The sequence below is a fragment of the Allobosea sp. RAF48 genome (assembly GCF_052114025.1).
GTDB lineage: Bacteria > Pseudomonadota > Alphaproteobacteria > Rhizobiales > Beijerinckiaceae > Allobosea.
Window position 1 is genome coordinate 113,992 of sequence record NZ_JBFRDZ010000006.1, and the last position, 57,167, is coordinate 171,158.

Annotated in this window: 54 protein-coding genes and 3 pseudogenes (2 of these 57 only partly in view); 30 read left to right on the forward strand and 27 right to left on the reverse strand. The window is 61.0% G+C overall.

The genetic code is table 11. From position 1 onward, the window contains the following. The 7 genes from AB4Z10_RS13205 to AB4Z10_RS13235 form a co-directional block, all read right to left on the reverse strand. Window positions 1-89, reverse strand: partial view of a hypothetical protein gene (locus AB4Z10_RS13205; protein ID WP_441470845.1) — the beginning only. Its footprint begins 250 nt before the window's first position; 89 of the gene's 339 nt are visible here — the first part of the coding sequence; it begins with the start codon at window positions 87-89; its stop codon lies beyond the left edge, outside the window. Between the two features lie 57 nt (window positions 90-146). Then, window positions 147-1,187, reverse strand: coding sequence for a DNA polymerase IV (gene dinB, locus AB4Z10_RS13210; RefSeq protein WP_441471082.1), 1,041 nt, complete (start codon window positions 1,185-1,187; stop codon window positions 147-149). Between the two features lie 129 nt (window positions 1,188-1,316). Next, window positions 1,317-1,988, reverse strand: a complete 672-nt coding sequence (locus AB4Z10_RS13215) for an SOS response-associated peptidase (protein WP_441471083.1) — start codon at window positions 1,986-1,988, stop codon at window positions 1,317-1,319. A gap of 141 nt (window positions 1,989-2,129) precedes the next feature. Further along, entirely contained in the window at window positions 2,130-3,119 is a 990-nt protein-coding gene (locus AB4Z10_RS13220; RefSeq protein WP_441470846.1) for a tyrosine-type recombinase/integrase, read from the reverse strand. Continuing rightward, window positions 3,116-4,039, reverse strand: coding sequence for a tyrosine-type recombinase/integrase (locus AB4Z10_RS13225; RefSeq protein WP_441470847.1), 924 nt, complete (start codon window positions 4,037-4,039; stop codon window positions 3,116-3,118). The genes AB4Z10_RS13220 and AB4Z10_RS13225 overlap by 4 nt, the downstream gene beginning before the upstream one ends. After that, complete coding sequence (locus AB4Z10_RS13230) at window positions 4,036-5,259, reverse strand: site-specific integrase (protein WP_441470848.1); 1,224 nt, start codon at window positions 5,257-5,259, stop codon at window positions 4,036-4,038. The genes AB4Z10_RS13225 and AB4Z10_RS13230 overlap by 4 nt, the downstream gene beginning before the upstream one ends. A gap of 342 nt (window positions 5,260-5,601) precedes the next feature. Further along, window positions 5,602-5,784 carry a hypothetical protein gene (locus AB4Z10_RS13235; RefSeq protein ID WP_441470849.1) on the reverse strand — a complete coding sequence of 61 codons (183 nt, stop codon included), beginning with the start codon at window positions 5,782-5,784 and terminating at the stop codon, window positions 5,602-5,604. Window positions 5,785-6,125: 341 nt separating this feature from the next. Between AB4Z10_RS13235 and AB4Z10_RS13240 the strand changes: the two genes are divergently transcribed. Continuing rightward, a complete protein-coding gene (locus AB4Z10_RS13240) occupies window positions 6,126-7,502 on the forward strand; it encodes a TAXI family TRAP transporter solute-binding subunit (protein ID WP_441470850.1) in 1,377 nt (458 codons plus the stop codon). 326 nt (window positions 7,503-7,828) lie between these two features. Here AB4Z10_RS13240 and AB4Z10_RS13245 read toward each other — a convergent pair whose 3' ends face one another. Both AB4Z10_RS13245 and AB4Z10_RS13250 read right to left on the reverse strand, forming a co-directional pair. Further along, the gene (locus AB4Z10_RS13245) at window positions 7,829-8,263 is read right to left on the reverse strand and encodes a DUF2721 domain-containing protein (protein ID WP_441470851.1); all 435 of its coding nucleotides are present in this window, start codon (window positions 8,261-8,263) and stop codon (window positions 7,829-7,831) included. Between the two features lie 432 nt (window positions 8,264-8,695). Then, window positions 8,696-10,024, reverse strand: a complete 1,329-nt coding sequence (locus AB4Z10_RS13250; RefSeq protein WP_441470852.1) for a helix-turn-helix domain-containing protein — start codon at window positions 10,022-10,024, stop codon at window positions 8,696-8,698. Between AB4Z10_RS13250 and AB4Z10_RS13255 the strand changes: the two genes are divergently transcribed. The 11 genes from AB4Z10_RS13255 to AB4Z10_RS13305 all read left to right on the forward strand — a co-directional run bounded on the left by AB4Z10_RS13255 (window position 9,993) and on the right by AB4Z10_RS13305 (window position 18,069). Further along, window positions 9,993-10,679 carry a hypothetical protein gene (locus AB4Z10_RS13255; protein WP_441470853.1) on the forward strand — a complete coding sequence of 229 codons (687 nt, stop codon included), beginning with the start codon at window positions 9,993-9,995 and terminating at the stop codon, window positions 10,677-10,679. The two genes, AB4Z10_RS13250 and AB4Z10_RS13255, sit on opposite strands and share 32 nt — an antisense overlap. A 43-nt stretch (window positions 10,680-10,722) precedes the next feature. Continuing rightward, a complete protein-coding gene (locus AB4Z10_RS13260; RefSeq protein WP_441470854.1) occupies window positions 10,723-11,427 on the forward strand; it encodes a hypothetical protein in 705 nt (234 codons plus the stop codon). 56 nt (window positions 11,428-11,483) lie between these two features. Next, entirely contained in the window at window positions 11,484-12,974 is a 1,491-nt protein-coding gene (locus tag AB4Z10_RS13265; RefSeq protein ID WP_441470855.1) for a DUF1254 domain-containing protein, read from the forward strand. A gap of 193 nt (window positions 12,975-13,167) precedes the next feature. After that, window positions 13,168-14,610 (forward strand): DUF1254 domain-containing protein, encoded by a 1,443-nt coding sequence (locus tag AB4Z10_RS13270; protein WP_441470856.1) that lies wholly within the window; start codon window positions 13,168-13,170, stop codon window positions 14,608-14,610. A gap of 109 nt (window positions 14,611-14,719) precedes the next feature. Next, complete coding sequence (locus tag AB4Z10_RS13275) at window positions 14,720-15,076, forward strand: HdeA/HdeB family chaperone (RefSeq protein WP_441470857.1); 357 nt, start codon at window positions 14,720-14,722, stop codon at window positions 15,074-15,076. 10 nt (window positions 15,077-15,086) lie between these two features. Beyond that, on the forward strand, window positions 15,087-15,452 hold the full coding sequence (locus AB4Z10_RS13280; RefSeq protein WP_441470858.1) for a hypothetical protein: 366 nt from the start codon (window positions 15,087-15,089) through the stop codon (window positions 15,450-15,452). Between the two features lie 148 nt (window positions 15,453-15,600). Beyond that, window positions 15,601-16,326, forward strand: coding sequence for an outer membrane protein (locus AB4Z10_RS13285; RefSeq protein WP_441470859.1), 726 nt, complete (start codon window positions 15,601-15,603; stop codon window positions 16,324-16,326). A gap of 106 nt (window positions 16,327-16,432) precedes the next feature. After that, window positions 16,433-16,618 (forward strand): hypothetical protein, encoded by a 186-nt coding sequence (locus tag AB4Z10_RS13290; RefSeq protein WP_441471084.1) that lies wholly within the window; start codon window positions 16,433-16,435, stop codon window positions 16,616-16,618. 148 nt (window positions 16,619-16,766) lie between these two features. Further along, complete coding sequence (locus tag AB4Z10_RS13295) at window positions 16,767-17,012, forward strand: hypothetical protein (RefSeq protein ID WP_441470860.1); 246 nt, start codon at window positions 16,767-16,769, stop codon at window positions 17,010-17,012. 9 nt (window positions 17,013-17,021) lie between these two features. After that, window positions 17,022-17,372: a hypothetical protein gene (locus tag AB4Z10_RS13300; protein WP_441470861.1), complete on the forward strand. Its 351-nt coding sequence runs from the start codon at window positions 17,022-17,024 to the stop codon at window positions 17,370-17,372. Window positions 17,373-17,655: 283 nt separating this feature from the next. Next, the gene (locus tag AB4Z10_RS13305; RefSeq protein ID WP_441470862.1) at window positions 17,656-18,069 is read left to right on the forward strand and encodes a hypothetical protein; all 414 of its coding nucleotides are present in this window, start codon (window positions 17,656-17,658) and stop codon (window positions 18,067-18,069) included. Between the two features lie 299 nt (window positions 18,070-18,368). On the opposite strand, the gene AB4Z10_RS13310 is transcribed toward AB4Z10_RS13305, so the two are convergent. After that, a complete protein-coding gene (locus AB4Z10_RS13310; protein WP_441470863.1) occupies window positions 18,369-18,791 on the reverse strand; it encodes a response regulator in 423 nt (140 codons plus the stop codon). Next, complete coding sequence (locus tag AB4Z10_RS13315) at window positions 18,788-20,926, reverse strand: PAS domain-containing sensor histidine kinase (protein ID WP_441470864.1); 2,139 nt, start codon at window positions 20,924-20,926, stop codon at window positions 18,788-18,790. The genes AB4Z10_RS13310 and AB4Z10_RS13315 overlap by 4 nt, the downstream gene beginning before the upstream one ends. 991 nt (window positions 20,927-21,917) lie before the next feature. On the opposite strand from AB4Z10_RS13315, the gene AB4Z10_RS13320 reads away from it, so the two are divergent. The 10 genes and pseudogenes from AB4Z10_RS13320 to AB4Z10_RS13365 all read left to right on the forward strand — a co-directional run bounded on the left by AB4Z10_RS13320 (window position 21,918) and on the right by AB4Z10_RS13365 (window position 30,892). Next, entirely contained in the window at window positions 21,918-22,469 is a 552-nt protein-coding gene (locus AB4Z10_RS13320) for a restriction endonuclease (protein ID WP_441470865.1), read from the forward strand. 156 nt (window positions 22,470-22,625) lie between these two features. Beyond that, window positions 22,626-23,387: an ImuA family protein gene (locus AB4Z10_RS13325; RefSeq protein WP_441470866.1), complete on the forward strand. Its 762-nt coding sequence runs from the start codon at window positions 22,626-22,628 to the stop codon at window positions 23,385-23,387. Continuing rightward, a pseudogene (locus AB4Z10_RS13330) lies at window positions 23,302-24,278 on the forward strand (Y-family DNA polymerase). Before AB4Z10_RS13325 ends, AB4Z10_RS13330 begins: the two are co-directional and overlap by 86 nt. Further along, entirely contained in the window at window positions 24,275-27,532 is a 3,258-nt protein-coding gene (locus AB4Z10_RS13335) for an error-prone DNA polymerase (protein ID WP_441470867.1), read from the forward strand. The pseudogene AB4Z10_RS13330 and the gene AB4Z10_RS13335 overlap by 4 nt, the downstream one beginning before the upstream one ends. Window positions 27,533-27,644: 112 nt before the next feature. Beyond that, window positions 27,645-28,274 carry a Rossmann-fold NAD(P)-binding domain-containing protein gene (locus AB4Z10_RS13340; RefSeq protein WP_441470868.1) on the forward strand — a complete coding sequence of 210 codons (630 nt, stop codon included), beginning with the start codon at window positions 27,645-27,647 and terminating at the stop codon, window positions 28,272-28,274. Between the two features lie 118 nt (window positions 28,275-28,392). Further along, on the forward strand, window positions 28,393-29,385 hold the full coding sequence (locus tag AB4Z10_RS13345; RefSeq protein ID WP_441470869.1) for a 3'-5' exonuclease: 993 nt from the start codon (window positions 28,393-28,395) through the stop codon (window positions 29,383-29,385). Window positions 29,386-29,704: 319 nt separating this feature from the next. Further along, entirely contained in the window at window positions 29,705-30,019 is a 315-nt protein-coding gene (locus AB4Z10_RS13350) for a UvrD-helicase domain-containing protein (RefSeq protein WP_441470870.1), read from the forward strand. Next, window positions 29,968-30,342, forward strand: a pseudogene (locus tag AB4Z10_RS13355) (3'-5' exonuclease); the annotation flags it as partial. The gene AB4Z10_RS13350 and the pseudogene AB4Z10_RS13355, both read left to right, overlap by 52 nt. Next, window positions 30,333-30,632 carry a hypothetical protein gene (locus AB4Z10_RS13360; RefSeq protein ID WP_441470871.1) on the forward strand — a complete coding sequence of 100 codons (300 nt, stop codon included), beginning with the start codon at window positions 30,333-30,335 and terminating at the stop codon, window positions 30,630-30,632. The pseudogene AB4Z10_RS13355 and the gene AB4Z10_RS13360, both read left to right, overlap by 10 nt. Window positions 30,633-30,646: 14 nt before the next feature. Then, complete coding sequence (locus tag AB4Z10_RS13365) at window positions 30,647-30,892, forward strand: hypothetical protein (protein ID WP_441470872.1); 246 nt, start codon at window positions 30,647-30,649, stop codon at window positions 30,890-30,892. Window positions 30,893-30,936: 44 nt separating this feature from the next. On the opposite strand, the gene AB4Z10_RS13370 is transcribed toward AB4Z10_RS13365, so the two are convergent. The 10 genes from AB4Z10_RS13370 to AB4Z10_RS13415 all read right to left on the reverse strand — a co-directional run bounded on the left by AB4Z10_RS13370 (window position 30,937) and on the right by AB4Z10_RS13415 (window position 39,366). Then, window positions 30,937-31,116, reverse strand: a complete 180-nt coding sequence (locus AB4Z10_RS13370) for a hypothetical protein (RefSeq protein ID WP_133565138.1) — start codon at window positions 31,114-31,116, stop codon at window positions 30,937-30,939. A gap of 781 nt (window positions 31,117-31,897) precedes the next feature. Further along, on the reverse strand, window positions 31,898-32,638 hold the full coding sequence (locus AB4Z10_RS13375; protein WP_441470873.1) for a methyltransferase domain-containing protein: 741 nt from the start codon (window positions 32,636-32,638) through the stop codon (window positions 31,898-31,900). After that, window positions 32,628-33,563 carry a HesA/MoeB/ThiF family protein gene (locus tag AB4Z10_RS13380; RefSeq protein ID WP_441470874.1) on the reverse strand — a complete coding sequence of 312 codons (936 nt, stop codon included), beginning with the start codon at window positions 33,561-33,563 and terminating at the stop codon, window positions 32,628-32,630. The genes AB4Z10_RS13375 and AB4Z10_RS13380 overlap by 11 nt, the downstream gene beginning before the upstream one ends. Window positions 33,564-33,657: 94 nt before the next feature. Beyond that, entirely contained in the window at window positions 33,658-33,936 is a 279-nt protein-coding gene (locus AB4Z10_RS13385; protein ID WP_441470875.1) for a hypothetical protein, read from the reverse strand. 319 nt (window positions 33,937-34,255) lie between these two features. Beyond that, window positions 34,256-35,020: a hypothetical protein gene (locus AB4Z10_RS13390; protein WP_441470876.1), complete on the reverse strand. Its 765-nt coding sequence runs from the start codon at window positions 35,018-35,020 to the stop codon at window positions 34,256-34,258. 12 nt (window positions 35,021-35,032) lie between these two features. Beyond that, window positions 35,033-36,484, reverse strand: coding sequence for a tyrosinase family protein (locus AB4Z10_RS13395; RefSeq protein ID WP_441470877.1), 1,452 nt, complete (start codon window positions 36,482-36,484; stop codon window positions 35,033-35,035). Window positions 36,485-36,555: 71 nt separating this feature from the next. Continuing rightward, complete coding sequence (locus AB4Z10_RS13400; RefSeq protein WP_441470878.1) at window positions 36,556-36,903, reverse strand: hypothetical protein; 348 nt, start codon at window positions 36,901-36,903, stop codon at window positions 36,556-36,558. Between the two features lie 8 nt (window positions 36,904-36,911). Continuing rightward, window positions 36,912-38,393, reverse strand: coding sequence for a hypothetical protein (locus AB4Z10_RS13405; protein WP_441470879.1), 1,482 nt, complete (start codon window positions 38,391-38,393; stop codon window positions 36,912-36,914). Between the two features lie 412 nt (window positions 38,394-38,805). Then, window positions 38,806-39,075: a hypothetical protein gene (locus AB4Z10_RS13410; RefSeq protein ID WP_441470880.1), complete on the reverse strand. Its 270-nt coding sequence runs from the start codon at window positions 39,073-39,075 to the stop codon at window positions 38,806-38,808. A 45-nt stretch (window positions 39,076-39,120) separates the two neighbouring features. Further along, entirely contained in the window at window positions 39,121-39,366 is a 246-nt protein-coding gene (locus AB4Z10_RS13415) for a hypothetical protein (protein WP_441470881.1), read from the reverse strand. Window positions 39,367-39,611: 245 nt separating this feature from the next. On the opposite strand from AB4Z10_RS13415, the gene AB4Z10_RS13420 reads away from it, so the two are divergent. The 3 genes from AB4Z10_RS13420 to AB4Z10_RS13430 all read left to right on the forward strand — a co-directional run bounded on the left by AB4Z10_RS13420 (window position 39,612) and on the right by AB4Z10_RS13430 (window position 43,157). After that, window positions 39,612-40,673, forward strand: coding sequence for a hypothetical protein (locus tag AB4Z10_RS13420; protein WP_441470882.1), 1,062 nt, complete (start codon window positions 39,612-39,614; stop codon window positions 40,671-40,673). Window positions 40,674-40,682: 9 nt separating this feature from the next. After that, the gene (locus AB4Z10_RS13425) at window positions 40,683-41,120 is read left to right on the forward strand and encodes a hypothetical protein (RefSeq protein ID WP_441470883.1); all 438 of its coding nucleotides are present in this window, start codon (window positions 40,683-40,685) and stop codon (window positions 41,118-41,120) included. A 975-nt stretch (window positions 41,121-42,095) separates the two neighbouring features. Beyond that, on the forward strand, window positions 42,096-43,157 hold the full coding sequence (locus tag AB4Z10_RS13430) for a protein kinase domain-containing protein (protein WP_441470884.1): 1,062 nt from the start codon (window positions 42,096-42,098) through the stop codon (window positions 43,155-43,157). A gap of 232 nt (window positions 43,158-43,389) precedes the next feature. Here the strand turns inward: AB4Z10_RS13430 and AB4Z10_RS13435 are convergent, their stop codons facing one another. Both AB4Z10_RS13435 and AB4Z10_RS13440 read right to left on the reverse strand, forming a co-directional pair. Beyond that, window positions 43,390-43,806 (reverse strand): hypothetical protein, encoded by a 417-nt coding sequence (locus AB4Z10_RS13435; protein WP_441470885.1) that lies wholly within the window; start codon window positions 43,804-43,806, stop codon window positions 43,390-43,392. A 378-nt stretch (window positions 43,807-44,184) separates the two neighbouring features. Further along, window positions 44,185-44,466, reverse strand: a pseudogene (locus AB4Z10_RS13440) (IS3 family transposase); the annotation flags it as partial. Between the two features lie 251 nt (window positions 44,467-44,717). On the opposite strand from AB4Z10_RS13440, the gene AB4Z10_RS13445 reads away from it, so the two are divergent. Then, window positions 44,718-45,227 carry a protein NO VEIN domain-containing protein gene (locus tag AB4Z10_RS13445; protein WP_441470886.1) on the forward strand — a complete coding sequence of 170 codons (510 nt, stop codon included), beginning with the start codon at window positions 44,718-44,720 and terminating at the stop codon, window positions 45,225-45,227. 663 nt (window positions 45,228-45,890) lie between these two features. On the opposite strand, the gene AB4Z10_RS13450 is transcribed toward AB4Z10_RS13445, so the two are convergent. Beyond that, window positions 45,891-49,613 carry a vitamin B12-dependent ribonucleotide reductase gene (locus AB4Z10_RS13450; RefSeq protein WP_441470887.1) on the reverse strand — a complete coding sequence of 1,241 codons (3,723 nt, stop codon included), beginning with the start codon at window positions 49,611-49,613 and terminating at the stop codon, window positions 45,891-45,893. 865 nt (window positions 49,614-50,478) lie between these two features. Between AB4Z10_RS13450 and AB4Z10_RS13455 the strand changes: the two genes are divergently transcribed. From AB4Z10_RS13455 to AB4Z10_RS13465, 3 genes are all read left to right on the forward strand, one after another. Beyond that, entirely contained in the window at window positions 50,479-50,889 is a 411-nt protein-coding gene (locus AB4Z10_RS13455) for an NADH:ubiquinone oxidoreductase subunit NDUFA12 (protein WP_441471085.1), read from the forward strand. Window positions 50,890-51,183: 294 nt separating this feature from the next. Beyond that, window positions 51,184-51,819, forward strand: a complete 636-nt coding sequence (locus AB4Z10_RS13460; RefSeq protein ID WP_441470888.1) for a DUF2155 domain-containing protein — start codon at window positions 51,184-51,186, stop codon at window positions 51,817-51,819. A 3-nt stretch (window positions 51,820-51,822) separates the two neighbouring features. After that, window positions 51,823-52,401 (forward strand): FUSC family protein, encoded by a 579-nt coding sequence (locus AB4Z10_RS13465; RefSeq protein WP_441470889.1) that lies wholly within the window; start codon window positions 51,823-51,825, stop codon window positions 52,399-52,401. Here AB4Z10_RS13465 and aat read toward each other — a convergent pair. Next, the gene (gene aat, locus AB4Z10_RS13470) at window positions 52,398-53,069 is read right to left on the reverse strand and encodes a leucyl/phenylalanyl-tRNA--protein transferase (protein ID WP_441470890.1); all 672 of its coding nucleotides are present in this window, start codon (window positions 53,067-53,069) and stop codon (window positions 52,398-52,400) included. The two genes, AB4Z10_RS13465 and aat, sit on opposite strands and share 4 nt — an antisense overlap. A 216-nt stretch (window positions 53,070-53,285) precedes the next feature. Beyond that, window positions 53,286-56,084 (reverse strand): DNA gyrase subunit A, encoded by a 2,799-nt coding sequence (gene gyrA, locus AB4Z10_RS13475; protein WP_441470891.1) that lies wholly within the window; start codon window positions 56,082-56,084, stop codon window positions 53,286-53,288. A gap of 213 nt (window positions 56,085-56,297) precedes the next feature. On the opposite strand from gyrA, the gene AB4Z10_RS13480 reads away from it, so the two are divergent. Beyond that, on the forward strand, window positions 56,298-56,927 hold the full coding sequence (locus AB4Z10_RS13480) for a MarC family protein (protein ID WP_441470892.1): 630 nt from the start codon (window positions 56,298-56,300) through the stop codon (window positions 56,925-56,927). 6 nt (window positions 56,928-56,933) lie between these two features. Here the strand turns inward: AB4Z10_RS13480 and AB4Z10_RS13485 are convergent, their stop codons facing one another. After that, window positions 56,934-57,167, reverse strand: partial view of a VOC family protein gene (locus AB4Z10_RS13485; RefSeq protein WP_441470893.1) — the 3' portion only. Its footprint extends 405 nt past the window's final position; 234 of the gene's 639 nt are visible here — the last part of the coding sequence; its start codon lies off the right edge, out of view; it ends in the stop codon at window positions 56,934-56,936.

Sequence of the window (57,167 nt, forward strand, 5' to 3'; positions counted from 1 at the left end):
AGGCCTGGCAGCCCGATCAGCATAAATCCGAGAAGCGCTCCAAATCCGGCGAAAAGGACTGGCAGCACCCAATTTCTGATGAAGCGCATGCATCCCCCAGAATCATGCGGACCGTCGTTGTATCCTATCGATGACGAGCCTCCTCGCTAGAATTCTAGCTGAAGCTGGTTGCCGCCGTCATGGTGCTCATCGTCAAAGGACGACACCGTCACGCCCAGCAGGCGGACGCTACGCCGGAAGGGAAAGGCTTGGCTCAACAGGAGATCAGAGGCGGCATTTAGGTCGCCCAAGTTTGCGATCGGGACATCGGCGGTCCGGCTACGCGTGATCTGCTCGAAATCTGAGAATTTGATTTTGACGGTGACAGTGCGGCCGCGAACGGATTTGCCCTCGCAATGCCGCCAGACCTTCTCGGCCAATTCGAAGAGCTTCGCGCGCGCAGGCTCGAGCTCGACGACATCGACCGCGAACGTGTCTTCGGCACCGATCGATTTTCGTGGCCGGTCCGGCTGAACGGCACGCTCATCGATGCCGCGGGCAATTAGATAGTACCAGGCTCCTGATTTCCCGAAATGCTCCTGCAGGAAGGGCAGGGGCCTCGCTCTGAGGTCGGCGCCTGTGAGAACTCCGAGCCTTTCCATTTTCGCCGCGGTCGCTGGCCCCACGCCGTGGAATTTCTTCACTGGCAGCGCCTCGACAAAGGCCGGGCCCATACGAGGCGTGATGACGGCCTGACCATTCGGCTTGTTGAGGTCGCTCGCCATCTTCGCCAGGAACTTGCAATAGGAAATGCCGGCCGACGCGTTGAGCCCGGTCACCTCCTTTATCCGCGCCCGGATGATGGTCGCAATTTCGGTCGCTACGGGGATGCCGTGCTTATTCTCGGTTACATCGAGGTAGGCTTCGTCCAGCGACAGCGGCTCGATTAGGTCGGTGTGCTCGGCGAAAATCTCTCGAATCTGGGCCGATATGGCGCGATAGACGTCGAACCGCGGCGGCACGAAAATCAGCTCAGGACATTTCCGTTTGGCCGTGACGGACGGCATCGCCGATCGAACGCCGAAGGCACGAGCTTCGTAACTCGCGGCTGCGACCACGCCGCGGGCGGCTGACCCGCCGACGGCGAGCGGCTTACCTCGGAGCTCCGGATTGTCCCGCTGCTCGACGGAGGCATAGAACGCATCCATGTCGACGTGGATGACCTTCCTGTGAGCTGTCGCGACCTCGCGCAACGTCTCATCGTCATCAACCGGCAGATTGGATTGCAGCGCCCTCGTCATCGTTCTCGGCCTGGCAGTCCGCGTCGCGGCGCCCGCTCACAGCAACTTATCTTCGTCGTCCTTGGGCTTTGCCGGTGGTTCGACGATCACCATCATATTGCCCGGGAGAGGCCGCTGCAGGTGGCTCACATCATCCCACTCGCCGGTTAGCCAGAGATCGACTTCCTCCGGCGTGGTGAGGATAACCGGCATCGCTTTCCAATGGATCGGCTTGACGATCTCGTTGGGCGACGTCGTTAGGAAACCGAACAGCTCGAACTCCCGTTCCCCATCGCGAACCTTCTTGACGCCTCTCCAGGGTGTCCAACATCCAGCGAAGAACATGAGCGGCCGATCGGGATTCTGCGCGAACCAGGAATTCGGAACGCGCTCGCCCGGAAGCTGGGCTTTGGGATTCGGCTCGGCGAAGGACGTGAAAGGAACCACGCATCGGCTCGTCGGGCCAAGCCATCGGCGCCACCAGGACGATTTCGTCTCGCGGATGTTGGTGACGCCAGGATCGTAATTTTTACTTTTGAGGTAGTCGGGCGGTGTCGGCATGCCCCATGTCGCACGCACGATCTCACGGTGGCCGTCTGCGCCGACGCGCACGATAGGCGCAGTCGTGCTCGGATACACGTCGAGCGACGCCTCGTTCCAGCCAGCTTTGTCGCTGAAGGCCTTTGTGAACTGCATCACCGCTTCACGAGTCGTGGTGACGTTGTACAGGTTATGCCGATGTCGGCATAGCCTATATTATGCCGATCTCCTGATTATGCCGAGGCCGCCTGCACGCAGGCGGCAGAGCGCGGCGTCAGGCGCAAAAGCATCGGCATAATTTCTGGCGCTGGGATCGTGACGCGCCTTTTACTACAGCGCCTCCAAGAAGCTCAGCAGCTTGTCATCTGGCTTGAAGCGGCGAGCAGCAGACGACGCTGGTGCGGTCCTTGCCAGCGCGCGCTCCTTTATCTCCATGTCAGCGTGAAGATAGATGTCGGTTGTGCTGACCTGCTCGTGACCGAGCCAGAGTGCGATGACAGACTGCTCGATGCCCGCCCTCATCAGCCGCATGGCAGCGCTGTGCCGCAGGACGTGCATCGTGACATTCTTTTGCCTCAACGGCGGAAGGGCCTGCCCGGCGATATCGACATACTGGGCCAATCGGTGTTCGATCGCATCCCGGCTCAATGGATTTCCGGCTCTTGAGATGAATAGCGGTTCGATTTCAGCACCACCTCGCTCCTTCAGCCAGTTCTTCAGCAGTGCCGCCATCTGCGCGGTTAGGGGTGTGATCCGCATCTTTCGGCCTTTGCCCCTGCAGCTCACATGCGCCCCGACGCCGAGATGAACGTCTCGAATCTGCAAACCGGCGATTTCGGACACCCGCATCCCGGACTGTGCGGCGAGTGTCAGCAGAACCCGATCACGGCGTCCCGTCCAGCTATGTTGGTCGGGGGCATCTAAGAGCGCCGACAACTCGCTTTCGTCGAGAAAGGTTATGAGCTTTCGTTCGAACCGCTTCGGAGGTATCGCAAGCAAGCGTTCGATCGTTGCCGAGTGCTCGGGATGCCGAAGCGCAGCGAAGCGAAACAGGGATCTTACCGCGACCAACCTCGCATTTCGGGTTCGGGGTCCGTTTTTCCTGTCCTTCTCCAAATGATCCAAGAACGAGCTAACCAGAGATGCGTCCAGATCGTCGATGTCGAGTCGCGATGGGGCAATTGCCTTGCGCTTCGAGGCATAGACCACGAGCATTTTCAAAGTGTCTCGATAGGCGGCGATGGTATGTTCGCTGGCTTGACGTTGCCGGATCAGCCGTTCGGTGAAAAATGCCTGGAGGGTTGGAGCGAGCATGGTCATGCTGCACCTCCAAGGTCACGCTCCAGTCGGACGTTGGCTAGCGCCAGAAGTTCCGGCGCCGCGGACAGATACCAGTACGTCGAAGCCGGATCGACATGGCCCAAATAGGTCGATAGCAGCGCAATTCGATTACCGGGCTCATTGCCATCTCGATAACCGTCGAGGATCGTTGCCACCGCAAAAGTGTGGCGCAGGTCGTGGATCCGGGGGCGACACGATGTCGTTCGAGACTTTAGGCCCGACGCTGCGGTCAGCCGCCGGAAAGTCTGCTGCACGCAGTTGTAGCTGAGTCTGGTCCCAATCGTCGACAGGAACAGAGCACGCGTACCTTTGCGCCGAATTGGCTGATGGGGGCGCTCAAGATAAGCGGAAACGGCGGTGGTGGTCGTCGGATGCAACGGCACTTCGCGTGTTTTGCCGAACTTCGTATTTGCGATCGTGAGGATGCCGTTGCCGGAATCAAAGTCCTCGAGGTTCAATCTGATCGCTTCGCCGATGCGCATTCCGGTGACGGAGAGAAGACCGATCAACATCCGAAGCGTCGTGCCGCGATCAGGACACCGGTACGACCTTGTCGCGTTGATCAGCGCGCTCAGATCAGCCGGGGAATAAAGGAATGGGGTCGCGCGCCCCTTCTTCTGAACAAGGATATGGGTCGGAGGCACTTCCGTCGCAGGATCAGTGCTTCGCATATAGCTTGCGAAGCGACGAACCACCGAGAGGCGGGCATAAGACCACGTCTGCCCCGACCGCGGGAGGGTCGCCCAGGCGACGGCTGCCTCTGTTGTGATGCGATTGTCGCCTTGTTGCTCGACAAAGCTGACGAACTGTTCAAGCAACTTTTCAGCCCTCATGAGCTTGAAGCCGAGTGCCCGGCGGATCGCGAAATAGTCGATTGCGGCTTGCCGGAGAATGCTCATGCGAGTTCCTCCGGCCATGGGCGAGCAATCGACCGTAGCGCTTCGCGATCGGCTTTCGCATAGATGGCTGTGGTGATCATCTGGCGGTGGCGGAGCACTTGCCCGACTTCCGCCAACGAAGCACCGCCGCGAAGCATGCTGGTCGCAGCGGTGTGGCGCAGCCGGTGGGCGTGGATACGTCCGAGTCCGCAGCTCTCGGCAGCATGAGCAACGAGTTGCGTGACCGCGCCTGAAGTCAATGGGCCATGCGGCGCTTGGACCCGAACGAATACATTCCGTCCTATCGCGTTTCGAGGACGCCAACGGGTAATATAGTCGGCAAGTGGGCTGCCGACGTCGGGCGGCAGTGGTAACGCCTCGGTTCGGTTTCCTTTCGCGTGAGCGACCACTATTTCTCCGGCGCGCCAGTTTATGTCGCCCAACTGAAGGTTCGCGACCTCACCGGCTCTGAGGCCGAGCCGAGAGAGCATGGTCAGAATAGCAAAGCGGCGTGATCCGATCAGGGTGTTTCGATCGCACGAGGCAAGAAGCCGTTGGAGGACATCCGGTTCGATTGCCTTCGGCATCGCGGTCAGGCGACGCCCAGAGACCGATGGCACGGCGCTGCACATCGGCCGGTCGATGTATCCCGCGAGGTGAAGGAACCTCAGAAACGACCGCAACGCAGTGACGAAGAGTGCAGCCCCGGCCTTCGTCAATTTCGGGCAAACGTCGACAACGTACCTGATCACGTCAGCTTCCGTCAGGGCCTTGACCCCCAAGGTTCGATCACTGGAGACTGACAAATGAGCTTTGACGAACGGGCGGATTCGGGCGGCGTATTGCCGGGTCACCGCAACCGTGACGTTCCGCTCCATCGCGAGATATTGCTGGAATAGATCGACAACTCGATCCCGCCCGGATGGATTTTCAATTTCTTCTTGCAGAGCAGCGTCGTTATTTCCCAGATAATCCACAATCGGCTTTATCGCTCTCCTACAGATTGCAACTTTCTCTCCGGCCTTTCTGCGGTCATCCAAGAATGAGTCGATGGCGCGGAGAGAGAGGTGTTCAACTTGCAGATTGTGGCTACCAAGCCATTGATCAAAAGCTCTGAACAACCGCCTGAGGACGAGTGTTCGAGTACGTCCATATCCAAATTGAGCAAGCTGTTCGGTGAAGCCGGATTCATATCGCGCCAGCACGCTTAACGGCTGAGGCGTCGATGAGAGTGTAAGCATTCTATCCTCCATGTGCCGAGACCCAAGGACAGTGAGCGACTGAAATTGATTGCGAGCCACCCTATCGCGCGTTTCGCGCGCGGTTCATCGCCGAACACGCCTAAGACGGGCTCGCCGCTGCCAAAGCGGACGGCTATTCTCCCGACCGCGCGAGGCCATCATCCAGAGGTGGCGCCATCATTTTGTGGGCATGTTGTGTGGCGACAGCCTGGTCAACCGTCTTGCACGCGCCGATTCATCTATTCGCCTCAACCCGGCTGCGGTCCGATTTTCGGACCGCACGACAGTTCAGAACCCAACTCTGCACCCTAGTTGGCAATCTCCGACACCATTTTTGCCCACTCAGAGCGCCGTCGTTCGGCCATCGTGCTTCACGATGTCCGCCCCCTGTGCGCCATCGACGGGCGCGCCGTCCCGCGTCAGATCGCGCCGGCTCGCCGCAACCTGCGTCTGCGCCCCATGAAGATCGTCAGGACGGGCGAACTCAACCAGGATGTCGTCGACATCCTTGCGGGGGCGGATCATATCGTCGTGAGGAATATCAAGTAGTTATTGCTAATCCCCGCGCGAGACATGCAATTCTTTCCAACTTCAGCGTGCCGATTCTCGGAACATGAAGCGTGCCGCTTACGAAGGCAATTCATTCCGACGCAGACTAGCGTCTGGAGTTTAGATTGGCCGCAACTGCACGCCGGTGATGGATTGAGGAGCGCGCGCAACCCATTGGTTGGCACCTGCGCGCGATTCAGGCAGGACCGGTCGAACGTCCGCGTTTGCGCCGAGACCAGGTCCTCGCGGCGGCCCGCTCCAGCGGCATTCGAAGTCATGTGAGGGGATCGCAGGCGGATCTGGAGAACGGCCTGCTGATGAACGCGGTGACGCGATTTGAACGCGGATCCCTTACCAAGCGTCGCAGGCTGAGCCGGCCGAGGAAGGAGGACAATATGATGCGATTTGCTCTATGGACAGCAGTTCTCCTCGGCATCGCAGCCCTTGCGGTGGCGATCCATTTCTGGTCGCCGCATGCGACTTTGCGGGTGACAACGGGCGCCCTTGGCACACAGGCCCAACGTTTTATCGGCGCGCTCGTCACCGAGGTGGCTAAGGATCATCCCCGCGTGAAGCTTCAGCCAGTCCAAGTCAACGATCTCGCTGCCAGTTCAAAAGCGATCGAAACCGGCGCTGCCGATCTCGCGCTGATCCGCAGCGACGTCTCGCCACCGACCAACGGCCAGACCATCGCGATCCTGCGCCGCGATGTCGTCGCCTTCGTGCTGCCGCCGCAATCGGCCATCGACAGCATTAGCAAGCTCTCCGGCAAGACGATCGCCATTCCGCAAGGACGCCTGCAGGACGTCAACGCCGCGCTACTCGACGTTATCCTGAGCTACTATGATGTCCCGCCTCATGAGGTGAAGCGGGTCTTCCTCGCGCCTGACGAGATGGTCGCGGCGGTTCACCAACGGCGCGCTGCCGCCATCCTCGCCGTTGGCCCGGTCGGGCCCGGGGACGTGGTCGCAGCGGTTATGGCAATGGCCAAGGGAACTGCGGGAACGCCCACCATCCTGGCGTTCTCTGATGCGGATGCCTTCAACCGGCGCTTTCCGGCTTTCGAGTCGTACGACATCCCTGAGGGAGCCTTCAGGTCTCGCCCCGCAACCCCCGACGACACGGTCACGACGCTCGCCGTGACATATCGGCTCGTCGCGCCTGACACCATGCTCGATCTCGTCGCCGGAGCGATAGGCCAGACCCTCTTTACCGCGAAGCCCAAGCTGATCGCGCTCACGCCCCTGGCGAGCCAGATCGAAGCGCCCGACCCCGACGCCAAGAACCCGATCCTGCCGGTCCATCCCGGTATCGCCAACTATCTCAACAACGGCGAACAGAGTTTTTTTGACGAGCTCCAGAGCTATTTCTATCTCGCAGCCGCTGCCCTCAGCATCCTCGGTTCGCTTGCAACGCTTATCATCGGGCGTGTGACGACGGGGCGGATGCGCGAAGATCAGCAACGGATCGGGCGGTTGATCCAAATCGCCGACCGGGCCCAAGTAGCCGATGCCGAGACGCTCGAGGCGCTCGATCGCTCGCTTCATCACCTGGTCGATGAGGCCGTCACGTCTGGCGGGCGCTCGGGCAGCGATTCAACGATGGCCCTGGCGGTAAATCACGTCCGCTATGCCGTCACCGCGCGCCGGGCACTCTTAGAGCGATTGGAGGTTGCACCGAATCGGCCGCTCTGATTCGAGGATACCCGCGCGTGCGGACGCCGGTGAAGGCGGCATCGAGATCGGGGGGGATCGTGATAGACTTGGTCGTCAAGCCGTTAACCCTTGGTGCCACCGCCCCTGTCGTGCCTCGGGCAGGCTTTCGAGGAAGTCCTTCGTGGGTCAGACCACGGCTTGCGCCTGGTCCATGAACGGAAGGGATGGTCGGCGTTGACACCCCGAACATAGTCTTTGCCGGCAAGCGCTGCGCAGTCCCGAAAGGAGGTGGTTGTCCGGCGATTTTTCCTCGTGGACAGTTCGACCTCGCGTTTGGACGACGATGCAAAGTCCCGATCGTTCGGTTACCTTAGGTGATCAGTAATTCGCAATGCGATCCGCACCTCGCGCAGAAACTGTGTGAGCGAAGCGCCAAAAAGTCCGACGGCACCGATGAAAAGGAGCGCAACACCCCGTTCATGCGGCAACTCCGCGAACGCTAATCCGAATGCCAGGGCCATCAGCAGGATGGTCGACACCCCGCTAGAGATTGCCAGAAATATTGCGCTATTGATCAAAGCAGCCCGCTCTTCGAGCCGGGGAAGGTCCGCTCTAAGTTCCGGCGCAACTGCCCCGTCTTTTTGCAGGCCATTGAGCATTCGCGATCGGTCGAGGATGCGCTCCAGGCGGTTTATCAGGACCGAGATGAGACCAACGACGGCGCCAAGCAAAAAAGCAGGCGCGGCTGCCTGCGTGATGACGACTGAGAGGTGGCTCACTGATGGCAGATTGGGAAGCATGTTGATTCTTTCAGACTTGATGCTCGCCAGATCTGCAGAAGGCCGCGGGACGCCTCCTTTGACCAAGCGGCATTCTTCCTATGGCAGAAGCCGGGCGAAGTTCCCAACGGTCTTCGCAATCAAGAATTCCGATTGGCATCCCACGGCATAAGGGAGCCCGACCCGGCCTCTCGGAAGATTGAGGCCGGCGCGCGCCGCCAGCTTCGCCATTCTTCCGCCGCGAGGCTGCGCCCGCAGTATACGAGACGTTCCGATGTCAGGGAGGGCGGTTTTTCTGAATCCGGGAATCGCCGGCGGAAGTGCTTGCTGAACTCCAACCGCCAAGTGTATCGGCGCCGCGGGTTTAGAATGGGTCAGCTAAATTGGAGACAATGATCCGGGATCGGCAGCAGCCTGTTGCAGCGGGCAGCCGTCCCGGCGGCGTTCTTCGTGTTACAACTTGGAGCGAAACGCTCCGGGTGTGCAGCCGGTCGCCTTCTGGAAGGCGCGCGCGAAATTGGCGGGAGAGGAATATCCCATCTCCGCCGAAACACGTGTGATCGAGCCGTCCGTATGCCGGAGCAGCTCTGTCGCTCTCTCAATCCTCGCCGCGTTCGTCAGGCTGCGAAAATCAGTACCGGCCCGATGGAGCTCGCGTTGCAGCGTTCGGACGCTGGTACCCATTGGTCCCGCAGCACGATCGATCGATACGCCCCCCGTGAGAACCTGGGCCCGTATCTGCGCCATGAGGACGGCGAGCAGATCTCGTGGCGCACCGCCGGGCCGGTCTCGCGCCACATCCTCGATGGTGACAATGGGCCGTGACCCGCGGTTCGGAGCAGCCGACAAGAGATGGCGTTCGATGACGATCGTCACGGCCGGCGCGTTGAACAGGACCGGGCAATGGAAGAGATCTTCGAACAGCCCAGTCTGGCGCGGCCTGTTGATATTGAGTTCGATGCGCAGCGGCCGCCAGTCGAACGGCAAATAGGCCCTCATGACGCTGAGCAGAACGCCGGCCGCTGCACCGGCGATCATCTCGTAGCCAGCGTGGTCGGACAAGGCGAAGACGTAGCTATAGCGCGCCTCGTCGCCGGTAATGGCGATCGACATCCGGTCGTGGGTGCTGTGATAGCAAAGAGCCGCAATGGCCCGCTCGATGGATTGGCCGAGCGTCTCGCCTCCCAGGATATAGCGCCCATAGCAGCCATAGTTGCCGACATTCATCGTCGGAGCGATCAGGAGGCCGAGATCGGGCTCGCCGACCTCCCTGGCGGCTGCACTCACGAAGCCGATGACGGCGGCATGGGGGATGAAACAATTGCAACCTTCGGTAAGCTCGATATCGAGACCTGCTGCCCGGTTCGCCCGCAGAAGCGCTTTCTCTCCGAGCTCATGACGCAGGAATGCCGGCAAGCCGTAAAGAATATGGCTGGAAATGACGGGAATTTCAGACACGAGCAGGCCCCTCCGGAATTCCGCAACGTTGGCGCAAAATGAGTGGCAGCGAGATCCGACTACTGCTTTGTCGCACAGTATAAGTTCTACGGGCAAACGGCGAAATTGGTTTTGGTCGTTGTAAATTTTATTATTTTTGGAGGAAATATCGGTTGTGAGTGCGAAGACGGCGATCGACTTAGCTAAATTGACACTCTTCGCGACCTTGTCGTGTTCGGGAATAGCGCTGGCGGAAGGTTCGACGAGTGACGCCGGCGATCTGGCCAAAGCGGCGCAGAACCCTGTTGCCGACATGATCAGCGTGCCGTTCCAGAACAACTTCAACTTCAATGTCGGGCCGCATAAGCAGCTTCAGAATGTCCTCAACATCCAGCCCGTGATCCCGATCACGCTGAACAAGGACTGGAACCTAATCACGCGTTGGATCACCCCGGTGATCTCGCAGCCGGCCTTGACGGTGAATGGCGACAGGGAGTTCGGCCTGGGCGACATCAACCCGAGCTTCTTCTTCTCGCCGAAGCAGCCGACGCACGGCATCATCTGGGGCATCGGACCGACCTTCGTGCTTCCCACTGGCACCGACAAGACCCTCACCTCCGGCAAGTATTCGGCGGGCCCGGCCTTCGTCGCCCTGACGATTCAAGGGCCTTGGGTCGTCGGCGTTCTCGTCAACAATGTCTGGTCGTTTGCGGGCAAGAGCAATCGCAGCGCCGTCAACGCGATGACGCTGCAGCCCTTCGTGAACTACAACTTTCACGGCGGCTGGTACCTGACGTCGTCCCCGGTCATCACTGCCAATTGGGAGGCCGACCACGGCGATCGCTGGACAGTGCCGATCGGCGGCGGTTTCGGGCGCGTATTCAAGATCGGTCATCAGCCCGTCAACGCGCAGATCGCAGCCTATTACAATGTGGCAAAGCCCAGCGGCGCTGCCGATTGGCAGCTGAGGGCCCAGCTTCAGTTCCTGTTCCCGAAGTAGAGCCAATAGACGCACCAACGAAGTCAAACGAGGGGAGTGCGCCATGACAACAGCGCGAAATGCAATTGCCTTATTCTTTCTCCATGCTGGCGCGGTCTCTGCCCTGACGCTGCTGTCCAACTCCGCGTCAGCTCAGGCGACTCCGACCGCTCCCCCGCATGTGCCGCTTCAAAAGGCGATCGGTACCCCGGTCAAACCCGAGCTCGCGCCGTCGCTCTTTGTCCTGAGCGCTCGCGGCGCGACCTTGCAGGGCGGGAAGCTGGTGCTGAGCGGTCTGTCGCCTAACTCCATCGTGTTCGCCGACCGCCCAGTGAGGTCCGCTGGCCACGAACTCACGGCGCATATCCTTGAGGAGTGGCTGCCCGGCAACCAAAGCCCCGACAGCTTCTACAAGGACCCGCCGAACGCGACCGTGTCAGCTTTCATGCGGGATGGCTCGGGTATTCGTGACGCGGTCGTGGTTCTGAAAAGCCCTAAACTCGAAGGCGACCAGGTCACATTCGACGTCGACGTGATGGAGGGTGACCTTGCGGGCGGCGACGGCGCCGCGTCGATCTTCATCGATCTGATCGGCCGGCCCTTCACGCCACTGTCCTTCGCGGGCGTGGCACGGCGTACGGCATTTCGTGGAGCCTACTACCGAGGTGCGGCGATCGCCGGCGCAGGCGCCCTCGGTGCCGCAGCGTACTATGCACCATATGCTTATCGACCGGTTTGCGGGTATTACCCATACCCGCCCTGTTACTGATGATCGTTAGCCCTGTAATCCCAACCGCTAATCGATCTACAAGGGGACCGAAAATAATGAACCAACTATTTCTTGGTGCAATTTTCGCGGCGGCTGCCACGGTTGCTTCCGCACAGACTTACCAGATGACGACGCCTTTCGCTCCGGGCGTCGCCGTGCCGGACAAGATCGAATCCTCGATCGGGGCGTTGAACCTCAACTACGGCTACCCGTCCGCCGATACTGTTGAAAAAATCTACGACAACCTCGACCGTTCGCGCGCGCTCCAAGCCTATCTGCTGGCGATCCCGATCGTTAATCAGGCCGGCATGCGCGAGTCGCTGCGCAAGTTCGGACCCGATAACCAGACCAACGTAATCTGGGAAAGTCTGATGGATTCGAAGACCGTCGCGCTGACGGGCAACGACAACACGATCTACAACTTCATGTGGGTCGACACGAGTAAGGGTCCGGTCGTCGCCGAGGTTCCGCCCAAGGTGCTCGGGACGGTCGACGACTTCTGGTACAAGTGGGTGGGCGACATCGGCATCACCGGGGCTGACAAGGGCGAGGGCGGCAAGTACCTCTTGTTGCCGCCCGGCTTCAAGGGCGAGATACCATCGGGGTATCACGTTTTGCGGCCGAACACCTTCGGCAGCTACTTCGTCTTTCGCGCTTTCCTTGTGGACGGCTCCACCCAACCTGCGATCGATTCGGTCAAGAAGAACCTGCGGATCTATCCTCTGGCCGAGGCCGCCAATCCGCCGCCGATGAAAATGGTCAATGCCTCCGGAATTCCGGCGAATTTCGTCTCTCCGGGCGACTACTCGTTTTGGGGCCTGTTGAACCAGGTCATCCAGGAAGAGCCGGCGGGCGGATCCGATCCCACCACCTTGGGCCTGTTCGCCTCGATCGGCATCGAAAAGGGCAAACCCTTCGCTCCCGACGAGCGGATGAAGAAGATTCTCACCGACGCCGCCAACATCGGTGCTGTCACGGCGCGCACCATCGCTTTCAAGATTCGCCCGAAGGATGCGTATTTCTATCCGAACAGTGCGTGGCGCCTGCCATTTTTGGGCGGTTATAAGTTCGAGACGGCGCCCGGCGTCAGTAACCTGGACGGTGCCGTCTTCTTTTACTACTTCGCCATTGCCGTGACCCCGGCGATGGAGGAAGAAATGGTGGGCAAGGGCTCGCAATATCCTTGGTCGGTGCAGGATGCGAAGGGTGATCCCTTGGATGGTGGCAAGAACTATAAGCTGCGCCTGCCTCCCAATATCCCGGTCAAGGATTTCTGGTCGGTCATCGTCTACGACAACCAGAGCCGCTCGATGGTGCAGACCGACCAGCGAGCCCCCAGCGTCAGCAGCCAGAGCAAGGGCGTCAAGGTCAATGCGGATGGTTCGACGGATGTCTACTTCGGACCCAAAGCCCCGGCGGGAATGGAGAACAACTGGGTGCAGACGATCCCGGGCAAGGGCTGGTTCATGCTCCTTCGCCTCTATGGTCCGCTGGAACCATGGTTCAACAAGACATGGAAGCCGGGCGAGATCGAGCTGCAACCCTGATCCCCGCCGGCGCCAAGCTGGTCAGAAACTAAACGGCGGTTAGCGAAGCGCCGCCGTTTCGAGCCCAAAGACGGACATGCAAGCGGTCTCGATTGCCCACTCCGGCATTGTTTGATACCCGCATAAGTTGTGCGACCGCGTCCCGCAATCGACGCGCATGACCGGAAGTTGTGAACCGGAAGGAAGTTTTCAGATGCTGACGAAACGTGATCTGCTTGGCTCTGCTGCGATGGCCGCCCTTGCCGCGGCCACAATGAAGTCCAGCCTCGTCTTTGCGCAAACGAAGCCCGAATGGCCGAACCTCTTCGAGGCGAAAGACATCGCCGAAGAAGGCTTCATCTACGGCCTGCCGCTGGTGATGAACTATGCGGTCATGCACGAATTTGCCGTCGACAGGAATTCGGGCCAGTTCAAGGCGCCGTTCAACGAAATCTACAACATGCACCATGTCGCCACCCCGGCGGACACGGCCGTCATAACGCCGAACAGCGACACCCCTTACTCCATCCTCTGGCTGGATTTGCGGGCCGAGCCGATGGTTATCACGGTGCCCGCAGTTGAAAGGGAGCGCTACTACTCGGTCMWGCTCWKCGACGGYAATACCTACAATTTCGGCTATATCGGCACACGCGCCACTGGGTCCGAGCCGGGCGACTATCTGGTCGTCGGCCCCAACTGGAAAGGCAGTACGCCCGCCGGGATCAAGCAGGTTTTTGCCTCGACCACCCCGTTCGTGTTCGCCAACTTCCGGACCCAGCTTATCAACGCCGAAGATATGCCTAACGTGGAAAAGGTGCAGGCTGGCTACAATGCGCAGCCGCTTTCTTCCTTCCTCAAACAAGCAACTCCGGCCGCTGCACCCAAGATCGCGTTCGTCCCTGCTACCACGGCCGGGATCAAGGACAACTTCTTCGAGTACCTCGACGCAGCCCTACAATTCGTTCCCGAGACGCCGAGGGATAGGGCAGTTCGCGCGAAGCTTGCCAGGATCGGCATCGGCCCCGGCAAGACCTTTGCGTTCAAGGATCTGTCGCTCGAACATAAAGCCGAAATCCTGGTCGCCATGAAGCAGGGTGACGACAAGATCGGCAAATGGCTGGCCAGTGGCAGCAAGGAGATCAACGGCTGGAACGTCAGCTCGCTGCTGGGCGATGAGGCCTTCTACAACGGCGATTGGTTGAAACGGGCCGGAGCTGCCAAGGCAGGCATCTATGGCAACGATGCCGTAGAAGCGACCTACCCCTTCACGCGAAGTGACACGACGGGAGAGGCGCTCGACGGCAGCAAGCACAAGTATACACTTACCTTCCCGCCGGGCCAGTTGCCGCCCGTGAACGCGTTCTGGTCCGTTACGATGTATGACGGCAAGAGCCAGCTCTTGGTCAAGAACCCGATCAATCGCTACTTGATCAATTCACCGATGTTACCGGGGATGAAAAAGGACGCGGATGGCTCCCTGACGCTCTATATCCAAAAGGACAGCCCCGGCGCCGACAAGGAAGCCAATTGGCTCCCGGCACCGGATGACAAAATCTACCTTGTGATGCGCCTCTATTGGCCGAGGACTACGCCGCCGTCTATCCTGCCTGCGGGCGAAGGGACATGGCAGCCACCAGGCGTGAAGCGGGTCTCGTAGAAGCTGAAAGCTTCGCGCGCCTCTTCATTGCAAGATCGTTGCGCTAAAGCCTCCGGTTCCCTTCCACCTCCAGAGCTCCGGCTCTTACATTTCGAAACGGGAGATCATCATGTCCAAAATTCTCGCCGCCATGGCGGTATCGATCGTTTGCGCCACCTCGTCTGCGGCGACCGCCCAGGTTCCGCTCACGAGCTACGTCGATGCCAACGGGTTCATCGACGTCCAGACCCTGACCTGCGCGCAGCTGGCAGGAACCTTCCAGGAGGACGCCGATGCCCTGTCTACCTGGTATAGTGGCTGGTATAACGGCCTCGCCAAGAAGCATTTTCTTGACTTGAAGAAGGGCAAGGTCGTCGAGCACGAGGTCATCGTCTACTGCAAGGCCAATCCCGACAAGAAGATCATCGACGCGCTTGCCATCGTGTTCAAGGATGAGCGCGCCAAGCTGGGAATCCAAATGAAATAGGCGCCTGCTGGTGGCTCGCCGGCCGGCCGCTGGCCGGCGAGCAGGCCAACGGCGCGAAGGCTGGTCCGATCGACCGCTGCCGATAGCGAACTGGCGGGCGCCCGGTGTGGGGCCCGCTTCCATCAACCAGCTGACCTCACTCAACGGGGACGACATGAATAGGTCTATCCTAGTCGGGATTGCGTTATCGTTCGGCCTGATCCTTGCCGGCTGCCAGACGTCGCAATCACGGCAGGCACAGCTCGCCGCGATCTGCGCCGATCCCGCCAATCGGCAGCCCCAAAGCTTCTACTGGTCGGAATGCCAGACGCTTTATCCGTCATCGGACCGTGCGCTGCAGAAAGATTATCAGCTCGGCGCGGCCGTGGGCAACTGAGGCCGTGTCGGGATTAACCCACAATGGGAGACGTTCGACTGGACGTCGCTATTCGACCAGAGCCTGATCCTAAGTCGCCCTTTCAGCTCCCTACTCAATCTGCGGTTGACGCTAACAGTCGGACCAACATCCACAAGGAGACTCGAATATGCCCCGTTTGACCACGAAACTTGGCGCCGGACTTGCCTTTGCAGCGTTCTCGCTCGCAGCGCAGGCTGCCGATCTGCCGTCGCGGCGGATCGAACCTGCTATTCCCATGCCTCCTGCCTTCACCTGGACCGGTTTCTATGTCGGTGCCCAGGCCGGCTGGGCGCAGACCAGAACCGAATTGACCGCCGGCGCCGCGATCGCCGGTCGGGCTGCCGTGGCATCATTGCCGAGCCTGAACCGGAATGGCGCTGCGCTCGGTCTGATGGCGGGCTACAACTACCAGATCGGTCAGCTTGTCCTCGGTGGCGAGATCGACGGCGCGGCCCTCATCACCGGGAAGCAGCGCTACACCGCGCTGACCGGCGATTTCATCACCGCCCATACCAACTGGGTCGGCTCGGCCAGGCTGCGTGTCGGCTACGCCTTCGACCGCTTCATGATCTACGCCACCGGCGGCATCGCATTGGCGGCACCCAAATCGACGGTGACGGGCACGGGCTATTCCTATGGTGCCGGCGACAGCACCCGGGTGGGCTGGACACTCGGGGCCGGAGCCGAATACGCCTTTACGAATAACTGGATAGCCGGCCTAGAGTATCGGTACTCACAGTTCGAAGACAATACCTACACCTACCCGGTCGGCGTTGGCGGTCTCGGGATCGTCGGCTTCAAACAGCAACTGAGCACCAATCAAGTGTCGGCGCGGCTGCTCTACAAGTTCTGATCCCCTCGGACGGGCTGCATGCAGCTCGTCCGAGATCCATCTCACCTTCAGTTCCGAAAAGGACCACGACATGAAATTTTCAATCTTCGGCTTAGGGATCTTGGCCATGGCGGCGGCCTTCTCTCCGACCGAGGCCAGCGCAGTCGTTTGCGCGCGCGGGGTTGTGCGGGCCGGTTGTGCAGGACCGAACGGTGCGGTGGTGGCGCGTCGCGCGGTGGCTCCGCGGGCCGTGGTGGTCGCGCCCGTGCGGCGCGGCTGCGCTATTGTCAACGGCAGGCGGGTGTGTCGTTGACGACGCCGATGGCGCGGCTTTCGGAGCCTGCGGGGTAGGACGCCAACGTCTCGCTAGCGTAACCTGCTCCCCGATGGGGCGGTTTTATCGGCCATGCTCGCTCCGATGACGACGCCTTTCCGCAGCACAGCATTCGCGTGATCTCACAATGGGCCAGAGTCTGCGGGCCGCCATCGCCCGGTTTCCGGACCGGGGGCAGGCCATCAAGGAGCTTGCCGCGAGGGACGAGGATTTCCACACCCTTTGCATGGACCTTCGCGATGCGGCAGCCGCCTTGGCCAGATGGGAACTGGCGGTTTCGCCGGTTCGCGAAGAGAGATGCACCGGATATCGAGAGCTCGCGACGCGCTTGGCCGACGAAATCAGCACCGCGTTGGATCGTCATTCGCATTAGGAGACTGCTATGAGGCAACGTTTGCTGCGATTTGTGCTGGCTTCATCAGCGATGTGGTGCTCGGCCGTCATTGCCCAGGAGATGCCGCGCATCGATATCGAAGCAAGCTGCCGTCAAGCGCGGGCCCTCAGCCCAGAGGACACCGACCCCTATGCAGGGTGCGTGCGGGACGAAACCGCGGCCGCGAGCCAACTTCGCGCCACCTGGGTGGAATCCAGCCGCTCGCACCGCGAGAGCTGTTCGCAGGAGACCCAGATCGCCAGTTCACCGAGCTATGTCGAGTTGATCACCTGTCTGGAAATGTACAGCGGCAGCCCCTCGGCGAACCCTAGGCCACGTCGACTGCAAGCGCGGCCGTGAGGACCTGGCTTATGGGCCATGCTCATTCATGCGCTTCCGCACCTCGTGGTCTGACCATGAGAGTGTGAATCGGCGCGGGGCTTGGGTGCCGATCGGCACGGCAAGCCGTTGAAGTTGCAGGACATGATGCGGTTAGTCGTTATACAATCAGAGCGGAACGCCGCTTGACGCCGCCGTTTGCGCTGAAGAGGCGCGCGGAATAATTTCAAGGTGCGCCTTGCAAATACATACCACTGCAATACAACAGAAATTCATCTATCTTAGTCTCTTGGTCATCCAATCGGTGGCCGCCATATTTCTTTTCATTGTTGTCTTCCCTCTTTTTCGACAGGTGGTAGAGCGGCTTGGCGAGCCACAGCAGGTCAGCATTTTCATCGAGATGAAGGTAACCTTGGGAACGTTAGTCCTGCTTTGCGCCTATTGGATCAGGTATCGCTGGATCGCAATTCAAGCTCCATTTCGAAGCGCGTTGATCGGTCATTTTCTCCAGTTTTCAAGTCGGGTCAGCTTCTTCTTCGGCGGCGCGCTTTTTTCGGCACTGTTTTTCCGCCATATACCTGCGCTCGAAGTCTTACCGCCGATCAGTGAGGGATTGATCAAGAGTCTTCTAGTGGCCTGGATGTTGTTCGGGTTGTTTTGCTACTCGCTCGAACTCGACCGGCTCGGCAAAGCCATCGAAGGGAACCGCGCAAATTGATAGCGGCGAATTATGGCGCCGATGAAAGAACCATGCATGAACTGGCCACCGAGGATGCGCTGCTGATGCGCACGGATCAGGCCGTTCTTCGGCAGAATCGCTCGTACCCGGAGCGCTGGGAGCGGCCGCCATTTTGGCTGGGGCGCGCGAAGCTGTGTTCGCCATGCCCCCGGCACCTCGGACGAGGATTCAGATCGGCACCGCGAATATGTCGGCGGTCGGATATTCCGCCAGTAACGTGACGCTTCCGGTCAAGCGCAGGTCGGCCCCATGCACCGTTGGCGCGCGCGGCGCCGACATCAGGCCCGCGCTCCGCTCTTCGCCAGCTCCGAAATGATACCCGCTAGATCAGTGCCAACGAACGGCTTGGGCAGGATCGGGACATGCTGGTACCTGGCATCATGATCCTGGCGGCCATAGCCGGTGGCGAAGGCAAACGGAATATTCCTGGAGATCAGCACGTCGGCGACTGGATAGCTTGGCTTCCCATTCAGATTGACATCGAGGATGGCCAGGTCGAAGGACGCGGTCCGCGCGATCACGAGCGCCTCGTCAATCCGCGACGAGACTGCAGCAACGTCATGACCCAACTCGAGGATCATGTCCTCGATCAGCATGGCGACCAGTGCTTCGTCTTCCAGGATAAAAATCCGCAACCTCCTCGGGGTGGCGGGATCTTCGGGAGACGACTGCGAGGACGTTCGGTCTGAGGAGCCGCTCATGAAATTCTGGCCTCGATCTCGCAGACAACGCCGGTCGGGGCGAACATGAGTTGAACCTCGGCGCCGAGTTCCCGGGCTAGGGCTCTCTCCAGCAGCCTGCTGCCAAAACCCTTACGCATGGGCGACGCCACGCGAGGGCCATCCCTTTCCTCCCACCTCAGGTGCAACCGTTCGCCCGAGCCATCCGGCCGCACGTCCCAGGCGATCCTGAGGCGACCGGCCTCGTTTGCCAGAGCCCCATATTTCGCCGCGTTGGTGCAAAGCTCATGCAGCGCAAGCGACAGCGAGAGGGCAGCTCTCGGCTCCAATCGCCGGCGAGGCCCGCTGATCTCAAACCGTCGGCTCGGCTCGGCGCAGACCGCGGAAACGGCATGCTCCACGATCTCGTCGAGGTTGGCCCCTTCCCAGCTCTCCCGCGTCAGGATGTTATGCGCCGTCGAGAGCGCGATCAGTCTGCGCTCGAATTGTTGAAGGACTTCGCTGGAGGCGTGACCGCGAAAGGTCTGCGCCGCGAGCGATTGAACGGTCGCCAAGGTATTCTTGACGCGGTGGTTCAGCTCGTTGACGAGAAGCCTGCGGCGCTCTTCGTGACGCCGCCGCTCGGTGATGTCCCGGGCGATCTTGGAAGCGCCGATGACCTTGCCGCTTCCGTCCTTCAACGGCGATACGGTGAGCGAGATGTCGAGCAGGGACCCGTCCTTGCGCATCCGCACGGTTTCATAATGATCGATGCGCTCGCCGCGGCGAATGCGGGCGAGAATCTGCGGCTCCTCGTCCTGACGCTCGGGTGGAATCAGCATTGTCACCGGCCTGCCGATGGCTTCATCCGCGGTGTAGCCGAACAGGCGTTTCGCACCCTCGTTCCAGGTCTGAATGATCCCGGCTGTATCCTTGCTGATGATGGCGTCGTCCGAGAACGCGACGATCGCCGCCAGTCGCTCCGCATAGGCTTCAGCCTTCTTGCGGTCCGTGATGTCGACCAGCATGTTGACGGCGCCGGTCAGCTTGCCTTCCTCGTCGAAAAGCGGCGTCGGATAGGGGATGAAGGGCACGCGAGAGCCGTCGGGACGCTCGGCGATCGCCTCCGCCCCACGGATGGCGCGCTTCTCCTTGAGCGCGATCGCCATCGGGCACTCGTCGTGCGGCAACGGGCTCCCGTCAGGCCAATAGAGCCTCCAGGTCACGCACCATTTATCGCTCCCGAGTTCCGGCCGCCGGCCGGACATATCGACGGCCGCCTGATTGTAGAAGCTAATGCGACCCTCGGCGTCCGTTGTATAGACCGCGTTGGGGAGCGCTTCGAGGATTTCGCGCAGCCGTTCCTCGCTCGCACGCAATGCGTCCTCGCTTTGCTTGCGCTCCGTGATGTCGTGGGTGATCGCGAGTTGCCCGACGGTTCCGTCCGGCAGCGCAAACGGCGCGGCATGCGTTTCCATGTGACGCCGCGAGCCCCGCAATCCGACGATGTCGAATTCCCAGCTTGCGCGGGCACCGTCGCAGACGCGCCTGTGGTGGTGCAGCCACATGGCGCGATCGTAAGGCGCGACCAGTTCCACGGCCGGCCGCCCCTTAACCTGCGCGAGATCGTCGGCCTCGATCATCCTCAGGCCTGCGGCATTCATGTGCAGGAGCATTCCATCGCGATTCACGAGCTTGAAGCATTCCGGAGTGGCTGCGACGATGGCCTGGGGCAGGCATTCATGGTCATCCACCTCGAAAGGCCCATCCGTAAGGGATGCCTGAAAGCATATGACTGCTCCGGTGATCGCGCCGCACGGGTCCTTGACGGGGTTGATGTCGAGCCGCGCGCGAATCCGGCTCCCGTCCGGCCGCTCGATTACGGTCCCGACATCGCGCTGAAGGTGGCCACTTCGAAGAGCCTCCGCCACCGGAGCATCGGACAGCGAGGAGGGGCGCTCGCCCTGCCGGAGGATCTGGCGCACGCCGAACAATCGTTCGGCTGGATCACCTAGCCGCGGTTCGCGCCCCCAGATTTGCACAGCATGGCGATTGTACTGGATTATCGCTCCGTCGGCGTCGCATGCGCAGGCTGCCACCGGGAGGATGGTCAGTGCGTTTTCATCAAGGAATGGCGCGCCCTTCGGCGGTCTGAACAATTGCGCGCCTGACTCCATAGTACCCCCCAAGACCCCTGTTTGCGGCGTAGTATCAAGACTGCGCTAAGGTCGAGAGAAGCCACACCGTTCGCTTAAACGACACGAGTCGGGAAAAGTTCCTGCATGCGCTTTGCGTATGGTCGTTGTGAATACGCACCGCGGGCGGGTCCTGCCGCTGCTGGCTGAGATGCGAGGCGACTGTCGCAGAGTCCTACCTACTGATGCGGGTGACTTCCACCGCTGCAATCACCCGCTCGAAGGCAAGTAGCGTTCGCCATTCAGATGGAGGATGTCCTCGAGCACGAGAACGGGAGGCGCTGCGCCAGATCATCAAAGCAGCGTTGCCGCTTCGGCCCAGCGGCAGCGACTCGCCAGTCGAACAGTTGCTGCTGGCCTAGGAAGTGGCCGAGCATGTTCGCGGTCGAAGGTTTCGTCACGGAAAATATCGGCAACGGGATGCTCACGTCAGGGAGCGACGCTCCAACCGCGGCGCACTGCCGGAGCACGCATACTGGGGACCGTTTCCGGTGCTAGGCGGCGATTCCTGTCGCCTTTTATGTACCGGCCGCGGGTGACCCCGACCGCCTCGGAATGCACCGGAATTGGATCGGCATGCACTTTCTCAACCCTGCGATGGATCACCTCTCGCAGACTGCAGGCGGAACGCGCCAGAATATGCCGATGTTTTTAGGGTGGATGCCGCTCTGCGCCGGCTCCGCTCACGGCACCTCGGCATAATCAGCACATCGGCATAATACAGGTTGCACATGCTGTTCTCCTGGCTCGCCCGACGACGCGCATACAAGCACCTGATAGACCAGGAAGCGACAGCACTGGTCGAGCACGAGGGTACGGCTGGGTACTATGCGGCTCGGCAGATCGCACGGGCTGCCCGCGATAAAGGGGATAGGCAGGCCGCAAAGCTATGGTTTTGCGTCACCCGCCGGATCGCAGACAGCACCGGGTTGGTGCCGGGAAGGGCCAAAATCGGGCGGCCCGAGTCCGAGTGGTGAAGGTGCGTATTGTGTCGAAGAAAACCGCCCGACCCAAACGTGCCGGCAAAGACAGTGTCTCTTGGAAGAATTACGAGCTCGTCGCGCAATATGTGCTCGAGCGAATAGGGGAAAGGTTCGGCCTAGCCGAGGTCCAAGGAAAGCAATTGGTTGTCGGTCGGCGGACCGGCACTGAGTGGGAAATCGACGCCAAGGGCGTGCGCGACGGGGACGGCGCAATCATTCTGATTGAATGCCGACGGCACGGGAACCGCCTTAGTCAGGAGGCGGTCGCCGCAGTCGCATTTCGGATCATCGATACGGGCGCAGAAGGAGGCATCATCGTCAGTCCGCTTCCGCTGCAGAAGGGTGCGGCAAAGGTCGCGGCAGCGACCGGGATCAAGCATGTGCAGCTCCGGCCGGAGAGCACCCGCGAGTTCTGGATCGCCGAGATCGAGAAGGTGGTCCACATCGAGAAAACGGAAACGGCAAAGATAGCCGTGCGGGACGCATTCGAGATTATCCTCAGGGATGCCGACGGAAATGTCGTGGATCGACGCCACGGCTGACTGCGCCGACGCGCGATCTATCTCCCTCCGAGGCCGCCGCCAGCAACCTGGCACTCGCCTCGAAAAGACTCCGATTGACTCCGCGAGGGGATGAGAACAAATAAAGAACGATCTGAGGGAGAGGCCTATTGCAAAGCGTGGAGCCGCCAATTCGCCATGCCGGACCGGACCATCAGTCCTGCTATTGCCGATCTTCGAGAGCGCATCGAGCGCCTCGAGGGCGGGCGGCGTCGCGCGCGGGCTGTTCTACCGTTTGGCCTGGCCGAAATTGATAATCGTCTGCCGGGCGGCGGACTTGCCGTCGGGTGTTTGCATGAGGTTGCCGGCGGCGGGAATGGTGCAGTCGACGGCGCAGCCGCGGGCCTATTTACAGCCGGCATTGCCGCGCGGACACGCGGCAAGGTCCTCTGGTGCGTGACGCGCTCCGACCTTTTTGCCCCAGCGCTTGCGCAGGCTGGGCTTGCCCCCGACAGGCTTATCCATGTCGAGGCGGGCGATGAAAAGGCGCTGCTGGCCTGTTTCGAGGAAGGACTGCGACACGGCGGTTTTGGAGCCGTCATTGCTGAGGTTGCCCATCTCACGATGACCGCTTCGCGCCGGCTGCAGCTGGCCGCCGAAGGACAGCGCGCGATCGGCATCGCGCTCCGACGATGGCAACGGCAAACGGAAGCCAGCGATTTTGGGCAGCCGACGGCAAGCGTCACGCGATGGCGTGTCTCCGTCCTGCCTTCTCGGCCGCTGCCGGTCCCGGGCGTCGCTCGTCACCGGTGGCTCATTGAATTGATCCGATGCCGCGCCGGAGAAAGCGCCGATTTCGAAGTGGAGGCTTGCGATGGCACGGGTCGTCTCGCTCTTCCTTCCGAGGTGGTCCACGGATCGCCTCAGAAGGAAATTGGGCGACGCTTCGCCACCGGCTGATCAACCGCTCGTACTGATCGGCCGCGAGGGCCGCCGACGCGTCGTCACCGCAATCGATATCAACGCCGAACGCCTCGGCCTTCGCCTGGGTATGCCGGGCGCCAAGGCGCAAGCGATCGCTCCGGGGCTCATCGTCATGGATGCTGATCGCCAGGCTGATGCCGATGGGCTGATCAAACTGGCGCTCTGGGCCCTGCAGCGCGTCTCGCCGGTGGTGATGGCTGATCCACCGGATGGATTGGTGATCGACACGACCGGCGCCGACCATCTGCATGGCGGTGAAGGGGCGATGCTGCAGGCGATCGTGCAGCGCTTCAACTCGTCTGGAATTGAGACGCGCGCCGCGGTCGCCGATACCTGGGGAGCTGCTCATGCCGCGGCTCGCTTCCTTGGCCGAGCGACGACGATCATTCCCGTAGGCGCCGCCGAGCCATTATTGCGAGCACTGCCCATTTCAGCCCTTCGCCTCGATCCGGAAATTGTCGCTGGTCTGCGGAAACTGGGCTTCGAGCAAATTGGCGAACTGCTCGACCAGCCGCGGGCGCCGCTCGCGCTTCGCTTCGGCCCTGAGATCGGCCGGCGGCTCGACCAGGCGCTTGGGAGAGCCGCTGAGCCGGTCGATCCGATCCGAGAGCCGGAGATTGTCGAGGTCCGTCGCGTGTTTGGTGAGCCCATCGGCGCGGCCGAAACAATTTCCCGCTACATCGGGCCGACGGGCCTGAGCGAATTCGCAATGAATGGTGGAAGCGCGATGCTGAGATGACGACAGTGCGGGACTATTTCCGCGTCGAGGACGAAACCGGCGAGCGCTACTGGATATTTCGCTCGGGGGATGGCGAGCACTCCGATAGCGGTAGCCAGCGCTGGTTCCTGCATGGAATATTCGGATGAGCCCGCGCTACGCCGAGCTGCAGGCGACATCGCATTTCTCATTTCTGCGCGGCGCATCGTCCTGCGAGGAATTGTTCGCCCAGGCGGCTGCGCTCGGCATCGAGGCGATTGGAATTGTCGATCGCAATAGCCTGGCGGGAATTGTCCGGGCCCATGAGGCCGCCAAAGCCACAGGCGTCAGGCTCATCGTAGGCTGCCGGCTGGACTTCACCGATGGCATGTCGGCGCTAGTCTACCCAACAGACCGTCCCGCCTATGCGCGATTGTGCCGGCTCCTGTCGCTCGGGAAAAAGCGCGGGGGCAAGGCAAAATGTTGCCTCCAATGGGCTGATCTCGTCGCCTACGGGGAAGGGCTGATTGTCGCTCTCATTCCGGATGCCGTCGACGAGGCCTGCGCAATGCAATTGCGCCGACTGCGGGAGGCCTTCAGCAATCGCGCCTATGTAGCAATGTCTCTCCGCCGGCGGCCGAATGATCAGGTGCGCCTCTGGGAGCTGTCGAATATGGCGGCGACCGCGCGCGTTCCGACGGTCGTTACCAATGACGTCCTTTTTCACGAGCCGGCGCGCCAGGTCCTGCAGGATGTGGTGACGGCGATCCGGCACAACGTCACGATCGACGAGCTTGGCCATCGGCGCGAGCGTTTTGCCGACAGGTATTTGAAGCCCCCAGAGGAAATGCAGCGGCTCTTCGCCCGCTATCCTGAAGCGCTGGCGCGGACCATCGAGATCACGGAGCGCTGCCGCTTCAACCTCGAGGAGCTCGCTTACCAGTATCCAGAGGAACGGCTTTTCCCGGAACTCACTCCACAAGAGGCCCTGGAGAAATTGACCTGGGAGGGCGCCGCCGCACGTTATCCGGAGGGGCTTCCCGATAAGGTGCGCGGCAACCTAGAACACGAGCTGCGCCTGATCGAGAAATTGGAATACGCGCCCTTTTTCCTGACAGTGAACAGCATCGTGAGGTTCGCGCGTTCCAAGGACATTCTCTGCCAGGGCAGGGGGTCCGCGGCGAATTCAGCCGTCTGCTTCGTCCTCGGCATTACGTCGATCGATCCTGACCGCAACGACCTGCTTTTCGAGCGTTTCGTTTCTGAGGAGAGGCGGGAGCCGCCCGATATTGACGTCGATTTCGAACACGAACGGCGCGAAGAGGTGATCCAGTGGGTCTATGAGACCTACGGCCGCGATCGCGCCGCGCTTTGCTCGACCGTTATAAGGTATCGATCCAAAGGAGCCTTGCGCGACGTCGGCAAGGCACTAGGCCTGCCCGAGGACCTGACCAAGACATTGTCGTCGCAGGTTTGGGGCTGGTCCGAGGGTGTAGAGGCGAAACATGCCGAAGGCCTCAATCTCAATCTCGCCGATCGCCGGTTGCGACTGACGCTTGAGCTTGCTCATCAGCTGGTAGGTACACCGCGGCATCTTTCTCAGCACCCGGGCGGGTTCGTGCTCACTCGCGACAGATTGGATGAGCTTGTTCCGATTGAACCCGCCGCCATGGAAGATCGCCAGGTGATCGAGTGGGACAAGGACGATATCGACGTCCTGAAATTCATGAAGGTCGACGTGCTGGCGCTCGGCATGTTGTCGTGCATGCGTCGCGCTTTCGATCTCCTCGCCGACCATAAGGATATCCGGCTCGATCTCGCGACGATCCCCGCCGAGGATCCGCGCACCTATGCGATGATCCGCAAAGCCGACACGCTGGGCACGTTTCAGATCGAATCCCGGGCGCAGATGGCGATGCTGCCTCGGATCAAGCCCCGCACCTTTTACGACCTGGTCATTGAGGTCGCGATCGTCCGGCCGGGCCCAATCCAGGGCGACATGGTCCACCCTTATCTCCGGCGCCGCGAGGGCAGGGAGGATGTCGACTATCCCAAACCCGAGCTCGAAGCCGTCCTGGGCAAGACACTCGGCGTGCCGCTCTTCCAGGAACAGGCAATGAGGGTCGCGATCGAGTGCGCCGGCTTCACCCCAGGCGAGGCCGATCAACTCCGTCGCGCCATGGCGACGTTCAAGCACACGGGCGGCGTCTCAAAATTCGGCGAAAAGCTGATCAACGGCATGGTCGCCAATGGCTATGAGCGGGAATTCGCCGAGCGCACCTTCCGGCAGCTCGAGGGTTTCGGAAGCTATGGCTTCCCGGAAAGTCACGCCGCTTCGTTCGCCTTGATCGCCTATGCGTCATCGTGGATGAAATGCTGGCATCCCGACGCGTTCTGCTGCGCACTGCTCAATGCCCAGCCGATGGGCTTCTATGCTCCCGCCCAAATCGTCCGCGACGCGCAGCAACATGGCGTCGAGATCCGCCCGGTCTGTGTCAACGCCAGCCGTTGGGACTGCACGCTCGAACGCCGCGATCATGATGACGGGCGACTGGCCGTGCGGCTTGGCCTCAGGATGGTCAAAGGCCTGGGCAACGCCGAGGCAGCGCGTCTCGTCTCCTGTCGCGAGGGGCAGGCATATGCTTCGGTTGATGACCTCTGGCGCCGCGCTGCCATTCCGGTAGCCGCCGTTGGCGAGCTCGCTGAGGCGGATGCCTTTCGGCCGTCGCTCGGCTTGGCGCGTCGCGAGGCACTCTGGGCAATCAAGGCCTTGCGTGACGAGCCACTGCCGCTGTTTGCCGCCGCGGCGCTCCGAGCCGCCGAGAGGATACCAGAACAAAGCGAGCCGGCGATCGCGCTCAAGCCCATGACGGCTGGCAGCGAGGTCGTCGAGGACTACGGCCACGTCGGTCTGACGCTCCGCCAGCACCCGATTGCCTTCCTGCGTGCCGACCTTGCGCGCCGGCGCATCCTGACCTGTGCCGAGGCGGTCGCTGCGCGCGACCGCCGTCGGATTGATGTCGCCGGCCTCGTGCTCGTGCGCCAGCGACCAGGCTCGGCCAAGGGCGTCATGTTCATGACGATCGAGGACGAAACCGGCGTCGCCAACGTCGTCATCTGGCAGAAGGTGTTCGAGACGTTCCGCCGCACGGTTCTCGGCGCCGGCATGGTTGGCATCAGAGGCTATATTCAACGCGAAGGAGAGGTCGTGCATATGATTGCGCGCCATCTCTTCGATCTTTCGGCAGAACTTGCGAGCGTTGGATCGAGGAGCTCGACTTTTCCCCTGCCGCATGGGCGAGGTGACGAGTTCCATCATGGTTCGCCGGCGCCGGATCCGCGCGGGATGCCGAAGGCGCGAAATCTGGTCGATCCCTACGGTCACATCGACGAAATTCGGGTGCGGACGCGAGATTTCCGGTAGCCCGCCCCAGTCTTGATCGCGCCCGATCGCCACGTCGGATCGCCGAATTTCGCACTATGATCTAAGCTAGGTGCGACGAGGTTCGCGGGCCATCGAGAAGCAAGGGGCCAAGATGAAGCTGATGCTCGTGGGAGCAACCGGACTTGTTGGTCAGCAGGTGCTACAGCTGGCGCTAGCCGATGATCGCATAGATGAGGTGATCGCTCCGGGGCGTCGACCCTTGCCGCGACATCAAAAACTCATCGCTCCGATCGTGGAATTTGAGCGGCTGCCCGAAGACGCCCCATGGTGGTCGGTCGAAGCCGTTATCTGCGCGCTCGGCACGACCATACGAACAGCCGGATCCAGGGAGGCCTTCTACCGCGTTGATCACGACTTTCCGCTGTCGGTCGCCCAGCTAACGCGGCGCAATGGGGCCACCATTTTTGTCCTGAATTCCGCGATGGGTGCGAATGCCGCCTCCCGCATCTTCTACAGCCGGGTGAAAGGGGAGGTAGAACGGGATATCATCGAACTGGGCTTCCCCTCGCTGACCATCGCTCGCCCAGGTTTGATCGGCGGGGAACGCCAGGAGTTTCGGAGCGGCGAGCGTCTTGCGACGAGCGTCCTCCGCATTCTCCATCCGGTTTTGCCGCGTGCCTGGCGTATCAATCCCGCCGACAAGATTGCTGCAGCGATGATTGAAGCCGCCGTGGCCGCAACGCCTGGAACCACCATATTGACGTCAACGAAACTGCTTTGAGATCAGTCGAAGCGGTGGACATCCCATCGAAGCTGGTTGGCCCCGATGGTGAGCCGACGCTCAGTCTCTTAGGCTTCACGGCTTACGGCGGGCATTCCGCGACGACCAAGGCCGCCACATGAAGATCGCCTCCACTCAATTTGACTTGTTCGACGACGCGCCCGGTTATCGGCAGACACCGCGGCCAGCGCTGCGGAAGCGAAAATCGGAAGCTCCCCAAGCGCCGTCCGACTGGAATGAGGAGGCGGCCGCACAGCGGCTGGAACAGAGCGACCGCTACCGGGTTTTGCGGAAACTCGTGCCGCGTCCGATCATCCCGCGAGCGGAGAGCGCGTTTCCAAACCTTGCGGTTTTGGTCGATACGGAGACAACAGGACTCAATCACGCCAAGGACGAGATCATTGAAATTGGCGTCGTCGCTTTCACCTATGACGACGAGGGAGCGATCGGCGATGTCGTGGGCATCTACAGTGGCCTGCGAGAACCGTCGGAGCCGATCCCGGCGGAAATCACACGGCTGACCGGCATCACCGACGATATGGTCGCTGGTCGCGAGATCGATGTTGTAGCGCTCGACGCGCTGATCGAGCCTGCGGATCTCGTCATCGCCCATAACGCCGCATTCGACCGTCCATTTTGCGAAAAACTCTCTCCGACCTTCGCGTCGAAAGCATGGGCCTGTTCGGTCAGAGAGATCCCTTGGGCAGATCTTGGCTTCGAGGGAAACAAGCTCGGCTACCTCGTCGGTCAGTTCGGGCTGTTCCATGAGGGCCACCGCGCGGCGGATGACTGCAACGCATTGTTGGAAGTCCTGGCGAGGCCGGCAGGAGAAGGTGGTGCTCGACCGTTCTCCGAGCTCTTGCGATCGAGTGAGCGCAGCCGCGTTTGCATTTACGCTGAGAACGCGCCTTTCGACATGAAAGATCACCTGAAGGGCAGGGGATATCGCTGGTCCGACGGTAGCGACCGCAAGCCGAGAGCCTGGTGGATCGAGATCGATGACGAACTCCAGGAGGAGGAGTTTCGCTATCTCCGCACCGAAATCTATTGCTGGGAGGATGCAGAGCCGCTGACGATCCGGCTCACAGCCTTTGATCGCTATCGCGCGTAGCCAGCGCTGGTGGTTGGCAGTGCGGGGGAGAATCTCGCTCGGGAGCTTGACTCGTCGGCGGTGATTGTTCTCATAATGTTCTCATTCTTGAGGACGCAATCATGCCGCCAGCCCTGCCAAAACAGGCGCCTGCTCAAAACCCAATGGAGCGGCAAATCGATAACGTTTTGGCCGAGTTTCACGGTGATGCCCGAGCCGCCATCGGTGCCTTGCTTCATAACCGCGACGAGCTTCTCCGGGATGCGGACCGGGCGGCTTCGCTAGGCTTCCTACGCGGCCGGTTTTCGGAAGGGGCACGGCCGGTCCGGGAACTGAAGGCATGAACGCCATCGCCCCGATCAGCTATCTCGACACGCTCAATCCGGCGCAGCGCCGCGCCGTGATCCATGGTGTTGGCACGATAGCTTCGTCGCCTCTGCTCGTCATCGCTGGCGCCGGCTCCGGCAAGACCAACACGCTGGCGCACCGCGTCGCCCATCTCATGGTCAGCGGCGCCGATCCGCGGCGGATCCTGCTGATGACATTTTCGCGGCGCGCTGCGTCCGAGATGGCGAAGCGCGTTGAGCGGATCGCGCGCAAGGTTCGACGATTCATTCCGCCAAGGGCCAGGAGTGGAAGTCGGTCTTCGTCATGAACACGGTCGATGGCTGCATTCCGATCGACCTTGGCGCGGGTGCGCGTGATGAAATCGAGGAAGAGCGCCGGCTGCTCTATGTCGCGATGACGCGCGCGAAAGACGACCTGCATCTCGTCGTGCCGCAGCGCTTCTTCACGCACGGCCAATCTGCGACCGGCGACCGTCATGTCTACGCCAACCGCACCCGCTTCATTCCAAATGCGCTGCTCGGCCAATTCGAACGGACGGCCTGGCCCATCGCGGCCGCGGAGGAATCGCGGACTCCGTCTGGTGGCCCGAAGGTCGATGTCAGGGCAAAGATGCGGGGCATGTGGCGATGACCGCGCATTGGCCGCACCAGGTCGAGATCAAGCTGGACAGGGCGTCCGCGGTCGAACGCCTGCGCCGGATCGAAGTGTGGTGCACTGATTGGCGGATCAGCTTTCGCGTTATCGGCACGATGGCTGAGGGAGTTATCCGCGTGGCTTTCGAAGAGGCCCGCTTCGCGCGTGCCTTCCACGCTCATTTCGGCGGTGTCATAGCGCCTGCGGATGAGCTCGAAACGGCTCTGGCTACTGATGCCGCGGAAGTCGACTTGTATGATCGGGTTGCGGGCGAATACCCTGATTAGGGAGGGCCAGCGTCATGGCGGATGCGGTCAGGATCGGATCAGGTGTGCCGCGCATTCCGATGCGCCAGGCTGACGACCTAGTGGATCGGATCGAGGCGCTGAAGAACGAAGCAACCACCCGCAGCTTTGGTACGCTGGCCTATTTCCTCGACACCGCGCTGATCGAGGCCAAGCTGCAGGAGCAGCACATCATCGACGACACGGCTATCGCTCGGGCCACACCTGATGAACTTTGGCGCCCGGTCGAGGATCGGGATTGATCGCCGAGTCGCCGAGCTTCCGCCGGCTGCGCCCCGAGCCCGGCTTAACGCAGCTTCGCTATCTTGATGCCGTCGAGTTTGGCGCGGTCTTTGATGGATTCCTCGCTGCGCGTCATGGCTTTTGAGATTGCTTTGAGCGCCATGCCCTTGCCAGCAAGTAGTTTGAGCTTCTGGAGTTCCTCGGATGTCCAGGGTTGGCGGTGCCGTTCGAAACGCTCGGTCACGATCTGCTCCTCCTTCGACGAGACATCTCTGACATTGGGCGCTCAATACAGAAACGAGAGGGGCCTGGTCAAACATCCAAGCGCACAACCGCCATTTGCGCCAATTCGAGACATTGGAGCCTTGCCGCAAAGCGGACCTTGTCCGCATGGCGCTAAGGCCATTTCCGACTGACTTCGAGGAAGGCCTGACTATACGGAGTTTACGTCCGAGCTTGATTTAATCATCGCGCTGGAAAATGCTCGGCAACGGCAGGAGAAGTGCAATGCCCGAGCAGAATGCGCTTGTCGCCCGTCGTCGGAACGTGTGCTGAGCCCCTATGTTCGCCTGTTGGACGGGGCGAGCATAACGCCTGATGGTCGTGCGGAAGGACCGGTGGAAATTATTGCCGCTGCCGCATACCAGTGGGCAAAATCGCGCCTCTGGTCCGCCCTTTCTTTTGCGATGATAGCTTCTTTAGCTCCGCCGGCGGTGCTAGGATTACTATTCTTTCTCACATACTGGATCATTCGCGGCTTCCGGAGCTGAACGGTTGGCGATCTCCGACCTCCCATGGCCCCCTTCGGGTGGGGTTTCGATTTTCAAAGGGCAATCTGGTCGAGACCAGCTTTGAATCGAATTCACGAGGACGCAAACGCGCATGGCGGCACTTGGCCTCCCGACCTACGCCGCCGGCGCGCTCCGCAAGGTACCGGCCCATATGCGCCGGAAACCCGCCCGGTCGTTCAGCCTTGCCACGCGGCTGGGGCCTCGGCTGACGGGGTTCCGAATGCCGTTTCGCCGTTAGAATTTCCTATGCGCGATGAGCACTATGTAGTCCTTGGTCGTAGCGGCAGACAGACGGATAGAAGACAGTTTCAGCGGAAGGGCACCGCTCCAGCTCACTTCTCTTGCCTCGGGAAAGTGCTGCTGAATGCGCCCTTCGGCTTCGACCTCACAGAGACCATTGTCAGGTGCTGCGTATCTGAAGGTCTCTAGCCAGAGGTTGCCGAAGCCCGCTTGTTCGGCCGCCGCAACATAATCCGCTGCGTTATAGGAGTGTCTGACCGGCGCTTGGCCGTAATCCACTTGGGAGCCGATCCATTCCACCATGACCACCTCCGCGATTGACGGATGAGCCATTATCGGTGCCAGCGTCTCAAGCCCTTTTGACAGGAAACCGGTGACGCCTTGGATCACCAACCGGGCGTCATCTAGCGTAGATTTGAGCCAACTGGCGGAGATCTCCTCTGCGGAACACGCGAATATTTTGTTCGGGTCAACTCCTGCCCTCACGGCCGCGCGTCTCATCCAGGTGTTCGGCTCCACCGACTGAACTCGGGCTCCGAGCGCGGTAAAGAACCTATGAGAGAGCCCCGTTCCGGCTCCGAGGTCGAGCACGCAGACGTTATTCCAGTCCAAACGGGACGCCAGCAGCTTGTTCGGTGCCAGACCTCCGGGATGTAGGGGCCCGTTCGACAGGACCGCAAGATTGGAGAAATAGTCGGCGTCGTCTAGCCAATCGTCGAGATAGTTATTTCTCATTGTGGCCTGCGCACACAGGACAGGTTGGATCACGTTCGGATGTGGAAGTCCGCACTGAAAGGTCGCGCATAGATACCTTGACGTCCGACGCGCCGCCCGAGCCTCCTAACAGATGCCGCGTCCATAGATCGACCGCCGTGGCCGCGACAATGGCGTTGATCGCATATGAGGACGGTGGCATGTCGAGGGCCTTATGTGAGGCGAGCGGCCATAGCCATCTTTCCGGATTGCCCCCAACGGTCGCGCAGCTCCCGCATCCACCCGATCGATCTAAAACGATTGGGGCTATGGCTGCGCTTTCACCGACGTAACCGAGGAAAGCGTATGGGATCCCCAATCTGAACGCCGTTGTAACGATCAGCCTACGCAATTCGAACGGCATATTGTCGGCAGAAACGAAGATCATGGCTGGCCCGTCGCCGTGATACGATAGAAGACTAGGCTCAAACCTATCGTGGCAGGCAATTTCGAGGGCTTCGCCTCGGATTTCTTTAAGCCTCGCGGCTGCTGCCTCTACCTTCGATTGGCCGACGTTGCCTGCTGTGTAGAGAACCTGGCGATTGAGGTTCGACACCTCGACCACGTCGAAATCTATGAGGACAAATCTACTGACACCGATACGTGCCAGGTGATCCGCGACATGGCATCCGACCCCGCCCACTCCCACAATCCAGACGCGCGCTGTGTTCAACTTCTCAAGGCAAAGCAGTGCGGCGTCGACGCCTGCCGCGCAAGAATAGTAGCTTAGCTGACGGGACTGGGACGACCGCAGGAACGCCCGCGCGCTTTCATCCTCGACATCCTCGAACATGCCGCAGTGCTCATCGACGAACGCGTTAAGGCGCTCTGACGTCGGAGCGTCCAGCATGCCTGCGATCAGTAGCGACAGCTCGTCGAGTTCAAGCTGTTGCTTGAACTCGAACAAGGCCGTGCGATTGCCGTCATTGAACAGGAATGCAGAGGGCCTCGAGGCCTCACCTACCGCGAAAACCCTGACTGCAGGACGGACGATTCTCAACTTAGTTCATTTGAGAGCCGATTGCCGCTACCGTATCTAGATCCCGGGCAAGCTTCTCGGAGACACTGACACCTGTAATGTCGGTGACCGCCGCCATAATTTCCTCGAAGGTTGACGCCGTACCTTGCTCGTCAACAACTCGCTTCACTATGTCGGCATTCAGCCGGCCCTGTTGGTGCAGGTCACGCAGGAAATAACCGGAGAAGCTTGGACCCGACTTCCCTTCCGCGACCGTGCCGACGAAAGGCGCAACAACTTTTCCTTCAGGAAGATCAACCATGCTTTCCCCCTATTGGCGGCTCAAGCGAACGTTGCGTTGGCCCGGTCGATTACTGGAGCAGCGCGGGCCCCGATTTAATGCGATGAAATCGAGACGAGGTAAAGGAGCAATCCAGTTTTGCTCGGAGTAACGCAACTCATCCCCCGTCGACGCCCGTAGCGCGATCCTCGAATTGGACGGAAAGTTGGCAAAGCAGCAGCTCGGGCGAGCATCAAGACAGCGTCCCCGCCTACCCGTCTATTTATCCGTCCAGACTTTTCCCTAGAATGGCAACCGGGTAAAGGCTTCGGCAAACGGGCGTTTGCCGACGTCCAATAAACTACTTTTTCTCGCACGGCACGGTGCCATATCTTAGATTATGGCACGATCTCCCCGTCATCGAGCAGTATTCGATAAGGATGGTCGTCTGTAGGAGCTTTTCGGAAAATATCTTAGAAGCTTTGGTATGCTCGGGTGTAGGAATAGGGATCGGCTGGGCGGGAGTACGAAGGGCTGCAATTGACACTGACCCACCGACCGGGATTAACTCGCCGGGATAGGGCAGTCCTACATATGATAGGAGACTTTGATTGGCAGCTCGAAGTGCCGCCGCGCTGTCGTTATACAAAAATCGGTCGAGTTTGGGTCTCGCGTCGCTGATCTGTTCGCGCCATTTAGTTTCATCCAGACCGCGTGAGTCATAGCACGAGTTATCAAAGGCGATCGCCACTCGCTTGATGTCCGCGGGGCCGAGGCCCGAATTTACAATTGCAGCGGCCATGCTCAATTCGTCAGCTCGGGAAAACAGGAACGGCTTTATCAGGAGTTCTTTGTGTGCCGTGTCGTGTTGCTGCTGTTTTGTCGAAACCTTCAGTGCCGATATCGCCACCCAGAGCGATGTGCCAGCGACAAACAATGAACAAACGGCGGCGGCGAACGAACCATAGCGCTCGATCCACGTCTTCTTCTCACCCACCGGTGTGCCGGCTGGGGCTGTTTTGATAGGCTGCACTTCATCGGGCTGAGCAACGGGCGGCAATGGACTGGGCTGAGCAGCAGGTGGAACGACAGGTTGGCTCGGATCGGTAGCCCCTGGGATGTTCATCAACAGCAACTCCTATTCGGCAACTATCATTTCCCGGATATTAATCGTCGGATTTCCAACGGCGTTTAAGGGAATCCATCTCTCCTTTGTCGGAGCAAGCACTTCGACGCGGACTGTCAAGCTCTTGCCGGCAATAGCTGCCCGATCGACTCTCAGATCAACATTGATTTTCTCGCGCCGGGCGCAGCTCGGACAGCGACCAGGCTCCGCACCTTGGAAAAACGCGTGGCGTGCGACGGACTTCCCATCTGCCATCAGATGAACGTTGAAGCTGCCCGATATGCCCAGCCGTTGGATACCCTTGACGCGGATCGACAGACGCGAACGGCGTTCGACACGAAAAGGCTGATCTGCAAAAATATCGCCGGACTCAACCCTAGCCATAGGGGAAAACAGCGATCTCGCGGACTCCTCGTAAGCATATTTGGTGGCATCGATCGCCTGACTGGCAGTCTCTGTAAACGGCGGCAGCTCGTTGAACGGCGGCGTATCGAGCCAGTCTAGCTCTTCGCCTTCAAGCGTTTGACGAAACGTTTCTAGCGTCGTCGCGCTATGTCGGTGCTGCCACGCCCACCACATCCGCTCCCAATTAGTGTGGAAGAACCAGAAGATGGGATCAAAGGCAGCGATGTCGGGTGTTTGCATTGCTGGGCCGCACGATACGTGCCCGTCGTCATGCGCCTGCTCGATCGAATTGGCAAAGGCCTCGAATTTGGGAGCATCCAGAGCCTCGCGGATGGTCCCGGCAACATCATAGGATGTTATACTGATATGTATATCTTTTGCGGAGTAGCGTTCAGTCTTTGTACCGGCCGAATATTGCGGGGCGACATCACGCGGGAGCGCGTAACTGTCAAAGGGTGGCTTGAACAACCATTCTGGGGGCTGTTTGACAACGTCCCAGTAGGGCATCTTGAGGTCTTCGCAGCCTGGAACGGACTGAAGTGCGGCCTCAAATTTATCGATAAGTATGCGGTGCCAGGGATTGTACCGCTCCTCGTGGTGAAGACAATTTACTGGTTCCGGAAACCAATGGATGTCTGCAAGACTGAAGTAGCTTTGCGGATGATCGGGATCACGGTCCATGATCGTGCGAAATGCGAGGGCAAGCCGCTCGATTTCAGGGGGCGACAAATTATCTGCGTTACGCCGGGCACTCGAATCCGCTGCGGCTAACCCAGCCATCGCCTTCAACGCTGACGAAGGTGCGGCCCCCATCGGAAACTGATCAACGATCCAGTTCTTGAAGGACTTGACCTTGTCCGCCGACCACCTTCGTTCTGGCTCCGGTGGCATTGAGCCGGACCTAGTTTGCGAATAAATCGACGTGGCGTTCCTTTTGACGCCCTCGTAGGTAGCGAGGTCGATCCCCCTCGCTTTCATGTGGGCGATGTCGATCGGTTCGAAGAAAAATCGGATATGCTGCAGAAATGTCGGATGTTCGATCGGCTGTTTCTCGTCCACTGGTCGTTCTTCCCCACGGTGTAAATGATTTCCGCATGGGGGCTCTGGGACGAAGTCCCGGCGCCCTTCACTCAGCTGACAACGGGAGCACCGTCTGGACAGCCAGCGTCGATCCAAGCAGCGATTTCGTCGATCTGATCGCCCGTCATAAAAGGGCCGCCAGCTGGCATGCGCCGGAACGGCGTGCCGGTGAACAGACCTTCCCCCTTCAGCGCCTGGATAAATGGAGATTCCGCCGATTTACCAGGAATAACAATGCGCACCGCCCTACTAATACCTGGCACGTTACCCTGTGTGAACTCACTATAGTTCAACGACAACCAGAACTCCTCATGAGGCGCAAATTCCGCGCTGACACCCAGGGCCGCCATTGTCTTCGACAAGAAGGACTTGAACTCATCGAAATTTGAAATCGCCATCACGAGCCTCACTTTGCTGTATGCGATAAGGTCGATTCCATCAGTTCCTTAAGTTCCCGAAACTCTGATAGCTGCGTCGCGGGCAATCGGAACGCCTCAGCCGCGGTGAGCGTCTTGGCCCAGGGTTTCAGCCCCGGATTGGGTAAAGACAAGCCTGTCACCGACTTATCCGAGAGAGCCGCTACAGCCGCTATGGCTTGGATGGGCGGGAATGCCCGCGTGTTTAGTGACCAAAGAAAATCAGTCGTTACGCGCGTCGCATTGTGACAGTTCATGCAGCCCGTTCTGACGGACTTCTGATCGAAAGTTTCCATCGTCAGGTTGGAATAGGCCGTTGCCTCCGCGCCGCTCCCGGGAAACGTATTTGGCGGCCTGCCATCGGCGGATGGATCGCCAACCGATAAAGGCCACTGGGTGACGACAAGCTTATAGAACTGCCAGGGAACACCCGCGTCTGCCAGCATTTTTCGATAGATTTCGTTCGTGCTTTTGGTCTGAACATGCACAGGTTTGGTTCTGTCGACGTTGAAGGGCGCCGGGACTTGAACAGGTGGCGGAAACACATACGGGTTTTGGTCAGGCATTCTCAGGCCGTCGGCGGAATTGAAGGTTGCGGGAATTTGGCTTTTCTCTTCAATGAGGTTGTCAACTTGCTCGAACGAAGACCAGATCCACTGGGGGCGGCTGGTCGTCTTTTGCACGATATGTAGGCCCACCAACCCGACCTTCGACTTCGAACACGTCTCCGAAGCAAGATCGAGAAGGTAGGCCTCGCGCGTATAGAATCGTTCGGGATGGGCGATACCGGTCATGTCGATCCAGGCGGCTTTGATATCAATCGCGCGAGGCTGGAAGGTCATCGTCCCCTGGAGGTTGCTGCGCAGATAAAGCTTGTCGCGTTGGATCTGGTCGAATTCGATCTTGTTAAAGCCGGTTTGGAATCGCACGTAGGTGCGGTTCTGGGCCACAAGTGGGCCCACCAATGGGGGACCGAAACCCGCTTGTCCCAGATTGTCGAACTTTGAGAACGCGGCGAGGATCAGGTCATCGCTGGAAACATTATCCAGCTTGCATGGGTTAGCTCCGTCCATTGTGTTCCAAGCGCTTGGCGGGGCGCCTTGTGGCTGAAAGATCTCCCAGTCCGATTTAAACGTCTCAAAGACCAGCGGCCGACCTCTATCCGAGAGCTTCGCGGCCGCATCCGGCAGGCCTCGCTCGCCCGGTTTCGCAGGCCAAACCAAACCAAGAAAAGCGCGCCAAGAATAATCATCAAAAAAGTCGATGGGATTGCCGCCAAACCCAGCGGGAATACAAACATCGTCCAGTACTTTCTCACTGATGGCCGCTTTTGGTGGTGTCGTTGGCGATCCAGGGCAGCCTTCAAAAGATTGTGAACTTGCGGGTGAGTTAATAGATGCCGCAATCGACGCTAGTATTATTATAGACACGAGTGAAGTGGATTTTGCTAGGGATCGAGCGCGCTTATTCATAGCGAATCCTTCCAAATAACGATGGATCACTTGTAAGCGAAGTTGGAATTCGTCTGATACAACGTCAGGATATTGGAAATGTGCAGCTACGAGAGGCGTAATATTTGCATTCAAATGGTGGTTTTCGATTTTATGAATGCATGTTTTAGCTGATTATGCAACTCTTGCGAGTAGCCAGGGCCGCATTTGTGAGCGCTGGTTTGGCAGCGTCCGGATCCCGATCCTGTTCGCGAGCGGCACGTTGGCGTGGGTCTTCGGCCAGCTCTTGCGCGCGTGATGTCACTCGCGACCGCCCTGAGAGTCACGCCGCGTCGGCCCATTATTAACCGCAGCATTTTTGATGGCATGCGTGTGGTTTGAGCTCCTTCGCTTATATGCAACGCGTCGCGCGTTTTGCAGATCGACGGTTGCCCTACTCGATTTCGAATTTTGGGTTGGAGGTTGTGCCGACCTCGTCGCCATTCTTAAAGTAGAAATCTTCGGCCATCAGCTTCACGGCGAGTTGCTCGACGTCCGCGCGCGTCAGCTCATTGCCCTTCGCGAGGAGGGTCGGAACACCCTGCTGCATCAAGTTCTCGAAGCGCTGCGATCCATATTCGGCCGGTCGCGTCACGGCAATCGCGCCCGGCCGTACGCTTAAGATGCTGGCTCGGATCTGCTCCGACGTCTCAACCGCGTTCATGCAGCTCATTCCCACTGGACAAGGACGGCCCGGAACGAGCCTTGCTCATTTCGGGCCGCCCATTATGACCGCGTAGTACATGATGCCTGCGAGGCTTTCGGAAACGCCGCTTGCGCGTAATGCCTCGTAGAAAACCTTGTGGGTCTGCCACCCCAGCCCCGCTGCATCAACAAAGCCGAAATCAGCACCGAGCCGGCATTCCCCCGCGCTCTCGCATCCCGCAGGCACGAGCTGCAGATTGCCGACGAAATCGGCGCGCGCCGGTGCTGCTCCGATAAAGAGGATCGCCAAAGCTGCCCCTTGGCTCAGAAGACGCCTTACCCCGCTCCTCATCGCCTTCTCCCTAAAGGTGTGGTTTCTTTACGTCACTCTTGGGCAGTTCACTTTCGTTACGTAGAATATTTGAGTTCGGCAAGCATGCAGCCTTCGATCCTGCCTCCGCGAGTTGTGTGGTAGGGTGCCCCTCTCAGTCATTGTTAGAACGACGCCGCGAAAGTGGTCAGGGCCTCATTTCTTTTGGGTGTTGCTCTACCGCGATGGACCGTATCGAACCTGTCTGCAATGTTCATGCAAAAGGAAAAAGTGTGGGAGAGGGGCTTGGCATGTCCAGAGTTCTGGAAACTGCGGTCATTGCCGCTTTGGGTATGGCGGGGTGTTCTATCACGCCTTCTCAGGAGGACGTAACAGGGATTAAGACGTCGGTTCTCGCGCGCAAACTTGCTTGCGAGGCCAGATTTGCGGGCTATAAGATGATGGGCCTGTACTTGGCTAACCAGACGAATGACTCGGCGGCCGCTAAGGCCGGGTTGGCCATTCGCGATGACATCGTGGATCCGACCGTCGATGATATCCGGCGTGTGGACTTCCGTGGTCTGAAGCCGGCAACCGCATCTGCGATTAACAAGTACCTTGATACCGCAGTTGCTTTTGATTTCACTTTAGATGGACTTGAGGTCAATAATGCTAGCCTCGGCATCATTCCATTTCGCTCGTTTCAACGCGGCAGTCGATCTCTTGAGACTTCGTTTCATATCGATAGGTCAAGGCAAAATATTCAATCATTTACAGATAGTTTTACGCTTCGCGAGCTGATTTTTAAAAAAGATCCACGTTGGTGTGCGATAAAGAATTATGGTCCGAATTATGTTTATCCAATAGCTGGAGAGGTCGGTATTTTTGATAAATTATTCGAATTTGTGGAGATGTCTGAATTCGTGAATTTGGGTGCGGCTAGTTCAGAGAAATCTGGTCCGCCAGCGATGTCATTCAATATGAAGTTCACCACGAAAATATCAGGGAACGTGGCGCCAACGATAACCTTGGCGCCGGTGGTGGGCATGACGCGAACCGGAACTGCAATCAATCTTGACGGTGAAAGAACGGATACACACACGCTGATATTGGCATTCGCACGGGGGGATTTGACGGTTCCCGACAGTGAGTTCTCCGGAGCATTGGCGGGTCAATTCGTGGCGCCCGTTTCCAATCGCGCGCAACAGCAAGCGCGCATTGAGATCGGACGAAACATCCTCAGGCAACAGGTAAATAATTCAGCGCAGCCAACTATCGTCTACCAGTCTCTGATACCATTTTTTTGAGGGAAAGCGATGGCCGAGCCATTTTCTAGAAAGATTAAGACGGTCAGAGTTCCAATCAACGCCTTCATAGCCGTACAGCAGATGCTCGACCGAGAAGGTCTCGCTGATCTGGTTACGGACCTATCTGCCCAGAAGCAGGTTGATTTCGGGCCGATGCTTTCGATGGCGGGGCGCCTGGGCGTTAATGTCTCGGGCGTTCAGGGTGGGAGTATTTCTTTTTCGGAGGGGCTGGAGGCTGTAGGTCGGCTATCGGACACGAAAGCCGTCGCGGGTCTTTCAGAAAGCCAGCAGGCCTCGGTTAAGGTGAGCTTGACACTCATAGCAGAGCTGAGGGATCGAGTCCGGGCCATGCCAGGCTTGGTTGCGCGAGACAGCGTTGCCAAAGCCATCGCAGGTTGCACCACGCCGGACCTATTCAATTGTCCGGACGACTGGCCTGTGAGTTAGAGAGCCGCCGATCGCCAGTTTGTCGCGCTAACGTGGGATCCTCCGCAAAGCTCCTGCCCTCGGCGAGAACCGAGTGTGGTGGCGCGAGTTGCAAATATTTGGCGCTCGCCGGGAAGCTGACCTCGAATGGCCGAATAGCGGCGGCCGCTTCTCTAATGACGGATGCCCGACCGCTGGAGCACCCTTCACTCCCGGTGGGCCAGCTGATCTTCCCAGGCCCGGACCAAGTTCCCAAAGGAACGAGCAGGTCATAGAGTTCTCGCCCTAGATTGGTAGCTTGGTATCCGCCATCCGCGTGCTCAATCAGGTAGGCTTCGCGGAGTTCTCGAAGCCGTGTGTTGAGCACGCTGGGAGAGATCGTTTCGCATAGCCGGTTAGTCGCGCTAGCGAGAGGCATGCATGGCCGTGGACGGAATGCCAGCTAGGAGGCGGCTTTGGTCATTCGAGACGCTGGCGTGAGCTGAAAGCTCAGCGGCGAGCGTTACCCTTTGCAAACTCTCCAGCAGCGGCGAGGGCGTTCCAGCATTAGTCCGCCGAGCGGAAGTCGGCGAACCTTCCGGGCTCAGCTATCCAGCCTGATTTTACAGTGCTTCTTCACGATTTTCCCCTAGGTTCGCCGACGTCGAGTGACGAGAACCCGTTTTTCGCGAGGGGAACTGCCATGTGCGAGCGCTGCGTTCCCGATATCCAGCGAACCGAACCTTCGCGGCTTTCCTGCTTTTCGATCGGAGCGGCTCTTGCCCTGGCCACCGGGACCGCAAGGTGGGCCTCCTCGGCTGACGCTCAGGCGGCGCCCGCGGACACTGACGGACTTTCGCATAGAGCTGAACTCCAACCGTCAGGGAGCGAGCCCTCTTCGCTGAGCCGCGAAATGCAGGGCAACCGGGGGCTCTACCCTCACATTGGCGTCATACTGGTGGCGGGCCTTCTCTTGACTGCTGACGCATCCTCCGACCCAACCGGGAGTGGCCCTGCGTGAATTCGCGCAAACTGACTTTCTACGATCTCGATCGGTCGATGCAGGCTCAACTCCTGCTGTCCCGGAAGGACATGGGATTCTTCGCGGGGGAGCGGGGCGGATTTTCCGGTTCGATACTTAGGTTTTCCGAACCGAATGCCTATCCGGCGCATACCTGCGTTAAGATCCCGAACAACAAGTTTGGGCTAAAGGAATCCGCGACCCGGTTCCTTCGAGAGATCAAGCTCCAGAGGTCGTTCTTCTACCACCAGTATGTTCACTGGCCGTTCGACGTCGATTTCGTAATGGGCGCCCCCGTTGCGTGGTTCAGGTTCTGGGATGCCGATCTCGCACAACTGATCGAGGACGAAAGCTTCGTCGAGATCGAGCGCCTCTCGATGATGGCCTATCTGTCTTCCGCCATGATCCATTGCCATTCGCGGGGGCTCGTTGCACACCAGGATCTCAAACCGGAGAACGTGTTCATCCGCAACCTTCGCCACCAATTCAGCGGCTTGTCAGGAGAGCCCGTCTGGAAGATCCCCAAGCTCGCGGACTTCGGAAGCGCGAACCTTGCGCAGGACAAAGGCATCTATCGGGGTACACGGCCCTATATGGCTCCAGAACAGTGGTCGAAGCGGCCTTTGGGCGAACACAGCACGGTCTGGTCGCTAGGGCTGATGGCCTACGAGTTGTTGACCGGCGGCCTCCATCCCATCGGCGAACGAACTACCGGCTGGCGAAACAAACAGCCTGGAACATGGAACAGGTGGCAGAAAAACGATATGTGGCGTCGGTGGCGAGACAAGGGATTTCCGGTCATCGCGCCGCTTCAAAATCCACTCCACTCCACATTTATCGCCGCTTGTTTGGATGAGACCGAGACGAAGCGCCCCTCCTTGATGGAGTTCCAATCGCGTATGATTGAGTTCATCCGCGACCTGTCGCCCGCTTCGGCCGATCAAGTCTCGTTCCAGATATTTCACTGGGATCGCGACGGCGAACGCGACCACGATTGGGATTATCTCGACCGCCGGATCGAAGCACTCGATGCGCAGGTTGCGGCGATCGAAGATTGAGTATCGATTGTCGGTTCCCGTGGTGACGCCACCGCGTCATGCCGTGCTGCGCCAAAAGCGGGCTTAGGGGCCCGGTTGCTCAGTGCTCTCAACCTGTGACGAATAGCGTCCCTGCCGCCGAGTTTTCAGTGAGTTGGCAGGCGACGCGTCGCCATTCATGCCGGTATTCGCACCTGAGATGATCGGTTCGGGAGCTAGATAGACTGCTGGAGCAGGTAAGAAATCTGCTCGGTTAGATTTCTTTCGTATCTGGCGCATACCACGGAAATGGCCATGGCAGGGGCATGCCGTCACCCATGAGCTTTATTCCGCCCGCGTCAGAAGGTGCATCAAACATCTTCACCATGTTGTTCGTGGCAGCGTGCACGCGCACGCCCTTCACCCATTTGGGAATAGGGAACGCCTGCGTTACCGAAATCGGGGTAAAGACCTGCAAGACAAAGCCGGTGGGCGGTGTAGCGATGAAATCTAGGTCAAGTATGCCATCAGCTGGCTCCGCAATGTACATCCATGGCCCCAGCTCGGGAAACTGCCAGCCGGAAGTCGGGGTGTAACCCTTTACCTCGACAGAGATGGCCGGCGGGTTCTCGGGAATAACCATCAGATGCTGAACGCGAACCTCGGTGACAGAGTAGACGCGCGACGACATAGCTCCCCCTCTTTGAAGTTGTGAGCGCGTATTAAATCAACCAGACGTTACGTCATCTGTCAATTACAGGGCAGCTCAGCGGAAGCCTCGTTGGCGTGATCGACCTTCTTCCAGTGCTACGCCATCGCGAGCCATTCCGGCCTCCAGACAGAGCCGGACAAGCCGCATACGAGCTTTGATCCCTCGGGCGGCGTGGGTTAAAGCTCAGCCAGCATCTCCGCGAAGGGGACGCTTGGGCCCTTCAGGCTGGCACCTAGAGTTTCCGAGAGCCAGGTTCTATGGGCCAGGAATTGACCAAGTTTCCCTTCGTCCAGCTCCACATGATGGTCGAAAACTGGCTGGTAGAGTTGACCTGCTGCCGGTTTCGTGGACAGTTGGTCAGACTAATCCCACCTTCTTTTCGAACTCGACCGGGCTGATGTAGCCGATGGTCGAGCGCCTGCGAACGGCGTTTTAGAACCGCTCGATGTAATCGAACACGTAGGCACGAGCATCGTCGCGTGTCCGGTAGACCCTGCCTCTAGTCCGCTGGGTCTTGAGCGATGAGAAGAAGCTCTCCGTCACGGCGTTGTCCCGGACATTGCCGGAGTGGCTTGTCGCGCAGGTGACGCCGTTGTCGGTCATGAGTTTCTGGAACTGCTCGCTGGCATAGCCTCGGCCGCTCAGCTACCGATCTTGCATCGCTCAGGAGCGGGCCTTCCAGACGTCAGCTAAGGGCCAATTTGGTAAGTTGGGTCCTACTCGATACTGGCCTTCCCGCTATGCGGAGGCCTGCTCACGTACAGCGTCACGCTGAACTTAAATCGGGGAAGGGGCTACGCGCCTACAAACCTCGAGCGAATTATCAGCAGGCGCTAGTAGCGGAGGTTGGCAAGCATCTAGCGTCAGCAACCTGGCTGTGGGCGGTCCCTGTGGATCGTCCTGCGTCAAATATCGCGGCGGATGACCTGTTCGTGCCGCCGCAGCAGCGCCATCCGCAACGCGTCTCCGAGCCGCTTGAGCGCTTGGTGCGAAAGTTTGACCCAGCTGAGCGTGACGAGCGCAATCGAAGTCTCGGGAAGGCGGGCGAGGAGTTTGTTTTTGAGGTGGAGGAGCGGCGGCTGCTCAATGCGGGCCGACGTGATCTGATGAGCAAGGTGAGGTGGGTCGCACGTGACGATGGAGACGGCGCGGGCTTCGACATCCAGTCCTGCGAAGACAATGGGCGGGAGACCCTGATCGAGGTGAAAACAACCCGCGGGGCCAAGACCACGCCCTTTTACCTTAAAAGCAACGAGTTGGCGGTAGTGTACGAGCGGCCCGATGCCTGGAGGGTCTATCGAGTCTTCGTATTTGGCGGAGCCTCCCGAATATTTATGATCAAGCCGCCGCTGGACGAGGCTATCAGCCTGGCACCGGCGATCTGGTCGACATCCTTTTAGGAAACACCTGAGGAAGCAGGATTGAGATCAGCGTTCGTCAGCATGTCGACTTCCCACATCGTGAAGAAGCCTCGCTTGCGTTCCCTCCAGCCGAGATACCAATCCCATACGGACGGAAAGACCAGCATGGCGAGCGTCATTGCTTCGAGCGGTACATCCGGGTAGTTAGGCTTCTTTTGGCGGTCCGCATCGCTTCATCCGTTTGCTTGCTGCACGTTGCGCTCGGATGGAATGGGGACGATTACTGCGAGGCTGGGGAGCCGGAATGCAGGCAAGCATTCGGCCACCTTAATGTCGGCCTGATAGCTTGACGGCACAGTCCGTCCGAGCCCGGCCTCACTTTATGGCGTTCCCTCGGATTGGTCTGCTTTAGGAGAGAAGGCTTCGCTTAGACGACCCTTCTAAGACGGGAGGCGACCTTGAGGCCCGTTCCTACCGCCGGAACATTCGATGTGATCGCCACCTGGCGAGTCGGTCGGCTGATTCGATAGAAATGCGCCTGCCGCATGCTGCATCACGCTGCTGCGTCATTTGCGCGAAGCCGATGTGTCATGAAAAAGGGCGCCCGGCTCAGCTGGGCGCCCCTCTTAGATTGCGGAACTCGACCTACAATCGCGGCAGCATTATGCCCCGATTTTCACTACAATCAATTAACTCGGCATACTAGGAACAGCCTGTCGTGGATCCGCAGGTGTTGCACTTCAGGCAGGTGCCGTTGCGGACCAGCGTGAAGTTGCCGCATTCGCCGCAGCTGTCGCCGACATATCCCTTCATGATCGCCTCGGCCCGGCGCTCCGACTGGGTCGGCTGGGCGGCGGGCGCCGCGAAGCCGAGCTTGGCCATCTCCGCTTCGCCATAGGCCTCCGGCTCCTCCTTCAGCGCGGTCGCGCCAGCCGTGGCGAGAGCCGTCACAGTGGAGGCTGAGCGGGCGACCGCGTCGTTCGCCGCCCCGCCGCCCTGGATGGCGAGCAGGTTGATCGGCTTGCCGCGGCGGAAGCCGGTCGAGGCGAGGGGGGTCGACAGGATCGGAGCCGCATCCGGCGCCTTGTCCTGGCCGACGCCGCCGCCCATCACGTCATGGCCGATCTCGCTGGGGTCGACATGCGCGAGGTCGTTCCGACCGAGATATGAGATCGCGAGCTCACGGAAGACGTAGTCGAGGATCGAGGTCGCGTTCTTGATCGACTGGTTGCCGGCGACGAAGCCCGAGGGCTCGAAGCGGGTGAAGGTGAACGCCTCGACATACTCCTCCAGCGGCACGCCGTATTGCAGGCCGAGCGAGACCGCGATGGCGAAGTTGTTCATCATCGCCCGGAAGGCGGCGCCTTCCTTGTGCATGTCGATGAAGATCTCGCCCAGGCGCCCGTCCGAATACTCGCCGGTGTGGACATAGACCTTGTGGCCGCCGACCGTCGCCTTCTGGATGTAGCCCGTGCGGCGGTCCGGCATCTTCTCGCGCTCGCGCTTGCGCTCGATGCGCTCGACGATGCGCTCGACGATCTTCTCGGAGATCTGGGTGGCGCGCGCCGCCATCGGCGCGGCGACCAGCGTCTCAAGCGCGTCGTCGGCGTCGTCGTCCTCATCCGAGATCAGCGCCGAGTTCAGCGGCTGCGAGAGCTTGGAGCCGTCGCGGTAGAGGGCGTTCGCCTTCAGCGCCAGCTTCCAGGAGAGCATGTAGGCGCTCTTGCAGTCCTCGACCGTCGCGTCGTTCGGCATGTTGATGGTCTTGGAGATCGCGCCCGAGATGAAGGGCTGCGCCGCCGCCATCATGCGGATATGGCTCTCGACCGAGAGGTAGCGCTTGCCGATGCGGCCGCAGGGATTGGCGCAGTCGAAGACGTTGTAGTGCTCGGTCTTCAGGTGCGGGGCGCCTTCCAGCGTCATCGCGCCGCAGACATGGACGTTCGCGGCCTCGATTTCGGCCTTGCTGAAGCCGAGGAAGGGCAGGAGCTCGAACGACATGTCGTTCAGCTTCTCGGCCGGGACCTTGAGCGTGCCGGTGAGGAAATCCTCGCCCAGCGTCCACTTGTTGAAGACGAACTTGATGTCGAAGGCGCTCTTCAGCCCCTTCTCGACCGCCTCGATCTTCTCGTCGGTGAAGCCCTTGGACCGCAGCGTCGACGGGTTGACGCCCGGCGCCTGCTTCAGCGAGCCGTGGCCGACGGCATAGGCCTCGATCTCGGCGATATCGGCCTCGCGGTAGCCGAGCGCACGCAGCGCGTCCGGCACGGCGCGGTTGATGATCTTGAAGTAGCCGCCGCCGGCGAGCTTCTTGAACTTCACCAGGGCGAAGTCGGGCTCGATGCCGGTGGTGTCGCAATCCATGACCAGGCCGATCGTGCCGGTCGGCGCGATCACGGTCGACTGGGCGTTGCGATAGCCGTAGCGCTTGCCCTGCTCGAGCGCCTCGTCCCAGACGGCGCGCGAGCGCTCCGCCATGGTGATGGCCGAGCCGCCGAGGCGGGCCAGCGTCGCGTGGTCGAGCGGGACGGGCGTAACGCTCAGGCCCTCATAGCCGTCGGCGAGGCCGTGGGCGGCGGTGCGGTGGTTCCGGATGACGCGCAGCATGTGGCTGGCGTTCTTCTTGTAGCCGGGGAAGGGGCCGAGCTCGCCCGCCATCTCGGCCGAGGTCGCATAGGCGACGCCGGTCATGATCGCGGTCAGCGCGCCGGCGAGCGCGCGGCCCTCGTCGCTGTCGTAGCCGAGGCCCATGGTCATCAGCAGACCGCCGATATTGGCGTAGCCGAGGCCGAGCGTGCGGTACTCGTAGGAGAGCTCGGCGATCTCGCGGCTGGGGAACTGCGCCATCGTCACCGAGATCTCGAGCACGACCGTCCAGAGCCGGCAGAGATGCTCATAGGCCGCGACGTCGAAGGCCTTGGTTTCCGTATCGTAGAACTGCAGCAGGTTGGCCGAGGCCAGATTGCAGGCGGTGTCGTCGAGGAACATGTACTCGGAGCACGGGTTGGACGCCCGGATCCGGCCCGAGGCCGGGCAGGTGTGCCAGTCGTTCATCGTCGAGTTGAAGTGCAGGCCGGGATCGGCCGAGGCCCAGGCGGCGTAGCCGATCTTCTCCCAGAGGTCGCGGGCCTTCAGCGTCTTGAGGACCTTGCCGGAGGTGCGGGCGGTCAGGTTCCAGTCATTGTCGTTCTCGACGGCGCGCAGGAAGTCGTCGGTCAGCGAGACCGAGTTGTTCGAGTTCTGGCCGGAGACGGTGAGATAGGCGTCGGAATCCCAGTCGGTGTCATAGGTGTCGAAGGAGATGTCCTTGTAGCCCTGCTTGGCGAACTGGATGACCCGCTTGATGTAGTTGTCCGGCACCAGCGCCTTGCGGGCGAGCTTGATCTCGCGCTTCAGGGCGGGGTTCTTCTCCGGGTCGAAGCAGGAATCGGCATCGCCTTCGCAGTTCACGCATGCCTTGAGCACAGCCTTCATGTGCTTCTTGACGGTCTTGGAGCCGGTGACGAGGGCAGCGACCTTCTGCTCTTCCTTCACCTTCCAGTCGATATAGGCCTCGATATCCGGATGGTCGGCATCGACCACGACCATCTTGGCGGCGCGGCGCGTCGTGCCGCCCGACTTGATGGCGCCTGCGGCGCGGTCGCCGATCTTGAGGAATGACATCAGGCCGGAGGACTTGCCGCCGCCGGCGAGCTTCTCGCCTTCGCCGCGCAGCATCGAGAAGTTCGAGCCGGTGCCGGAGCCATACTTGAACAGGCGGGCTTCGCGGACCCAGAGGTCCATGATGCCGCCCTCGTTGACGAGGTCGTCCTGCACGCCCTGGATGAAGCAGGCATGCGGCTGCGGATGCTCGTAGCTCGACTTCGACTTCACCAGCTTGCCGGTCTTGAAGTCGACGTAGAAATGGCCCTGGCTGGGACCGTCGATGCCATAGGCCCAGTGCAGGCCGGTGTTGAACCATTGCGGCGAGTTCGGCGCGACGCGCTGGGTCGCGAGCATGAAGCGCAATTCGTCATGGAAGGCCGCGGCATCCTCCTCGGAGGAGAAATAGCCGCCCTTCCAGCCCCAATAGGTCCAGCAGCCCGCAAGGCGGTCGAAGACCTGCTTGGAGGAAATCTCGGAGCCGTAGCGCTCGCCTTCCGGCAGCTCGGCAAGAGCAGCCTCGTCGGCGACGGAGCGCCAGAGGAAGGAGGGGAGGTCGTTCTCCTCGACCTTCTTCAGGCGCGCCGGCACCCCGGCCTTGCGGAAGTACTTCTGGGCGAGCACGTCGCTCGCGACCTGCGACCAGGCCTCGGGGACTTCGATGCCTTCGAGCCGGAAGACGACGGAGCCGTCCGGGTTCTTGATCTCGCTGACGGCCGATCGGAACGGGATCGCGGCGTAGGGCGACTGACCGGCGGAGGTATAGCGGCGCTCGATGCGCATGATCTTCGTCCTTGCATGCCGCGGGTGGATACCCCGCGCGGCCGGTTGATCGCCGGCTCCTGATGTCAGTCCAAACTCGGTTCGATGCCTCGTGGGTCCTTAGCGGTGTCGCCCCGCTTGCAGGCCCGGACGCGCCCAAAATGCCCGCGCAAATCCGTTCGCTTCCGCTGATGTCAGCGGATGCGGCGGCAGGCCCGTAAGCACTCTGGAAAACTAGGGTTCGCAGTCATCCAGAGGGGGTGCCGCCGGCCGTCATGCGATGGTCAAAATCTACAGCCGTTCGCTTCCGTGCGTCAAGGAATAGTGGAGCGAGACCCCTGTGGACACGACATCTGGTAGGGATGTGTGGGTTATGGGGATAAGTTTCAAGGCCCCGGCTAAGCCTTGGAAATGGCGGGAAGAATCGCCGCTGCGCGGCAAGATTGCCACAGCGCCGTCCGAAGCGCAGTTCCTAAAATCCCCACTATTCACGGTAAATGAGATGTGAACCTGGGCGCCGGCCGCGGGCTTGCAGACGGCGCTTGCGGCGACCGCTCCAAGTGCTTGAAGTCGGTGCGCTTCGGCGCTGAATCATGGCGGTGGGCGAGCCGAATCGCGGCGAAATTCCGGCGGAGCGCAGGCGGGAATCAGCGGCGGATAGCAGGAGGAATCAGGCCGTATGCCGCGCGGCCGAGGCGGCGCCCCGCCGGACCATCGCTTCGTACCCTCCTGTGGATATCGCCAGGGTGCATTCGGCGGCGCCGACGCGGCGAAGCGCCCCAACGACAGCGTTCCGGACTGGACAGAGCAGGGTCCTGCCGCCATAAGTCGGGCCAAGACGCGCCGGCCTCTCCGCACGGCGCTGCAAGCGCATGGACTGAAGGCAATGAAGGACTGGCTGCTGCAGATCTTCACCTGGTGGAACGGCCAGACCATCGGGACGCGCTTCCACACCTGGCGCTTCGGCGAGAAGGTGGGCGAGGACGAGTTCGGCAATGTCTATTACCGCACCAAGGGTGGGGTGAAGGACAAGGCGCTCGGCTTCCAGCGCCGCTGGGTGATCTACAGGGGCGAGGCCGAGGCCTCCAAGGTGCCGCCCGGCTGGAATGGCTGGCTGCATCACACCGTCGACGTCGCCCCCTCCGAGGAAAGCTACCAGCCGCGCGAGTGGCAGCAGCCGCACGAGCAGAACTGGACCGGGACGGCGCTGGCCTACCGCCCGCAGGGCTCGACGCTGGCCGAGGGCGAGCGCCCGGCCGCGACCGGCGACTACCAGGCCTGGACGCCGGGCCGCTGAGGCAAGGCATCGGACCGAAAGGGGAAGACCACTTCCCGGAAAAATCCGATGCGATGGCAGTCTACATGGACCACCGTTATCGCGTCCGATCGGACGCGTGGTGATCCAGGTCGCAGGGCAGGTTGCGAGATATCAGGGCCGCTCCTTTCGGGCGGCCTTTTTGCTGGGCGGCAGGGCGGCCGCAGCGGCAGCTGAAATGGCCGTTTCGGGCGCGATGCCCTTTTTCCGCTGCCTTTGCCGTGTTACTGCGCCCCGTCGCGGTCTTTCCGCGCTGTGGAAGAGATTCGCGCCAGCATGCCGTCCTTGTTCCGCCTTTCGACCCTGGCAGGCCTCGCCACGAGCGCGGCCGCGCTGCTCGCTGCGATGGGACCGGCGCAGGCCGACCGCGTCCGCAACCCGACTGCGGTCTTCGCTGGGCTCGACAAGATCACCGGCCGCATCATCTCCTTCGAGGTGGCCGTGGACGAGACGGTGCAGTTCGGCGCGCTGCAACTGACTCCGCGCGTCTGCTGGAGCCGGCCGCCGACCGAGGCGCCGCAGACCGACGCCTTCGTCGAGGTCGACGAGGTGACGTTCAAGAACGAGTACCGGCGCATCTTCACCGGCTGGATGTATGCGGCGAGCCCCGGCCTGCACGGTGTCGAGCACGCGATCTATGATGTGTGGCTGACCGAGTGCAAGGGTGGCACCGAACTCGTGGTCGATCCGAAGGAGCCCGAGCCACCGCCGGCGCCAGAGGATCCGCGCCGCCCGCGCACGCCGCCACGCGATCCCAACCAGCCGCCGCCCTTGCAACAGCCTGTGCCGCCCCCCGGCGGGCGCATCGATGTCGAGCCGCCGCGTGGCGTGCCGGTGCAGCCGCAGCGGCCGAGCCAGCGCTTCTTCCCGACCAATCCCGGCCAGGGCCGCGACCCGACCGGCGGCGGCTGATCCGTGCCGCCCGACGGCGCCACCAAGGGAGCCGGGCGCGAAACGACGCGCATCAGGCGCCTGCGCCGTCATCTCGCCGATCTGCGCAAGCGGCTTCCCGCTGGCCAGCGCTTCCGCGATGGTCTCGAACACGCGCTGATGTCGAGTGCAGCGGCGCTCGCCGCCTATTTGCCGACGCAGGCGCTGGGGCTGCGTGAAGGCTTCTGGGCCGCCATCACCGCGATTGCCGTGGTTCAGACCGAGTTCGGCGCGACGCGGACGACGGCGCGCGACCAGTTCGTCGGGGCTGCCATCGGCGGCGCGATCGGCGTTGCGGTCGTGCTCGTCACCGGCCAGCACATCCTGAGCTATCTGCTGGCGGCGGCGCTTTCGGTTCTGGCCGCCTGGCTATTGAACGTCGCCAGCGCCGCGCGCCTCGCCGGCATCACCGCGACGATCATCCTGCTCGTCCCACATCCCGGAACCAGTGCGCAGCAGATGATGCTCTCGCGCGTCGTCGAGGTCGGCTGGGGCGTCAGCGTCGCAATCGCCGTCGTCTGGCTGGCGGAGCGCCTCGATCCGCGCGGGCCGGCTTCGGGCTAAAGTTCGGCCAGCGCCTGCTGGCCACTGACGACAGTGCCCATCGGCCAGGCCAGCCAGTTGCCCTGGTGGCGCAGCGCATCGTCGAGCCGGAGCCGATAGGCCTCGCGCGGGATCTCGACGGTGCCGAACTGTGCGAGATGGCCGGTCTGGAACTGGGTGTCGAGCAGGCGATAGCCGCCGCGCCGCAGCCGCGCGACGAGATGGACGAGCGCGACCTTGGAGGCGTCGGTCTCGCGGTGGAACATGCTTTCCCCGAAGAAGGCGGCACCGAGCGACAATCCATAGAGCCCGCCGACGAGGCGGCCCTCGCGCCAGCACTCGACCGTATGGACGTGGCCGAGCGCGAAAAGCTCGCCGAAGATGGCGCGGATGCGGGTATTGATCCAGGTTTCCGGCCGGTCGGGCCGGGCCTCTCCGCAGGCTGCGATCACCGCCTCGAAATCGCTGTCGACCCGGATCTCGAAGCGGTCCGAGCGGACGGTGCGCGCGAGGCGCGAAGAGAGGTGGAAGCCTTCGAGCGGGATGACGCCGCGCAGCTCCGGTTCCACCCAGAACAGGCCGGGATCATCGGCGCTTTCCGCCATCGGAAAGATGCCGGCGGCGTAGGCGCGCAGCATGATCTCCGGCGTGATCGCGGGCGAGCGGACGGGCACGGAACGAGCCTTCATGACCGGATGGGAGCGCGAGGAGCGTTACGAGTCAAACGAAGTCGCGAGGACTATCCGTCAGGCTCGGGCTTGACCCGAGAATCTCCTGAACGAGATTCCTGGGTCTACGCTTCGGTTCGCGCGGGAATGACAGACGTCATTCCCGTCACCTTTGCGCAGACAGTGAGGCGAAAGCTGAGTCATCAGCTGAACACCTCACCGCAAAGCACTGACAGATCAGCCTTCCGTCTGATCATCGCTCGGAGCCTCGTCGCCGGCCTCCTCGCCATTCTCACCGTCGTCGTTGATGCATTCGACCGAGACGACCTTCTCGTCTTTGGCGGTGTTGAACACCGTGACGCCCTGCGTCGAGCGGCCGGCGATGCGGATGCGGTTGTCCGGCCCGGCATCGACAGGCACGCGGATGACCTGGCCGCCATCGGTGACGAGCATGAGCTGGTCGGTATCCACGGCCGGGAACGACGCGACGAGCTTGCCGTTCCGGTCGTTGACCACCATGGCGACGATGCCCTTGCCGCCGCGTCCGGTGACCCGATACTCGAAGGAGGAGGTGCGCTTGCCGTAGCCCCGCTCCGAGATGGTCAGGATGAACTGCTCGGCCGCGCCCATGGCGGTGTATTTCTCAAGTCCGAGCTCGATGTCGCCGCCGCTCTCCTCGGCATCAGCCTCGATCACTGCCGTGACCTCGGCACCATCCTCGGCCTCGCCGGTAAGCGCCCTGCGGGCCGCCGCCGCGCGCTTGAGATAGGCGGCGCGTTCGTCGGGCGTGGCGTCGAGATGGCGCAGGATCGCCAGCGAGATCACCTTATCGTCCTTGGCCAGGTTGATGCCGCGCACGCCGGTCGAGTCGCGGCCCTTGAAGACGCGCACTTCCGGCACCGCGAAACGGATGCACTGGCCGTCGGCCGTGGTCAGCAGCACATCGTCGTTCTCGGTGCAGATCTGCACGTCGACGATATGGTCGCCCTCGTCGAGCTTCATCGCGATCTTGCCGGCGCGATTGACGTTGACGAAGTCGGAGAGCTTGTTGCGGCGCACCCCGCCTGAGGCGGTGGCGAACATCACGTCGAGCGTCTCCCAGCTCGCCTCGTCCTCCGGCAGCGGCATGATCGTGGTGATGCGCTCGCCCTGTTCGATCGGCAGCATGTTGACCAGCGCCTTGCCGCGGGCGTTCGGCGCCGAGAGCGGCAGCCGCCAGACCTTCTCCTTGTAGACCTGGCCCTCGGACGAGAAGAACAGCACCGGCGTATGGGTATTGGCCACGAAGAGCCTTGCGACGAAATCCTCGTCCTTGGTCGCCATGCCGGAGCGGCCCTTGCCGCCGCGCCGCTGCGCCCGATAGGTCGAGAGCGGCACGCGCTTGATGTAGCCGCCATGGCTGACGGTGACGACCATGTCCTCGCGGGCGATCAGGTCCTCGTCGTCGAGGTCGGAGCCCCAGTCCTGGATCTCGGTCCGGCGCGGCGTGGCGAAGGCAGCCTTCACTTCCGCCAGCTCGGTCTTGACGATCGACTGGATGCGGGCGCGCGAGCGCAGGATGTCGAGATAATCCGCGATTTCGGTGGCGAGCTTCTGCAGTTCGTCGCCGATCTCGTCGCGGCCGAGAGCCGTGAGGCGGGCGAGGCGCAGCTCGAGGATCGCCTTCGCCTGCGCGTCGGAGAGCCGGTAGGTGCCGTCCGCGTTCATCGGGTGGCGCGGATCGTCGACCAGCGCGATCAGCGGGGCGATGTCTTCGGCCGGCCAGTCGCGTGCCATCAGCGATTCATGCGCCGCGGCCGGGGTCGGCGCGGTGCGGATCAGGCGAATGACCTCGTCGATATTCGCGACCGCCGTGGCCAGGCCGCAGAGCACATGGGCACGCTCGCGGGCCTTGTTCAGCAGGTAGCGCGTGCGCCGCGAGACGACTTCCTCGCGGAACTCGACGAAGGCCGAAATGAAGTCCTTGAGGTTGAGCACCTCGGGGCGGCCGCCATTCAGGGCCACCATGTTGGCGCCGAAGGAGGTCTGCAGCGGGGTGAAGCGATAGAGCTGGTTCAGCACCACGTCGGCGACGGCATCGCGCTTGACCTCGATGACGACGCGCACGCCCTCGCGGCTCGACTCGTCGCGCAGGTCCGAGATGCCCTCGATGCGCTTCTCGCGCACGAGATCGGCAATCTTCTCGACCATCGTCGCCTTGTTCACCTGATAGGGAATCTCGGTGACGATGATCGCCTCGCGCTCCTTGCGCAGCTCCTCGATATGCGTCTTCGAGCGCATCACGATCGAGCCGCGGCCGGTGTGATAGGCCGCGTGGATGCCGCTGCGGCCCATGATCGAGGCGCCGGTCGGGAAGTCGGGGCCGGGGACGATCTCGATCAGGCTGTCGATCGAGATCTCGGGATCGTCGATGAAGGCGATGCAGGCGTCGATGACCTCGCCGAGATTATGCGGCGGGATGTTGGTCGCCATGCCCACCGCGATGCCGCCGGCGCCGTTGACGAGCAGGTTCGGATAGCGCGCCGGCAGAACCGTCGGCTCATGCTCCTTGCCGTCGTAGTTCGGCTGGAAATCGACCGTATCGAGATCGAGATCCTCGAGCAGCGGCATCGCCGCCTTGTCGAGACGCGCCTCGGTGTAACGGTCGGCGGCGGGGCTGTCGCCGTCCATCGAGCCGAAATTGCCCTGACCGTCGATCAGCGGCAGGCGCAGCGAGAAGTCCTGCGCCATGCGCACCAGCGCGTCATAGACGGCGAGATTGCCGTGCGGATGGTATTTACCCATCGTGTCGCCGACGATGCGGGCGCATTTGGTGTAGGGCCGCTCGGGCAGGTTCTTGTTCTCATGCATCGAGAACAGGATGCGGCGGTGGACAGGCTTCAGGCCGTCGCGGACATCGGGCAGAGCGCGGCTCACGATCACGCTCATGGCGTAATCGAGATAGCTCTTCTTCATCTCGTCGGTGATCGCGATCGGCTTGATGTCGCCGCCGAAATCCGGGGCGTCGTCGCGCTTGTCGTCGGTATCGTCGCTCAAAGGGAAATGTCCCGATTCCTAGTATTTTTCAGGCTTCTGGCTACCCGATTCCGGCCTTTCGCGCCAGCAAAAGCGGGCGCTGTCCAAGTAAAAAATATCCAAGCGATATCAATGTTTTGGCGGCGGTTTTTGTCAGCATCCACAGCTCCTGCCACAATCCCGCCTTTCTTCGCGGGTGACGGCGGGCAAAAGCCGTGGTGAAGTCACCTCCGCATGTTCATCGAATTCGTCACATCCGCCCTCGTCACGATGCTGGTGACGCTCGACCCGCCGGGTCTGGCGCCGATCTTCCTGTCTCTGACGCGCGGCATGTCGGCAGGCGAGCGGCGGCAGGTGGCGGTGCGCGCCTCGATCATCGCCTTCTGCATCATGGGCTTCTTCGCCGTGGCCGGCGATGTCGTGCTGAAGGCGCTCGGCGTCTCCCTGCCGGCCTTCCGCATCGCCGGCGGGCTGCTGCTGTTCTGGATCGCCTTCGAGATGGTGTTCGAGCGCCGCAACGAGCGCAAGCAGCAGACCGCCGACACCGCGATCACACAGGATCATATCCGCAATGTCGCGGCCTTTCCGCTGGCGATCCCGCTGATGGCGGGGCCCGGCGCGCTCACGGCCATGATCCTGCTCGCGGGTCGGGCAGGAGGCGATCCGCTGCTGTTGATCGCGCTGGCTGTGATCTGCGGGCTGGTGATCCTGAGCTGCCTTGCCGTGTTCCTGGCTGCGACGCCGATCGCCAGGCTCCTCGGCGTCACCGGCAATGTCGTGCTGACGCGGCTGCTCGGCGTGATCCTGGCCGCGCTCGCCGTACAGTTCGTGATCGACGGGGTGAAGGCGACGCTGGCGGGGTAGGCGGCTTCAACAGAGCTGCTTCAGGCCGCGGGCGGTCTCGATCTGCGCCCGGTAGCACAGGGCCGGTCCGCGCAGGATCTCGGGCGCGCCGACGATACCGATCTCGCGATAGAGGTCGGAGAGGGCCTCGGCGCCGGGATGTTCGAGCGAGAACGATCGGAGCCTGGCTCCCAGATCGGCGATGCTCTCCATTGAGCGTGGCTTTCCGCGCCTGTCGATGATCGAGGGAGCAGCGCCGCC

Bases quoted from the DNA above. Each gene is read 5' to 3' on its own strand.
- dinB (WP_441471082.1), bottom strand. From the start codon at position 1,187: ATGGATGCGTTCTATGCCTCCGTCGAGCAGCGGGACAATCCGGAGCTC.
- AB4Z10_RS13220 (WP_441470846.1), bottom strand. From the start codon at position 3,119: ATGACCATGCTCGCTCCAACCCTCCAGGCATTTTTCACCGAACGGCTG.
- AB4Z10_RS13225 (WP_441470847.1), bottom strand. From the start codon at position 4,039: ATGAGCATTCTCCGGCAAGCCGCAATCGACTATTTCGCGATCCGCCGG.
- AB4Z10_RS13230 (WP_441470848.1), bottom strand. From the start codon at position 5,259: ATGCTTACACTCTCATCGACGCCTCAGCCGTTAAGCGTGCTGGCGCGA.
- AB4Z10_RS13235 (WP_441470849.1), bottom strand. From the start codon at position 5,784: ATGATCCGCCCCCGCAAGGATGTCGACGACATCCTGGTTGAGTTCGCC.
- AB4Z10_RS13240 (WP_441470850.1), top strand. From the start codon at position 6,126: ATGAACGCGGTGACGCGATTTGAACGCGGATCCCTTACCAAGCGTCGC.
- AB4Z10_RS13245 (WP_441470851.1), bottom strand. From the start codon at position 8,263: ATGCTTCCCAATCTGCCATCAGTGAGCCACCTCTCAGTCGTCATCACG.
- AB4Z10_RS13255 (WP_441470853.1), top strand. From the start codon at position 9,993: ATGATCAGCGTGCCGTTCCAGAACAACTTCAACTTCAATGTCGGGCCG.
- AB4Z10_RS13260 (WP_441470854.1), top strand. From the start codon at position 10,723: ATGACAACAGCGCGAAATGCAATTGCCTTATTCTTTCTCCATGCTGGC.
- AB4Z10_RS13265 (WP_441470855.1), top strand. From the start codon at position 11,484: ATGAACCAACTATTTCTTGGTGCAATTTTCGCGGCGGCTGCCACGGTT.
- AB4Z10_RS13275 (WP_441470857.1), top strand. From the start codon at position 14,720: ATGTCCAAAATTCTCGCCGCCATGGCGGTATCGATCGTTTGCGCCACC.
- AB4Z10_RS13285 (WP_441470859.1), top strand. From the start codon at position 15,601: ATGCCCCGTTTGACCACGAAACTTGGCGCCGGACTTGCCTTTGCAGCG.
- AB4Z10_RS13290 (WP_441471084.1), top strand. From the start codon at position 16,433: ATGGCGGCGGCCTTCTCTCCGACCGAGGCCAGCGCAGTCGTTTGCGCG.
- AB4Z10_RS13295 (WP_441470860.1), top strand. From the start codon at position 16,767: ATGGGCCAGAGTCTGCGGGCCGCCATCGCCCGGTTTCCGGACCGGGGG.
- AB4Z10_RS13300 (WP_441470861.1), top strand. From the start codon at position 17,022: ATGAGGCAACGTTTGCTGCGATTTGTGCTGGCTTCATCAGCGATGTGG.
- AB4Z10_RS13310 (WP_441470863.1), bottom strand. From the start codon at position 18,791: ATGAGCGGCTCCTCAGACCGAACGTCCTCGCAGTCGTCTCCCGAAGAT.
- AB4Z10_RS13315 (WP_441470864.1), bottom strand. From the start codon at position 20,926: ATGGAGTCAGGCGCGCAATTGTTCAGACCGCCGAAGGGCGCGCCATTC.
- AB4Z10_RS13325 (WP_441470866.1), top strand. From the start codon at position 22,626: ATGCCGGACCGGACCATCAGTCCTGCTATTGCCGATCTTCGAGAGCGC.
- AB4Z10_RS13335 (WP_441470867.1), top strand. From the start codon at position 24,275: ATGAGCCCGCGCTACGCCGAGCTGCAGGCGACATCGCATTTCTCATTT.
- AB4Z10_RS13340 (WP_441470868.1), top strand. From the start codon at position 27,645: ATGAAGCTGATGCTCGTGGGAGCAACCGGACTTGTTGGTCAGCAGGTG.
- AB4Z10_RS13345 (WP_441470869.1), top strand. From the start codon at position 28,393: ATGAAGATCGCCTCCACTCAATTTGACTTGTTCGACGACGCGCCCGGT.
- AB4Z10_RS13350 (WP_441470870.1), top strand. From the start codon at position 29,705: ATGAACGCCATCGCCCCGATCAGCTATCTCGACACGCTCAATCCGGCG.
- AB4Z10_RS13365 (WP_441470872.1), top strand. From the start codon at position 30,647: ATGGCGGATGCGGTCAGGATCGGATCAGGTGTGCCGCGCATTCCGATG.
- AB4Z10_RS13375 (WP_441470873.1), bottom strand. From the start codon at position 32,638: ATGAGAAATAACTATCTCGACGATTGGCTAGACGACGCCGACTATTTC.
- AB4Z10_RS13385 (WP_441470875.1), bottom strand. From the start codon at position 33,936: ATGGTTGATCTTCCTGAAGGAAAAGTTGTTGCGCCTTTCGTCGGCACG.
- AB4Z10_RS13390 (WP_441470876.1), bottom strand. From the start codon at position 35,020: ATGAACATCCCAGGGGCTACCGATCCGAGCCAACCTGTCGTTCCACCT.
- AB4Z10_RS13400 (WP_441470878.1), bottom strand. From the start codon at position 36,903: ATGGCGATTTCAAATTTCGATGAGTTCAAGTCCTTCTTGTCGAAGACA.
- AB4Z10_RS13405 (WP_441470879.1), bottom strand. From the start codon at position 38,393: ATGAATAAGCGCGCTCGATCCCTAGCAAAATCCACTTCACTCGTGTCT.
- AB4Z10_RS13410 (WP_441470880.1), bottom strand. From the start codon at position 39,075: ATGAACGCGGTTGAGACGTCGGAGCAGATCCGAGCCAGCATCTTAAGC.
- AB4Z10_RS13420 (WP_441470882.1), top strand. From the start codon at position 39,612: ATGGACCGTATCGAACCTGTCTGCAATGTTCATGCAAAAGGAAAAAGT.
- AB4Z10_RS13425 (WP_441470883.1), top strand. From the start codon at position 40,683: ATGGCCGAGCCATTTTCTAGAAAGATTAAGACGGTCAGAGTTCCAATC.
- AB4Z10_RS13435 (WP_441470885.1), bottom strand. From the start codon at position 43,806: ATGTCGTCGCGCGTCTACTCTGTCACCGAGGTTCGCGTTCAGCATCTG.
- AB4Z10_RS13450 (WP_441470887.1), bottom strand. From the start codon at position 49,613: ATGCGCATCGAGCGCCGCTATACCTCCGCCGGTCAGTCGCCCTACGCC.
- AB4Z10_RS13455 (WP_441471085.1), top strand. From the start codon at position 50,479: ATGAAGGACTGGCTGCTGCAGATCTTCACCTGGTGGAACGGCCAGACC.
- AB4Z10_RS13460 (WP_441470888.1), top strand. From the start codon at position 51,184: ATGCCGTCCTTGTTCCGCCTTTCGACCCTGGCAGGCCTCGCCACGAGC.
- aat (WP_441470890.1), bottom strand. From the start codon at position 53,069: ATGAAGGCTCGTTCCGTGCCCGTCCGCTCGCCCGCGATCACGCCGGAG.
- AB4Z10_RS13480 (WP_441470892.1), top strand. From the start codon at position 56,298: ATGTTCATCGAATTCGTCACATCCGCCCTCGTCACGATGCTGGTGACG.